The 42,366-nt window shown below is 71.2% G+C and carries 30 protein-coding genes; 13 read left to right on the forward strand and 17 right to left on the reverse strand.

The window, feature by feature from the left end:
* Positions 1 to 227: 227 nt before the first annotated feature.
* The 6 genes from tagF to phnD all read right to left on the reverse strand — a co-directional run bounded on the left by tagF (position 228) and on the right by phnD (position 9,321).
* Complete coding sequence (gene tagF, locus AC3A6R_RS26865) at positions 228 to 809, reverse strand: type VI secretion system-associated protein TagF (protein WP_487866145.1); 582 nt, start codon at positions 807 to 809, stop codon at positions 228 to 230.
* Positions 809 to 4,408 carry a type VI secretion system membrane subunit TssM gene (gene tssM / locus AC3A6R_RS26870; protein ID WP_487866146.1) on the reverse strand — a complete coding sequence of 1,200 codons (3,600 nt, stop codon included), beginning with the start codon at positions 4,406 to 4,408 and terminating at the stop codon, positions 809 to 811. The genes tagF and tssM overlap by 1 nt, the downstream gene beginning before the upstream one ends.
* Positions 4,405 to 5,730, reverse strand: coding sequence for a DotU family type VI secretion system protein (locus tag AC3A6R_RS26875; RefSeq protein ID WP_487866147.1), 1,326 nt, complete (start codon positions 5,728 to 5,730; stop codon positions 4,405 to 4,407). Before AC3A6R_RS26875 ends, tssM begins: the two co-directional genes overlap by 4 nt.
* Positions 5,727 to 7,058 (reverse strand): type VI secretion system baseplate subunit TssK, encoded by a 1,332-nt coding sequence (gene tssK / locus AC3A6R_RS26880; RefSeq protein ID WP_487866148.1) that lies wholly within the window; start codon positions 7,056 to 7,058, stop codon positions 5,727 to 5,729. The genes AC3A6R_RS26875 and tssK overlap by 4 nt, the downstream gene beginning before the upstream one ends.
* A gap of 140 nt (positions 7,059 to 7,198) precedes the next feature.
* The gene (locus tag AC3A6R_RS26885; protein WP_487866165.1) at positions 7,199 to 8,254 is read right to left on the reverse strand and encodes a phosphate/phosphite/phosphonate ABC transporter substrate-binding protein; all 1,056 of its coding nucleotides are present in this window, start codon (positions 8,252 to 8,254) and stop codon (positions 7,199 to 7,201) included.
* A gap of 2 nt (positions 8,255 to 8,256) precedes the next feature.
* Positions 8,257 to 9,321: a phosphate/phosphite/phosphonate ABC transporter substrate-binding protein gene (phnD, locus tag AC3A6R_RS26890; RefSeq protein ID WP_487861390.1), complete on the reverse strand. Its 1,065-nt coding sequence runs from the start codon at positions 9,319 to 9,321 to the stop codon at positions 8,257 to 8,259.
* A gap of 172 nt (positions 9,322 to 9,493) precedes the next feature.
* Between phnD and AC3A6R_RS26895 the strand changes: the two genes are divergently transcribed.
* From AC3A6R_RS26895 to AC3A6R_RS26910, 4 genes are all read left to right on the forward strand, one after another.
* Positions 9,494 to 11,395 (forward strand): ATP-binding response regulator, encoded by a 1,902-nt coding sequence (locus AC3A6R_RS26895; protein ID WP_487866149.1) that lies wholly within the window; start codon positions 9,494 to 9,496, stop codon positions 11,393 to 11,395.
* Positions 11,396 to 11,558: 163 nt separating this feature from the next.
* Positions 11,559 to 12,647: an ABC transporter substrate binding protein gene (locus AC3A6R_RS26900; RefSeq protein ID WP_487866150.1), complete on the forward strand. Its 1,089-nt coding sequence runs from the start codon at positions 11,559 to 11,561 to the stop codon at positions 12,645 to 12,647.
* Positions 12,644 to 14,644: a hybrid sensor histidine kinase/response regulator gene (locus AC3A6R_RS26905; RefSeq protein WP_487866151.1), complete on the forward strand. Its 2,001-nt coding sequence runs from the start codon at positions 12,644 to 12,646 to the stop codon at positions 14,642 to 14,644. Before AC3A6R_RS26900 ends, AC3A6R_RS26905 begins: the two co-directional genes overlap by 4 nt.
* Before the next feature lie 10 nt (positions 14,645 to 14,654).
* Complete coding sequence (locus tag AC3A6R_RS26910; protein ID WP_487861332.1) at positions 14,655 to 15,443, forward strand: hypothetical protein; 789 nt, start codon at positions 14,655 to 14,657, stop codon at positions 15,441 to 15,443.
* Here the strand turns inward: AC3A6R_RS26910 and AC3A6R_RS26915 are convergent.
* Positions 15,398 to 17,167, reverse strand: a complete 1,770-nt coding sequence (locus AC3A6R_RS26915) for a galactosyltransferase-related protein (protein WP_487866152.1) — start codon at positions 17,165 to 17,167, stop codon at positions 15,398 to 15,400. The two genes, AC3A6R_RS26910 and AC3A6R_RS26915, sit on opposite strands and share 46 nt — an antisense overlap.
* A gap of 41 nt (positions 17,168 to 17,208) precedes the next feature.
* On the opposite strand from AC3A6R_RS26915, the gene AC3A6R_RS26920 reads away from it, so the two are divergent.
* Positions 17,209 to 18,066 (forward strand): hypothetical protein, encoded by an 858-nt coding sequence (locus AC3A6R_RS26920; protein ID WP_487866153.1) that lies wholly within the window; start codon positions 17,209 to 17,211, stop codon positions 18,064 to 18,066.
* Positions 18,067 to 18,087: 21 nt separating this feature from the next.
* On the opposite strand, the gene AC3A6R_RS26925 is transcribed toward AC3A6R_RS26920, so the two are convergent.
* From AC3A6R_RS26925 to AC3A6R_RS26945, 5 genes are all read right to left on the reverse strand, one after another.
* Entirely contained in the window at positions 18,088 to 23,577 is a 5,490-nt protein-coding gene (locus AC3A6R_RS26925; RefSeq protein ID WP_487866154.1) for a two-partner secretion domain-containing protein, read from the reverse strand.
* A gap of 2 nt (positions 23,578 to 23,579) precedes the next feature.
* Complete coding sequence (locus AC3A6R_RS26930) at positions 23,580 to 25,289, reverse strand: ShlB/FhaC/HecB family hemolysin secretion/activation protein (RefSeq protein ID WP_487866155.1); 1,710 nt, start codon at positions 25,287 to 25,289, stop codon at positions 23,580 to 23,582.
* Positions 25,279 to 27,444 carry a CHAT domain-containing protein gene (locus tag AC3A6R_RS26935; RefSeq protein ID WP_487866156.1) on the reverse strand — a complete coding sequence of 722 codons (2,166 nt, stop codon included), beginning with the start codon at positions 27,442 to 27,444 and terminating at the stop codon, positions 25,279 to 25,281. Before AC3A6R_RS26935 ends, AC3A6R_RS26930 begins: the two co-directional genes overlap by 11 nt.
* A gap of 158 nt (positions 27,445 to 27,602) precedes the next feature.
* Positions 27,603 to 29,789 carry a catalase HPII gene (gene katE / locus AC3A6R_RS26940; protein ID WP_487866157.1) on the reverse strand — a complete coding sequence of 729 codons (2,187 nt, stop codon included), beginning with the start codon at positions 29,787 to 29,789 and terminating at the stop codon, positions 27,603 to 27,605.
* Positions 29,786 to 29,953, reverse strand: coding sequence for a hypothetical protein (locus AC3A6R_RS26945; RefSeq protein WP_487861325.1), 168 nt, complete (start codon positions 29,951 to 29,953; stop codon positions 29,786 to 29,788). The genes katE and AC3A6R_RS26945 overlap by 4 nt, the downstream gene beginning before the upstream one ends.
* A gap of 288 nt (positions 29,954 to 30,241) precedes the next feature.
* Here AC3A6R_RS26945 and AC3A6R_RS26950 point away from each other — a divergent pair, with 288 nt between their 5' ends.
* Positions 30,242 to 31,057 carry a transglutaminase-like domain-containing protein gene (locus AC3A6R_RS26950; protein WP_487866158.1) on the forward strand — a complete coding sequence of 272 codons (816 nt, stop codon included), beginning with the start codon at positions 30,242 to 30,244 and terminating at the stop codon, positions 31,055 to 31,057.
* A gap of 6 nt (positions 31,058 to 31,063) precedes the next feature.
* On the opposite strand, the gene ligD is transcribed toward AC3A6R_RS26950, so the two are convergent.
* Complete coding sequence (gene ligD, locus AC3A6R_RS26955) at positions 31,064 to 31,987, reverse strand: non-homologous end-joining DNA ligase (RefSeq protein ID WP_487866159.1); 924 nt, start codon at positions 31,985 to 31,987, stop codon at positions 31,064 to 31,066.
* A gap of 65 nt (positions 31,988 to 32,052) precedes the next feature.
* The gene (locus tag AC3A6R_RS26960) at positions 32,053 to 33,057 is read right to left on the reverse strand and encodes a M14 family metallopeptidase (protein ID WP_487861322.1); all 1,005 of its coding nucleotides are present in this window, start codon (positions 33,055 to 33,057) and stop codon (positions 32,053 to 32,055) included.
* A gap of 161 nt (positions 33,058 to 33,218) precedes the next feature.
* Between AC3A6R_RS26960 and AC3A6R_RS26965 the strand changes: the two genes are divergently transcribed.
* The gene (locus AC3A6R_RS26965) at positions 33,219 to 33,488 is read left to right on the forward strand and encodes a hypothetical protein (protein ID WP_487866160.1); all 270 of its coding nucleotides are present in this window, start codon (positions 33,219 to 33,221) and stop codon (positions 33,486 to 33,488) included.
* A gap of 12 nt (positions 33,489 to 33,500) precedes the next feature.
* Here AC3A6R_RS26965 and rpe read toward each other — a convergent pair whose 3' ends face one another.
* Positions 33,501 to 34,196, reverse strand: coding sequence for a ribulose-phosphate 3-epimerase (gene rpe / locus AC3A6R_RS26970; protein WP_487861320.1), 696 nt, complete (start codon positions 34,194 to 34,196; stop codon positions 33,501 to 33,503).
* A 63-nt stretch (positions 34,197 to 34,259) separates the two neighbouring features.
* On the opposite strand from rpe, the gene apaG reads away from it, so the two are divergent.
* From apaG to AC3A6R_RS26985, 3 genes are all read left to right on the forward strand, one after another.
* Entirely contained in the window at positions 34,260 to 34,655 is a 396-nt protein-coding gene (apaG, locus tag AC3A6R_RS26975; protein WP_487866161.1) for a Co2+/Mg2+ efflux protein ApaG, read from the forward strand.
* Between the two features lie 194 nt (positions 34,656 to 34,849).
* Positions 34,850 to 36,124 (forward strand): cation:proton antiporter, encoded by a 1,275-nt coding sequence (locus tag AC3A6R_RS26980; protein WP_487866162.1) that lies wholly within the window; start codon positions 34,850 to 34,852, stop codon positions 36,122 to 36,124.
* A 98-nt stretch (positions 36,125 to 36,222) separates the two neighbouring features.
* Positions 36,223 to 37,344, forward strand: a complete 1,122-nt coding sequence (locus AC3A6R_RS26985) for a YbdK family carboxylate-amine ligase (RefSeq protein ID WP_487861389.1) — start codon at positions 36,223 to 36,225, stop codon at positions 37,342 to 37,344.
* A 10-nt stretch (positions 37,345 to 37,354) separates the two neighbouring features.
* Here AC3A6R_RS26985 and AC3A6R_RS26990 read toward each other — a convergent pair whose 3' ends face one another.
* Positions 37,355 to 38,332: a GlxA family transcriptional regulator gene (locus tag AC3A6R_RS26990; RefSeq protein WP_487866163.1), complete on the reverse strand. Its 978-nt coding sequence runs from the start codon at positions 38,330 to 38,332 to the stop codon at positions 37,355 to 37,357.
* Positions 38,333 to 38,432: 100 nt separating this feature from the next.
* On the opposite strand from AC3A6R_RS26990, the gene AC3A6R_RS26995 reads away from it, so the two are divergent.
* Both AC3A6R_RS26995 and thiL read left to right on the forward strand, forming a co-directional pair.
* Positions 38,433 to 39,062: a cysteine hydrolase family protein gene (locus AC3A6R_RS26995; protein WP_487861316.1), complete on the forward strand. Its 630-nt coding sequence runs from the start codon at positions 38,433 to 38,435 to the stop codon at positions 39,060 to 39,062.
* 51 nt (positions 39,063 to 39,113) lie between these two features.
* Complete coding sequence (thiL, locus tag AC3A6R_RS27000) at positions 39,114 to 40,073, forward strand: thiamine-phosphate kinase (RefSeq protein WP_487861315.1); 960 nt, start codon at positions 39,114 to 39,116, stop codon at positions 40,071 to 40,073.
* Here the strand turns inward: thiL and AC3A6R_RS27005 are convergent, their stop codons facing one another.
* Positions 40,074 to 41,549 (reverse strand): MFS transporter, encoded by a 1,476-nt coding sequence (locus tag AC3A6R_RS27005; RefSeq protein WP_487866164.1) that lies wholly within the window; start codon positions 41,547 to 41,549, stop codon positions 40,074 to 40,076.
* A gap of 151 nt (positions 41,550 to 41,700) precedes the next feature.
* On the opposite strand from AC3A6R_RS27005, the gene AC3A6R_RS27010 reads away from it, so the two are divergent.
* On the forward strand, positions 41,701 to 42,228 hold the full coding sequence (locus AC3A6R_RS27010; protein ID WP_487861313.1) for a phosphatidylglycerophosphatase A family protein: 528 nt from the start codon (positions 41,701 to 41,703) through the stop codon (positions 42,226 to 42,228).
* Positions 42,229 to 42,366: the final 138 nt, after the last annotated feature.

The raw sequence follows: 42,366 nt of genomic DNA on the forward strand, positions 1-42,366 counted from the left end.
GCCGAGGAGCGCAGGTGGAGGCGGGATCAGGGCCGCAGCTGTTTGAGCGAAGCGAGTTCTGCGGACCCCCGCCGGAGCCGAGCACCGCAGGTTGCCCGTAGCGAAGCGAAGGGACACAGACAGCAGGGTCGCCTTTTCTTTGGCTACTTTCTTTTGGCGAAGCAAAAGAAAGTAGCTCGCCCGCCGGGGCGAGGCCCGGCCCCGGCAACGAAAACGAGCAACCCGCCTCATTCCCGCCCCCCGAGAAACAACGCCTCGAAGGCCTCCTCGCGCGGCAACCCCCGAACCAGCATCCGCATCGAATCGTCTACAGCAGGATCCGCCATCCAGAGCGACTCCCCCGCTGCAGGCATCGCCAGCGAACCAGCCGCCGCCCCCGAGACGAAACCCGAAGCAAACACCCGCCCCAGCACGGCATCGAACCGCAACGCATCGAGGTCGCCGTCGAGCCCTTCGAGCGCGGCCCGCGTCGCACAGGCCCACCATGGCAGCCCCACCGCGAGCGAGGCAGACGGCACCGCGACGGTGAACGGAAAGTACCGCCCCACCCCATCGACCGACGGCATCATCACGCCGATCCAGCCGTCCTCACCGGCCACCCCCGGCCCGAGCGCAAAACACCAGACCGGCGCCTCGAGGTAGTGCGATGTCCAGTCCGAATGCCGGTCGCGCAGCCGCGCCAGCCCCTGCTGCAGCCACGGGTCCCACGCATCGCGAAACGACGCGGGCAGCCGGCGGTGCGCAAAGTCGCCCATGCCCGGCAACTTGCCGAACCATCCGGGCAACGCTGCGGCCTCCATCGTCATCATCAGAGGCCCTCCGGACAGGAGAACTCGCGCAGTTCCTTCAAGCGGATCGGATGCTGCACGCTGTTGGTCGTCACCTCGAAGCGCGTCTTGCGCGGGCCGATCTGGAAGGTGATGAAGAACTTCTCGGGCGCATCGCCGGCCTCGAGCTGGCCGTCGTCGAGCGCGCGGAACAGCGCCCACGGCCCGTCGACCGCCGCGCCCGAACTTCCGGTGGCCGAAGGCGGGCTGACCTGGATGCGCACCTGGTTGCTGCCTTTCGGGCCGGGCCACTGCACGGCCATCGGCACCACGGGGCCGTGCGCGTACTTCACGAGCTGGCCGTCCACGTCGAGGATGAACTGCGTGATGCCGGCGTCCATCTCCACCGGCTTGAAGTCGAGCCGCATCGACGGCCCGCGGCCGCCGGCACGGAAGAAGATGTCCTTGATGCGCGCGGCGCGCTCGAACTGCGCCAGCGCCTGCGTGGTGATGGCGCCGCGCTCGGCCACGGGCTTGTAGCGCCACGGCCGGGTGCTGGTGTCGACCAGCGATGCGAGCCGCTTCTGGAAGAAGTCGTCCATCAGCCCGCCGGCGCCGAACATCTGTCCGAAGTCCTCGGGCAGCACGTCGCGCTTGCTGCTGCCCACGAACGGATAGCGCCCGGCGATCGCGCGGTTGCAGAACTCGGTCACGGGGCGCAGGTCCTGGCTCAGGTTGCCGCGCTCGGCGACCTGAGCCTGCGCGGCGCCGGTCTGGCTCAGGTTCTCGACCATGGTGCGCACCGGCTCGGGCAGGCGCCCCGCATCGGACTTGAGCTTGCCGGCCACGTCGCCGGGCGGCGGCGAGGTGCGGCCCTTCACGGCCGTGTCGACCGCGTTGAGGTACACGTAGACCTCGTTGAAGAGCTTCAACGCATCGTCGAGCGGCGCGGGCTGGCCCGGCGCCACGGGCGTGACGAGGCGGCGCAGCGGCTCGAAGCGGTCGTCGACGATGCTCTCGATGCGCTTGCCGCTGGCCACGGGCCGGGTCGGATCGCCGCCGAACAGGTCTTCGAGCCCCTTGCGCGTGCTCGCGACGGTGGCGCTCGCCTTGCTCACCACGTCCTTGGGCTGGTCGGCGGGGATCAGCGTGGTTTCCTTCACCACCGCGCGCAGGAAGTTCGCAAGCGGCGAGCCCACGCCGGAGAGGATGCGCGCGGCCTCGATGTTCTTCTCGAGCCCGGTGACGCGGATCAGCCGCACGTCGGCCAGCAGCGCCTCCCACTGCTTGACGTACTCGGCCAGATACAGCCGGCGCACGCGATCGGTCAGCGCGCCGATCGCCGCCGCGTCGCGCAGGCGGTCGGTGGCGCTGCGGTCCTGGCCGAGCACCCACGGGTCTTCCTGCGCGAGCAGGCCGGTGAGCACCACCACCTCGTTCTGGAAGCGCTTGTGGTAGCCGTCATAGGTGAACATGCCCGGCACGCCTTCGGTCAGCGGCTTGCCGCTGATGCGTTCGAACACCAGCGGCGCCGAGGGGCCTGCGGCGGCGGCGATGCTGAACGCCGGAATGTCCTTGGTGGCGCGCTGGCGCTTGAGGCGGCTGAACACGCGCTGCTCGAGCGGGTAGCTTGCAAGCATCGCGCGCACGCTGCGCACCAGGTTGTCGTCGATCTTGAGCGGCGAGCGCGGCGGGCCCTGGGCGATCAGCACGTCGAGCTGGTTCTCGAGCGCCAGGCGCTGGTCCTCGGGAATGCCGCGGTCGAGGCTGCGCGCCCAGTCGAGCGTGATCCAGGCCTTGAGCGCCTCGGCATCGAAGTGCTCGGGCTGGTAGAGCATCAGGTAGCTCTTGAGGGCCTCGTAGGTGTATTCGAGGTTGTCCCGCTGCGCGGTGCGCAGCTGGTCCTCCACACGCTTGGCGATCTGCGGCAGGAAGGCGTCGTTGAGCGCGCGCTGGTGCGTGAGCATGGCGGCGGCGTCGAGCTTGTCGCCCTGGTACAGGCCCAGCGTCATCGCGAGCGGTGCCTCGCCCTGGCGGTTGTCGGGCGTCTTCCAGATGTCGCGCAGGCCTTGCAGCACCGGCGCCACCTCGACCAGGTTCTGCACCCGCGACGGCAGCGCCGCGAGCGCCTGGCGCGCGGGCTCGACGCGTGCCTCGACCGAGCGCAGGTAGTCCATGTTCTTCATTGCGCTCCACCCCCAACCCGCGAGCAGCCCGAGCGTGACCAGCGTCATGGCCGCAACGCCGGCCATGCGCAGCGTGTGGCGGCGGCGCTCGAGCTTCACGTTGGCGCCGGCCAGGCGCTGCTCGGGAAACACCACGTCGCGCAGCAGCGCGGTCAGGAAGTAGCTGCGCCCGCTCGACTTCTGCGGCGCGAGCATCGCGCGCTCGATGCCGAAGCTGCGCGAAAGGCTGCCCATCACGCGGTCGATCGGGCTGCCCTCCTGCGTGCCGCTGGTGAAGTAGACGCCGCGCACCCACGGCGGCTGCGCAAAGCGCGAACCGGTGAACACCTGCTCGAGCAGGTCCGACAGCATTCCGCCGACCGAACCGAACTGCGCCGGAAAGCCGAAGATCGCGGCGCGGCGCGTGCCGTCGGTCTCGCGCTGCATGCGCGGGATCAGCCCGTCGTTGATGCGGTTGTGCAGCAGCCCGAACTCGCGGTGGAACGCGGCGGACAGGCCCTTCTCGTCGGCCTGCACGTTTTCGTCGGCCGCGAGCGTGAAGCCGAAAACCTGCGCGCGCTGTTCCTTTCCGAGGTCGTCGAAGTAGTCGGTGAAGCCGTAGAGCAGGTCGCTCTTGGTGACGAGCACATACACCGGCAGCCGCGTGACGAGCTTCTCGTCGAGTTCGAGCAGCCGCGCCCGGATCGACGCGGCGAGCTGGCTGCGCTGTTCGGGCCCCTGGCTCAGCAGGTCCGCGACGCTCACCGTGAGGAACACGCCGTTGAGCGGGCGGCGCGGCCGCACCTTGCGCAGCAGGCCCAGGAAGCCCTCCCACGCGCTCTTGTCCTCGGCCTGGTGGCTGTCCTGCGTGGTGTAGCGGCCCGCGGTGTCGATCAGCACGGCCTCGTCGGTGAACCACCAGTCGCAGTTGCGCGTGCCGCCCACGCCGCGGATCGCGCCGGGGCCGAACTTCTCGGCGAGCGGAAAGCTCAGGCCCGAGTTGACCAGCGCGGTGGTCTTGCCCGCGCCCGGTGCGCCGATGAACACGTACCACGGCAGGTCGTACAGGTAGCTGCCGCCCGAGATCGAGAGCCAGTCGCGCCAGCCGGGCTTCTTGCCCGCAGCATGCAGCCGCATCTGCTTGAGCGTGGCCACGGCCTCGGTGAAGCGGGTGTCCAGGATCTTCTGCTCGCCGTCGACGGGCGCGCCGGCCTTGGGCGCGGGCGGCTTCATGAGGCCATCGGTCAGGAACTGGCTCGCACGGCGCGCGCGCCAGCGACGCCACAGCACGCGCAGCACCACGGCGAGCACGACGAGGCCGATCAGCACGCCGCGCGAGAGCTCGGTCTCGAGCGGCGCCAGTTCGCCGATGCGCACGAGCGGGCCGATCCACCAGATCAGCAGCGCGACGACCACCAACGCCACCAGCGTCAGCAACAGCGGGCTGAACACCAGACCGAATAGCTTCTTGATCATTTCGTCACCCCCGCCGCAGCCACCTGCTCGGGCCCGGCCAGCAGCACGATCTCGACGCGCCGATTGCGCGCGCGGTTGGCCGGCGAATCGTTGGGCGCCACCGGTTCGGCATCGGCCTTGCCGTCGGAGCGCATGCGCGCCGGCTCGACCAGCGTGGTGAGCGCGCCGCGCACCGCATCGGCGCGGGCCGCCGACAGATGCCAGTTCGACGGATAGCGCAGCGAGCGGATCGGCTGGTTGTCGGAATGCCCGGTGATGAGCACGTCGCCCTTCACCTCGGCCAGCGCCTGGCCGATGCGGCGCAGCACCGGCAGCGAACTCGCCATCGGCTCGGCGCTGCCGGAGCCGAAGAACGAATCGCCGCGCAGGCGCACCGTGCTGCGGTCGGCCTCGTCGGTCACGGTGACCAGGCCCTGCTTGATCTCGGGCTCGAGAAAGCGCGCGAGCCGCGGTGCCTTGGCCGGCGCTGCCGGCGGCGCGATCTGGATGTTGGGAACGCGCAGGCTCGAGACGGCCGCATAGGTGGTGTCGGAGCGGTGGTTGAGCGCGAGCCGCAGGCCGAACCAGGCCAGCGCGAGCAGCAGCGCGAAGCCGGCCGCGAACACCCACAGCGGCAGCGATTCGCGCAGCCGCACCATGCCCGCACCCTGGCCACGCCAGTGCGGCGAGAGCTCGGCCTCGAGCGGCGGACGGTCCTTGGCGATCAGGTCGGCCAGGCGCTGGCGCACCGAATCGAGCTGCGCGCGGCCGTTGTCGACCACACGGTAGCGGCCTTCGAAGCCGAGCGCGAGCACGCTGTAGATCAGCTCGAGCAGATGGCGGTGCGTGGGCACGTCCTGCGCGAGCTTGGCGAGCAGCTGGAACACCTTCTCGCCGCCCCAGGTCTCGTTGTGGAACTGCACCAGCAGGCTCTGCTTGTTCCAGCCGGCCTGCACGCCCCAGGGCGTGTTGGCGACCGCCTCGTCGAGCGAGGTGCAGAGCACGTAGCGCGCCGCCAGCACCGTCTCGTTGGCGATGCCCGCGCGGCGTGCCGCGGTATCGAACCGATTCACCTCCTCGGCGGTGGAGGCCCTGAGCGCGGGCACGTTGGGCGGCTGCGCCAAGTTGCGCAGCTTGGCCGTAAGCACCAGCAGCTTGCCCGCGGCCGAGACCAGCGGATTGAGCAGCCCGATCTCGCCGACCTCGGCCGGTGCGGGATCACTCGCGGGCATGAATGGCGGCGGCGCGGCCGCGGCCGGCGCACTGCCCGCCGGCGTGCGCGGCTTGGGCTTGATGACCGTGCGCTCGGACTCGAACGCCGCGAAGGGGTCGGGAGTGGTCATGATCTGATGGCCCAGAAAGCCAGGTCGAGGCCCGGAAAGTCGCCCGCGATGTGCATCGCGATGCCGCCCGACTGTTCGAGCTGGCGCCACAGGTCGCTGTTGCGCGTCTCGAGCTCGAAGTAATTGGCGCCCGCATGGAACGGGATCTGGCGCGGCGCCACCGGCAGCGGCGTGAGCGTGACGCCCGGCAGCGCGAGGTTCACCAGGTCGCGGATGCGCTCGACCGGCCCGATCTTGACCTGCGTCGGAAAGCGCGCGCGCAGCGCCTCGCTCGGCATGTGCGCGTTCACGGCGAGCACGAAGGTGGCGTTGCGCTGCAGCTCCACGTCGGCCACCACCGCCACGCGCACGCCGTGCTTGCGGTCGTGCAGGTCGATGCGGATCGCCGACTGCTCGAGCACCATCGAAAGGCTGCGCCGCAGGTCGTCCATGAGCGGACGGAAGCTCATCACAAGGTCGTCGTGGACGTAAGGGCCGAAGCGCGTGACGCGGCGCGAATCGCGAAAGCTCGCGAGATCGCCGGCCAGCCCGAGCGCCTGCGCGAAGAACTCGCGCGGATGCAGCATCGCGCTCTTCGCCAGGTGCGCGAACACCGCCTCGTTGCGGTTCACGGTCTGCAGCAGCATGAAGTCGGCGATCTCGGCCACGCCGCCGGTTCCGCCCTGCGTCATGCGCCCGGCCAGCGCCTCGCCGCGCTGGCGCAGCAGGCCCAGCAGTTCGTCGAGCCAGGAACGGATCACCGCATGGGCCGCCACGTCGAGCAGCGGCGGCAGCATCGCGCGGTCGAGCTGCACCTGGTTGTCGACGCGGCGCTCGACCACGCGCGCCACGCCCAGCGTGGTCCAGGCATCGGTCGCCTCGCTCGCCCGCATCAGGCGCGTATGCAGCTGTCCGAGTTGCAGCATCGCGGTGCGCTCGCCGGCGGTGTTGGAGTCGGGCACCTCCGACTCGAGCACGCGGTGGCGCACCAGCTCCTCGTATTCCTCGGCATCGGCCTCGCGCGCACCGGCGCGGCGCAGCGGCAGCGCAAGCACCACGGCCTCGTCGCGCATGGTGGATGGAATGTCGATCGGCTCGGGCAGCGGATCGACCGCCGGCATGTCGAACACCGTGCCGTCGCCGAAGATGCCGACCGCGCGCACCAGCGCGAGCTTGCCGAGCGTGAGCGCCGCGGCATCGATCTCGACCTCCGCAAAGCCCCAGGCGTACGGCGTGGTCGAGCGCAGCAGCACATGCCGCGCATGATCGCCATGACGCTCGCTTTGCTGCAGGTGCTGGGGCTGCAGCAGCATCCCCTCGCTCCAGACCACTTTTGTTCGCCAACTCATCCGCACTCCGTCAAAGGCAAGGGCTGCCCGAAGAGCTGGGAGTTTCCGGCGCGGCGCGCGGCGGGCAAATCCGCCTAACGGCCTAGACGCCGGGTTTTGGAGCTACGGCGAAGGGAGTAGTGGCGGCGTTTTTTTGGGGCTCAGCGCGCTGCGGTGTCGGTGCTCGCCGCGCCGAGCCGCTCGCGCCGGCTGCGGTAGGTCTGCTCGATGCGCTGCAGGCGCCGCGAGCGCGAGGCCTCGTCGACCCACGCCGCGGCCATGGCGTGCTGCCTGCCGAGCTGGTGTTCGAGCTGCGCCTGCGGCAGCAGTGCGCTGTTGTCGGCCGCGGCGTAGCCGTAAGCCGCGCGCAGGTTCTTGAGCACCTCCTGCTCGGGGTCGGCGCGCGGCCCCTTGCCCTGGCCATAGTTCACCAGGAAGGCCTGCACCCTGGCCTGGAATGCGGCCGGGTAGCTGCGACGCAGCACCATCAGCGCGCCCGGCGGCGGGCCCGATTCCCACACGACGTGCAGCCGTGCGGCCTCGACCGGAAACTGCTCCCTGAAGCGTTCGAAATCCGTCGTGTTGTTGGTCGCCACGTCGGCATCGCCATTGGCGACGGCCAGCGCCGTGGCCTGGTGGGTGCCGATGATCTCGCCGCGAAAGCGGGTTTCCATCGCGATGTCGTGCGGGAGGAAGAGCTGGCTTTGCGGCACCTGAAAACCGGTGACCGACCGGCTGTCGCCGCGCGCGAGCCGCCAGCGCTCGGGCTCGGCGAGCACCGCCTCGAGGGTGCGGGGCTCGCCGCTGCGGCGCGTCAACAGCACCGCGCGGTGCGTCGGCATGCCGGGGCGGCGCGCGATCTGCGCCACCACCGTCATGCGCCGCTGCATCACCGCGTCGAGCGCGATCTTGGCCGACAGGAACGCCATGTCGATCTCGTCGCGCTGGATGGCCCGGTCGAGTTCCGCGTACGACGCGACCGAATGCACGCTCACGGGCACGCCCAGCGCGCGTGTCATGTCGTCGAGCAGCGGCATCCACAGCGCCCGCGACTCGACCGCGCCGCCGAGCGGCAGCACGCCGAAGCGCACCGGGCGGGCGGGCACTTCCGTGCGCTCGGCCTGCGCCGCCGGTGCCGCACAGGCCGCCACCAGCGCGAGCCCCACCGCCAACAGGCGCGGGGCGAGCAGAAAGCGTCGCAAGGCCGAGCCCGGCATGGTCATCGACCGGGGAGCGCGTCCTGAAGGGCGGCGGACTGCTCGGCGTAGCTGCGGTCCAGGCGCAGGAGGCGTGCCTGGCGCGCGGCCTCGTTGACCCATTGCGCGTTCATGGCGTTCTGCTTCGCGAGCTGGTGGGCCAGGTTGGCGGCGGGCTGCAGCGAACTGTTGTCCGCGGCCACGAAGCCCGCCAGGTCGTGCAGCGACTTGAGCACCGCGCGCTCGGCATCGCCCTGCGGCCCTTTCGCGCGGCCGTAGCCGACGAGGAACGCCTGCACCCGGCTGCGCAGCTCGGGCGGGTACGCGCGCCGCATCACGATCTGTGCATGGGGAATGAGGTCCGACTCCCACAGCACCTGCAGCCGCTTGGCCTCGGCCGGAAAGCGCTGCTTGAAGCGCTCGAAATCGGCCGTGTTGTTGGTGGCCACATCGGCCTCGTTGTTGGCCACCGCGAGCGCCGTGGCCTGGTGGGTGCCCACGATCTCGCTCAGGAAGCGCGTCTCCATGGCGATGTGGTTGGGCAGAAAGAACTGCAGCTGCGGCACGATGAAACCCGATACCGATTGCCGCTCGGCGCGCGCGAGGCGCCAGCGCTCCGGTTCGGCCAGCAGGCTCTTCAGGGTGTTGAAGGGCGGGGCGCGGCGCGCCAGCAGCAGCGCCCGGTAGCCGGGCAGGCCATCGTGGCGCACCACCTGCGCCACGACCTTCATGCGGCGCTGGGTCACGGCGTCGAGCGCCATCTTTCCAGACAGGAACGCCATGTCGACCTTGTCGTCGCGGATGGCCTGCTCGAGCGCCTCGTACGAATTGACCGAAAGCACGCTCACCGGCCGCGCGATGGCCCGGCTCAGCTCGGCGAGCAGGGGGTCCCAGTCGCTGCGCGACTCGAAGGCGCCGCCGAGCGGCAGGATGCCGAAGCGCACCGGCGACTCGGCTGGCTGCACGGGCTCGGCCGCGGCCAGCAGCGGCAGGCCGGCCGCGAAGGCGATCGCTGCGGCGCCCCGGCGCAGCCAGGCGGCGGCCTGCCCTAGGAGGCAGCGGCGACGGCAACGTGGGAAGGCCAGCATGATCGGACGGGAAGACAACGTGGCGCCAACGCGGGTCAGCGGTCTAACATGAGCGGAAGCGGACGCAATTAGATATCAAATACACAAATAGGCGGCATTTTCGCGATGTTTTTCCTCCTTTCTGCCCAACCAAGGTGCCCATGGGCTTGACTTCCAGGCGCTGGATGCACCCATGAAATGGAACTTCCGCGTCCTGCGCGGGCTGGCCCGCCTCACTTTCGCGCAGCAGCTGATCCTGCTGGCGATGGTGCCGGCCACGGCGGCCACGCTCGCGGCGATCACGGTGCTGACGCGGCAGCACCTGGACAACCTGACCGAGTTGATGCGTGCCAATGCGCAGACGGTGGCGCTTCAGGTCGCCACGGCCGCGCAGGCGCCGCTGGTGCGCATGGATCGCCGAGCGCTGCAGCGCACGGCCCAGTCGGGCACTTACCAGCCGCATGTGCAGCAGGTGCAGATCTGGTCCGAGGACGGCGAGATCGTCGCCAACTCCGAAACGGTCGACCGCGCGCGCGGCGATGGCCTGCAGGTGGTGGTGCCGATCGTGAGCGACGAAGGCCAGCCGGGCGGCAAGGTGATGGTCGAGATGAGCCTCGAAGCGGTGCAGCAGGCGCGGCGCTCGGTCTGGCTCAACGTGGTGCTGGTGCTGGCCACCAGCCTGGTGGGCGTGGGCCTGGCCGGCTGGTGGGCCGCGCGCCGCATCAGCGAGCCGATCCGCGCGCTCGGCAAGGCCGTCGACCGGCTCGGCGCGGGCGAGTCCGCGAGCGTGACGATCGAAGGCACCTCCGAGGTACGGCATCTGCAGCACGGCTTCAACCAGGCCGCGCGTGCGCTCGCCGAAAGCCACCGGCTGCTGCAAAGCCGCATCGCCGATGCCACCGCCGAACTCGCGCGCAAGAACCAGCAGCTCGAGGTGGCGAGCCAGGCCAAGACCCGCCTGCTGGCCGCAGCCAGCCACGACCTGCGCCAGCCGCTGCACGCGCTCACGCTGTTTTCCGACGGGCTCGCCAACGGCGAGACCGACCCGGTGCGGCTGCAGCGCATCGGCCACATCCGCGAATGCGTCGATTCGCTCGACCGGCTGTTCTCTGAACTGCTGAACCTTTCGCAGCTCGACGCGGGCGTGCTGCAGCCGCAATGGGCCGAGTTCGCGCTCGACCAGCTGTTCGACGAGATCAGCCGCAACTTCCGCCCGGTCGCGGAGCAGCAGGGCCTTCGCCTGGTGGTGCGCAAGACCGACCTCTGGGTGCGCTGCGACTACGTGATGCTCTCGCGCATCCTCAACAACCTGGTGTCCAACTCGCTGCGCCACACGATCGAAGGCGGTGTGCTGGTCGGTGCGCGACGGCGCGGCAAGGGCGTGCGCATCGAGGTGGTCGACACCGGCGTGGGCATCGCACCGCAGCACCAGGCGCGCGTGTTCGAGGAGTTCTACCAGGTCGAGCCCACCGGCCGCAATGCGCCGCGCGGCCAGCGCGGCATGGGCCTCGGGCTCGCCACGGTGCAGCGGCTGGCCGAGCTGCTCAACACGCGCGTCGAACTCACGTCGCGGCCGCAGAAGGGCACCTGCGTGCGGGTGCTGGTGCGCTCGGCACCGGCCGCGCTCGCGGCACCCGTTGTGCCCTCCGCGACGGGCGCGGCCGAGGACGACGACGCCGGCCTCGCACCCCTGCGCATTCTCGTGATCGACGACGAGCGCACCATCCTCGAAGGCCTCTCGGTGGTGCTGACGAACTGGGGCGCCGAAGTGATGGCGGCCCAGACCCGCGCCGAGGCGCTCGCGCTGGCCGACACATGGGCCGAGCCGCCCGACGTGGTGGTGAGCGACCTGCTGCTGCAGGGTGGCGACAACGGCCTCGGCGTGATCGCCGCGCTCGAGCGCCATCCGCGCGGCATCGGCGCCGCCACCGCACGCCTGCTCGTGACCGGCGAGACCAAGCCCGACCGGCTGCGCGAAGTGGCGGAGGCCGGCATCGCGGTGCTCTACAAGCCGGTCTCGCCGCGCGTGCTGCGGCATGCGATCCTGGCGCAGCGGGCGGCGGTGATGCAGCAGGCAGGCCGAGGCAGCGGCTGACCGTCGGGCATAGGCCAGGCGGCCGATGCGGCGCGACCTTCCGTCACGCTCCCGCCGCACGCCGGGCGTCGACATAAGCCCTCCGCCTTATCGCGCGAACCAGGGGCCTTCCGTACATTGGGGTTCTGCCCTTGCCGCAGAAGTCATCCCCATGCCTGTTGCCGTGAACCCTTTCATCTCGTTCCTCCGGAAACGGCTGCGGCATTGGCGCGTCCGCCTCGCGCTGGCCCTGTGCATGGCGCCGTTCGCCGCCGTGGCCGCGGGTGCCGCCGGGCTCACGGTGCTGATGGGCGACGAGGTGCCTGCGCATACCGAATTCGTGCAGCACATGCGCGCCGCGCAGGCGCCCGGCGGGCGCTTCGAGCTGGTGCGGCTTTCGCCCGGCGCTACCGACGTGGCGCAGTCCGGCGTCGAGACCGCCGAAGCCGCAGCGGGCGCCGAGCCCGAGCGCGCGGTGAACGCCGGCGTGCGCACGCGCAGCCTGCGCACGGCCACGCCGGCCACGCCGGCCCCGGCCGACACGAGCCTCACGATGGCCGTCGGCGCGCCCGCTGCGCGCGCCGCGCTTGATCGCCCGGGCCAGCAGCCGCTGCTGCTCGCGATGCTGAGCCGGCTCGAGTACGAGAACCTGCGCGCCAGCGCCCCGGCGCTGCGGCGCGGCGACCGGCGCGTGGGCGTGCTGCTGCGCGACCCGGCCATGGCCGACCAGTTGGCGCTGGTGGCGGCAGTGCTGCCGAACAAGCCGCGCCTCGGCGTGGTCGCCACGCCCGAATCCGAACCGCTGGTGCGCGATCTGCAGCGTGCCGCGGCCCAGGGCGGCCAGCCCGCGTGGGACCTGCAGGTCGAATACGCGCCCGACGCGCGCTCGCTGGCCGCGGCGCTGCGCGCGGTGGTGCCGCGCAGCGACGCTCTGATGGTGCTGCCCGACCTGATCGGCGACAACCAGGCGGCCACGCTGGCGGTGCTTCGCGCGGGCGCGAGCGCGGGGCTGCCGGTGTTCGGCGCGAGCGAAGGGTTGGTGCGATCGGGCGGTCTGGCCGCGGCCGTCTCGACGCCCGCGCAGCTGGCGCAGCAGGCGCAGTTGCTCGGGCAGAAGCTCGCGGGCCACGGCAGCAGCGCGAGCAACCACGTCCCGCTGGTGGAATCGGCCGCGCCGCCGTCGGTGCGCGTCAACGCCACGGTGGCACGCGGACTCGGGCTTCGCTTGCCGCAGGAGCGCGACCTGACCGAGCGGATCACCGCCACGCGATGAGCGACGTGGTGCCGTCCGAAGGCGCGCAGTCCGCGCACCCGCCGCCGCCTGCTTCACCATCGTCCGCGCCCACGCTACTGGTGCGCGGCAACCTGCAGCGCGACCTGTTCCGGCTCGGCGTGGTGCCGTGCGCCGCAGTGGCGCTGGCGCTCACCGGCTGGTTCACCCACCACCGGCTGCAGACGCTCGAGGCGGCCTTCGACGCCGAGGGCCAGGCCGTGGCACGCCAGGTGGCCGCGATGTCGGACCTGAGCCTCTATGCGGGCGACGTGCCGGCGCTGCAGAACGTGGCGAATGCTGCGTTGCGCGGCGGACAGGTGATGCGCGTGGAGATCAGCAACAGCGCCGGCGTGTACGTGACGGCCGGGCCCAGGACCTCGCCGCTCGCTCAGCTGCGCATGTTCACGTCGCCGGTCACGCTGCGCGAAGCCTCGCGCGCCAGTGCCTTCGCGCCCGCAGGCTCGACGGCCGCCGGCGACACCCCGATCGGGCTGGTGCAGACCTTCCGCGACACCACGGCCTATGCGCGCGAGCGCAGCCGTTCGCTCATCGCCGGCATCGGCATCGCGCTGGTCGCGCTGCTCGCGGCCTGGGCCTCGGTGCGCCACATGGCGCGCACCGTGGCGCGGCCGCTGCGCCGCGTGTCGCGCACCGTGGCCGCGCTGGAGGCAGGGCATTTCGAGGCGCGCTGCGGCGTAGGCGACGGCGGCGGCATCGCGTCCGCACAGGCGCCCTCCGCCGGTGCGCACGAGCTCGCGGTGCTCGCGCGCGACATCGACCGCCTGGCCGAGCGCCTGCAGCACAACCGGCAGGTGAGCGAGGAACGCGTGCGCGAAGCCACCGCGGTGGCGCTGCAGCGCATGGCCGAGGCCGAGCAGGCGGCGCTCTCCCGCGCGCGCTTTCTCGCCGCTGCGAGCCACGACCTGCGCCAGCCGCTGCATGCCATGGGCCTGTTCATCGACGGCCTGCTGCCGGGCGCCAGCGCGGCGCAGCGGCCGGCCATGATGCGCCTGCAGGAGAGCACAGAGTTCATGGGCGTGCTGCTCGACGACCTGCTCGAGATCTCGCGCCTCGATGCGCAGGTGCTGACGCCCGCGATCACCCGCGTGTCGCTGGCCGCATTGTTCGACCAGCTCGATGCGCAGCATGCCGCCACGGCCGCAGAGAGCCGCGTGCGGCTGCGCTGGAGCGACCGCGGTCTGGCCGTGCGCAGCGACGCGGCGCTGCTGCAGCGGATCGTCGGCAACCTGGTGTCCAACGCATTGCGCCATGCGCCGCCGGGCGGCACGGTGCTGGTGGCTGCGCGCCGCGGCCGTGCCGACGATGGCGGCGACGGCGTGCGCATCGAGGTGCGCGACAACGGCGTGGGCATCGCGCCCATCCACCAGGGGCGCATCTTCGAGGAGTTCTATCAGGTGGCCAACACCGAGCGCGACCGCCGGCGCGGCTTCGGGCTGGGGCTGGCGATCTGTGCGCGCATCGCCACGCTGCTCGGCACCCGCATCACCGTGCGCTCGGCACTGCAGGCCGGCAGCACCTTCGCGCTGACGCTCCCGGCGGTGCAGGCCGCCGAGGCGAGCACGCCCGAGGAAGAGCCCGCACCGGTGCCCGCGGCGCCCCTTGCGGGGCTGAACTGCATGGTGGTGGACGACGATCCGGCGATCCTCGACGGCAGTCGCGCGCTGCTCGAGCAGTGGGGCTGCCGCGTCGAGTGCATCGCCACCGGCGCCGAGGCGATCGCGCGGCTCGGCACGGGCGACCTGCGCTTCGATGCGGTACTGTGCGACCTGCAGCTCGCGGGCGACGGCGACGGCATGGACGTGATCGCGGCGGCGAAGCGGCTGCAGCCCGATGCGCTCGCGGTGCTGGTCTCGGGCGCCACCGGCCCCGAGGTGCTGCAGCGCCTGCGCCGCGGCGGCGTGATGCTGTTGACCAAGCCGGTCGCGCCGGCCAAGCTGCGGGCGCTGCTTTCCACGCGGCGCCACGCACCGGCCTGAAAGGATCGCCATGCTCGACACCGACGCGCTGAAGACCATCCGCCCCTTCATCGCCACGCCGAGCCACAGCGGCTCGATGACGAGCGACTACGTGCGCAGCCTGCTCGGCCTGGTCAATGCCGCGTGGCAGCACGGCTTCGCGTTGCAGGCACGCTTTCTCGATGGCGACAGCCTGATTCCGCGCGCGCGCAACCGGCTGGTGGCGGAATTCATGGCCGACGCACGCTGGACGCACCTGTTCTGGATCGATGCCGACATCGGCTTCGCGCCCGAAGACGCGCTGCGCCTGCTGTGCGCGGGCCGACCGGTGGTGGCGGGCGTCTATCCGCACAAGGACGACGGCTGGCCGCGCGCCGGGCTGGCGGCGCCGCTGCCGGCGGGCAGCACGCGCGACGACTTCGAGGCGCGGCATGCGGTGTTCCCGGTCAACCTTGCCGCGCCGGGCACGGCCGCACGGGTCGAGCCCGACGGCTTCCTCGAGGTGCTCGACGCACCCACGGGCTTCATGCTGATCGAGCGTGCCGTGTTCGAGCGGCTGGCCGAAGCCATGCCCGAGCTGCGCTACACGCCCGACCGCATGGACGACCCGGTGGCCGCGGCGTGGCCGCACTACCGCTTCTTCGATGTCTGGGCCGAGCCCGGCCATGGCCGCTACCTCAGCGAAGACTTTGCGTTCTGCCGCCGCTGGCAGTCGATCGGCGGCAAGGTGCATGTGGACACGCGCTCGCGCCTCACGCACACCGGCACGCACACCTACCGCGGCGACTTCGCGCGCACGCTGTCGGCTGGGGTGCCTTGAGCAGCCTCGCCTGCCTGCAGCGCCGGCGGCAGCGTCGCCATGTCGTAGCCGCGGCCGGGCGCTACCGGCGCGAGGCAGAGCGCCGGTCCTTCGTCGGCGAGATGGTCGTAGCCCATGGGCTGCAGCCGTGCGCCGGGGTCGAGCGCACGGTGGCGCTCGCGCCGTGCGATGCGGTCCTCGCGCCGCACCATGCGCAGGTGGTAGACGCGGTAGTAGCTGCGGTACATCGCACCATGCCGTGCCACCGCATCGGGGAACCGCTGGCCGTGCAGCGCGGGCGCGGCGTCGAACGCGATCTGCTGCGGCAGCCGGAACAGCATCGCGCGCGTCTGGCGTCCCCAGTCGCCGTCATCGCGAAAACGGTCGGGCGCATCCCACAGCTCGCGCAGCGACAGCGACAGGCAGGCCAGCCGGTCCTCGGGCAGCGAATCGACGATCGCATGCAGGTGGCGCAGGAACAGCGTCTCGAAGCGCTCGTCCGCGTCGCAGGCAAGCACCCAGCCTGCACCGTGGCGGCGCGCGCATTCGAGCAGGCGGCGGCGGTTGCCGGGCTCGTCCCAGTGGTGCGGCTCGGCTGGCGGGTTGGCGAGGAGTTCGAGCAGCTTCGGCTCGTTGCGAAGGATGGCGGCGGTGCCGTCGGTGGAACCATCGTCGAGCGCGATGAAGCCGTCGACGTGCGGGCGCAGGTGGTCGAGGCAACCCTCGATCCAGCCCGCCTCGTTGCGCAGCTGCATCACGCAGACGATGCGCGGGCGCGCAATGAGCCGCTCGGGTGCGCCGCGGCTGCAGTACGGGCAGAAATACGGCGGCGCCGGCTCGTGGTGCAGCATGCGTGCGCAGACCTCGCACTGGCGGCGCGACCCCATCGCGAAGCTCGCCGGCGCTGCGCCCAGCCACGCGGGCGCAGCCTCTCGCCGTGCGGCGTCCGGGTGCGGCGCGTGCGCGGTGTCGTCGCGCGCGACGCGGCCGAAGTCGCGGCCCCAGGCGTCCTCGCGCCCGTCGGCCGCGAGGTTCGCGCGCGGCGCGCCCGGCGTGCAGCGGCGCCAGTCGTTGTCGGGGTCGAAGCGCTCGGCGCCGTTGCGCGGCTCGAACGACAGGTGCAGCAGCTTGAGCGATGCGCAGGCCTGCAGCTGCCAACCCGCCATTTCGAGCCGCACGCGGAAGTCGTCGTCGTCGCCACCCCAGATGTCGAAGCGCTCGTCGTAGCCACCCACCGCGTCGAAGGCCACGCGCGCGCAGCACAACGACCCGTAGAAGGTGCGCAGGTAGAGCGCCTCGGGCACCTGCTGCGCGAAGGCCGCGTCCAGGTTGCCGTCAGCCGCGTCGAGCGCATCGAAGCGCGCAAAGCCCACGCGCCCGATCGCCACATGGCGTTCGCCCGCCATTGCCGCATGCAGCGCGACCGCGGGCGCATCGCCGACGTAGGCCGATTCGGGCGAATGCACGAAGACGAAACGGCCGGTGCTGAGGCGCACGCCCACGTTGATCGCGCGGCACGGCGGGCGCCATTCGTGCGGGCGGTCGTTGACGAGCAGCGTCCAGCGCACCTGCGCGAACCGGTCGAGCAGCCGCCGCAGGCTCTCTTCTTCCGAAGGCTCGTCGAGCGCGATCACCACCTCGATGCCAGGTCGGGCCCAGAACGGCGCGTTGCGCGCGGCCACGCGCTCGAACTCCGCGAGCTTGCGGTAGAACGGCATCACCACGCTGAGCCAGGTTTCGGTCATGGGCCGTACCGCCACCACAACCCCGTCGCGAGGTCACGCGCATGAACGGCTGCTTCATCAACCTGCAGAAAAGCACCGCCCGGCGCGACACCATGGCGGCGCAGCTGCGCGCGCTCGGCCTGCACGGCGCCATCGCGCGCTTCGAGGCCACCGGCATCGAGGGCCTGCCGCCTGCCGGCGCGGTGAGCCGGCGCGAGCATGCGTGCTTCCGCTCGCATGTGGCGGCGATCGAATCGGCCCCCGCCGACGGCTTCTTCCTCGTGCTCGAAGACGATGTGCAGTTGAGCCGCGCGCTGCCTGCGCTGCTGCGCGACGAGAACGCGCTCGCACGCCTCGCGGGCTGCGACCTGGTGTTCCTGGAATGCCTGCCGTATGCCTCGGCGCCGGCCCTTCTCGGGCTCTGGCAGAGCCTGCAGAAGCACCTTCCGAGTGACCCGCAGGCGCCGCGCGATGCCATCGGCGGCATCGAGATCCTCGAGGCGGCGGACCTCTACAACTGGGGCGCGACCGCCTACCTCGTGACGCCGCGCGGCCGGCGCACGCTGCCCGCGCTGCTCGGCGAAGCGCTGGCCGAAGGCCCGGCGCTCGCCTTCGACATGGCGCTCAACCGGCTGATCGCCGCGGGGCGGCTGCAGGCCGCGGTGCTCGCGCCCTTTCTCGCCACGCCCAGGATCGGCAGCGAAGCCACGAGCACCATCGACGACCGCGCGCGCGTGCCCGCCTACGACGCGCTCGGCGGAGCGCTGCGGCGCATGTTCTTCGCCGGGCCGCTCGAGGACATCGAGGCCCGTGCAGCACCCTATCGCCATGCGCCGCTGGCCGAAGGCGATGCGCAGCTGCAGCTGCTCGCCGACCTGATGTCGCAGCTCTTCATCGTGAGCGCGCGCGGGCCGCGCTGAGCGCTGCGCGCGCGCTCAGCGTCAGAAGTCCGCGCAGCCATTGCGCCGCTCGGTGTTCACGCAGCTCAGCAGGTTGGGCCGCGAGCGCACGCGGGTCCATTCGCGCGCGAGCACGTCGCCGTCCTGCGACGCGCGGTCGCCGTCGAGCGGGCCGGTCGCAAGGCAGATCGGTGCCGGGCCGATGTTGCGGTCGTACAGGTAGGTCGATGGCAATTCGCGCACCACGTCCACCGAGGGCAGGTCGGGTCGCTCGAAGACCACGGGCGGTGGCGGCGGCGGTGGTGGCGGCGGCGGTGGCGGCGGCCCCGGATCGACGCGCAGTTCGCCCGGCACCACGTTCACCGCATAGCCGGCGGCCGAGGCGAAGGCCCCGTCGATCGGGTAGGTGCCCGGCGGGCTCGCGCCATTCGCCGCTGTGCCGGGCGTGCCGCTGAAGCTCGATGCGTCGTCGCCGAGGATCAGGCCGGTCACGCTGTAGGTGAAGCTCGGGTTCGGCGCGCCCGCGGGCCGCGAGGCATTGCCGATCGTCACGGTCGCGACCGGTTGCCGGGCGTAGATGAAATGGCTGTCGCCGGCCGGCACGGTCACGGTGCACAGGCCCAGGTAGGCGCAGTGGTACAGGTTGGGCAGCGGGCCGGAGCCCGCGAGGCCGCCGCGCGTCTCGCCGATCCAGGTGTCGGCCCAGACGCGCCAGTTGCCGCCGCCGATCGCGAAGGCGCCGGGGTTCTGGAAGCGCGCGGCCGCGACGAGGTCGGTGCTGGCCGCGTTCACGTTGGCGCCGAGCGTGAGGTCGCCCGAGAGCGTGCGCACGAAGACCGTGCTGGCGGCCATGGAGCCGGCGCTGGCGACGGTCGGCAGGTTGGCGCCGGGGTCGAACCCCGCGGCGGCCACCGGACCGATGGTGACGGCATTCGCATCGACGTAGCGGAAGCCGCCCTCCGCGCCGCCGCCGACGGTGCCGACGTCGTTCGCCGCGGAGTCCAGGGCCACCGAACCGCCGTCCGAGCGCGCCAGCAGCGTGCCCGCGGTGATCGCCCCGGCCGCAGACTGCGCGATGTTGCCGCCCGCGAGCAGACCAACGGTGGCGGCCGTGACCGCGCCGTTCAGCGCAATGCTGCCGCCGCCCTCGTTCTGCAGCGTGAGCGCGCCCGGCGTGGCGATGGCGCCGGCCACGGTGATGTCGCCCGCGTGCGTGCTGCTGCCGGCCACGATCGTGGGGGCCGAGAGCTGCGCGAACTCGCCGCTCGACACCGAGAAGCCGCCGCCGCCCGCGCCGCCGAGCACGATCGGTGCGCCGGTCGCATCGAAGGCCGCGAAGTTCGCATCCATGCCGCCCGGGCGCAGGTTGATTGCATTGGCGGCGCTCACGGGCGCGCCGATCACGATCGCATCGGCGCTGCCGTCGTTGATGGCGCGCAGCACCACGTTGCCGCTGCCTTGCACGCTGGGCGGCGCGCCGGGGCCGCTGACGCCGCCGCCGGCTTCGATCGAGACGCCCGCCCCTCCGTTCTGCGAAGCGCCGCTGATCTCGATGTCGCCGCCGCCGGTGGTGGCCAGGAGCGCGCCGTTCTCGAGCCGCACGCCGGTGTCGCCGGCGGTCGGCGCATTGTTGAAGTTGTAGCCGCGCAGCACGATGTCGCCGCTGCCGCTCGTGATGCTGCTGCCGCCGTTGACGAGCACGCCGTGCGCGCCCGCGAAGGTGGACGAGGCCTGGCGCCGCGCCACGCCCTGCACCGTGATGCTGCCGGTGGTGGTCGAGATGGTCGACGGCGCGCGGCCATCGGTGATGACCACGCCGCTCTGCCAGTCGGCCGAGCTGCCGCGGATGTCGATATCGCCGGTCGAGGTGGCGAGGTTCACGCCGGCCAGGGTCACGTTGCCGCCCGCGATCTGCAGGTCGCCGCCGGCGCCGGCATCGCTCTGCCCCACGCGCGTGTCGATGACGGTGTCGGCCAGCGTGATGTAGCCGGTAGGCGCGCCGGGCTGGCCGGCGAACAGCGTGACGGCGCCGCCGTCGGTCTGCACCTGCGCATCGCCCATGAAGATGGCACCGCTCGTGGACGTGCCATTGCCGCGCGCCGTCATCGTGACGTCGCCGCCGCGGGTGTCGATGCTGCCGTTGTAGACGATGAAGCCGCTGTTGCCCGACGGCGTTCCGTCCGGGTTGACGCCCGCGTCGAACACCACGTCGAGCGCACCCGCGCCGGACGAGCGGATCACCGTGCCGGTGCCGTTGGCCTGGATGCTGCCAGCCGACGCCAGCTCGAAGGTCCGCGGCCCCGACGCGCCGTCGTAGTCGACGAGCACGTCGTTGGCCAGCGAGATGCTGCCGCTGCCGGCACCGCCGGTGCCCGTGGTGATCTTCACGTTGGCGCCGCCGTTGAGCGCGGCATTGATGTCGCCGTCCTGGATGACCGACGCGGCCACCGGATCGAAGGGGTTGGTCGGCAGCGAGCCGGCGGCGGTGCCGCTGACGATGGAGATCGCGTACGGATCGATCAGCCACTGGCCCGCGAGGCCCGCAGGTGCCGCCGCGTCGACGCGGATGCCGCGCAGGTCGAGCGCCGCACCCGAGGTCTCGATGAAGCCGCCGTTGCCGCCGCCCGCGCCGGCCCGCGCCGAAAGGCTGCCGTGCGCGCGCAGGCTGTTGCCCGCGAGCAGCACGATGCTGCCGCCGTCGCCCGCGGCCGAGGTGTTGTCGGCGCGGATCGCGAGGCTGGAATCGACCGAGAGCATGCCGCCGCTGTTGTCGGCGCTGCGCACCGTGGCTTCGAGGCGCACGCTGCCGCCGCCGGCCGCGCCGCTCGCGTCGGCCAGTGTGCCCTCGCCATCGGAGAAGCTGCCGGCGTAGATGTTGCGGCCGGTCACGCTGACCGAGCCGCCCGCACCGGTGGCGCTCGCAGCGCTCAGCAGGGCGTTGGATTGGTTGTCGCGCTCGAGCAGCACGTCGCCATCGCGGCCGTCGACGACCACCTGGCCGCCGTCGGCGCGCAGCCCTTGGCCCTCGCCATCGGCGCGGATCCAGACAGCCGCCGCGGTCAGGTCCTCGTCGAGCCCGGCCGGCGGCGGCACCGGCACCCCGAGGAAGTCGAGCTGCAGGCCCGCGCTGCCCATCGTGCCGCTCACCGAGAGGCTGCGGCCATTGCCGGCCACGACCGAACTGCCGTCGATCACCACGCCGTGCGAGGCATTGATGGTGGCGGAGGCCGCCAGCTTCCGGAACTCCTCGTTCGCCAGCAGCGCATCGAGGTTGGCGCCGCGCCCGTCGATGGCCACGTTGCCGCCGGTGGCGATGTCGGCATCCTGCAGCGCGACGCCGCCGCCGGTCGCGCCGAAGCCGAAGGTGCCGATCGGGTCGGTGGCTTCGTTCCATCCGCGCGTGCTGCCGCGCAGCACGATGTCGCCGCTGCCCGAGACGATGCGGCTGCGCGAGCCGGGCGCGGGGGCGAGTGCGCTGAAGTCGTCGCTCGGCCGCACTTCCACGCCGCGCGCCATCAGACCGCCCACGCCGTCGACCTCGATGCGGCCAGTGCCGGTGAGGAGTTCGGCGCTCGCCAGCACCACGCCGGCGCTGGCCGAGAAGAAGCCGCTCGCGACCTGGGTCTGGCCCTGGCCACGCAGGCTGATGCTGCCGCCGCTGCCGCTGCAGCCGGTCGCGTCGGCTGCGCAGGTGGAGATGCGGCTGTCGGTGAGCTGGATGCCGGCCGTGGGTTCGTCGAAGCGCGGCGCATGGCCGATGGCGCGGCCGTTGACGGCGTCGCTCTGGCCATAGAGGCGCACGTTGCCGCCGTTGGTTTCGATGACCGCGCCGTCGAGCCGGATCGGCGCGCCGATGCCCGAGGCCAGCGGCGCATCGCCGGGGCCGGGCACGGTGCCGTAGGCGTCGGCGTTGAAGTCGACGTGCAGCGCGCCCGATTTCGACTGGATCGCCGAGCCCGTGAACATGCCGATGCCCGTGGCCGAGTCGACGCGCAGCGCGGCGTCGCGCCCCTCGCCCTTCACCACCTGGCTGCCGGTGTCGAAGTACACGCCGTACATCTGGCGCCCGACCTCGGGATCGTCGGCACTGCTTTGCAGCAGCACGTCGGTGCCGCGGCCCAGCGCCGCGCCGATCGCGCCGCCATGGACCTGGCTCGCACCGCTGGCAGTGCCGTCGAAGAAGCCGCCGGGGTCGTAGGCCGGGGCATCTTTCGACACGACCATCTGCCGCTCGGAGCGCAGTTCCCAGCGGCCGTTGGCGCCGCCGCCGGCGCCGCCCGAGGCCGAGACCGCGAGGTCGCTGCCGACCGCGACGGCGGTCGCGCCGGCGCTCACGAGACCGCCCGCGCCGCTGCCCGACCCGTTGGCCGAGAGGGTGCCCGACAGGTGCATGCCGTCGAGCGAAGTTTCCGAGTTGGTCGCGCCGAGGCGGATCTCGCCGCCGGCCGCGTTGCCGGTGCGGCCATCGGCGCGCACGATGGCGTCGGGTGCCACGGCGAGCCCGGCGTTCGCCGCGACTCGCACCGTGCCGCCGCCCGCGTCGCCGCTCGCATCGAGCGTGGCGCCTTCCAGGCGCACCCTCCCCCCGGTCACGTCGATGCGGCCGCCCCGCGCCGCGGTGCCGGTGGCATCGAGCGTGCCGCCGACGCGCACGTCGTTGCCGGCGCCCGCACCGAGCACGATCTCGCCGTTTTGCAGGCCCACGCTGCGCGCACGCACCGTGCCGGCCTGGTTCACCACGAGTTCGTTGAGCGTGGTCGACTGGCCCACCATCACGACGCGGCCGCCATCGGCGCGCAGCGTGCCGGTGTTGGCGACCGAGGCGTTGGTGGCCATCGCGCTGGTGTCGATCGCGATGTTCGTGAGGCCGTCGCCCACGAGGTCGAGCGTGATCCTGCGGCCCGAGGCGAGCGCGATGGACTGGCCGTCGGCCGTGATGCTGGCGCCGGCGCCTTCGTTGGCCACGCCCGCGCCCATCAGCACCACCGGGCCGCCATTGGCCTGGATGCTGCCGAGGTTGCGCACGGTGGCGCCATTGGCATCGGCGCGTTCGAACACCAGGTTCGTGGCGCCGTCCATGAAGCTCTTGTCGCTGGTGGCGAGCGCGAGCGTGGAGGCGACGAGGCCGCCGACATTGACCTGCGCGCTGCTGTTGAAAAGCACGCCGTTGGGGTTGACCAGAAACACGCGGCCGTTGGCATTGAGCTGGCCGGCGATGGACGAGGTCTCGTTGCCGGTGACGCGGTTGAGCAGCACGCTCGCGGCGTTCGGCTGCTGGATGTTGACGATGCCGCCGGCACCGATCGAGAAGGTGGTCCAGTTGACGATGCCGCGCTGAGTCGATTGCGCGATGTTCATCAGGCCGCCCGCCTGGGTCATCGCGACATTGCCGCCGACCACGGTGAAACCGGTGGGCAGCACCTGCGCCATCGCGGGCGCAGCGCCCGCGCAGATCAGCGACAGCGCCACGGGCCGCAGCCGCAGGCGGCGCGCGGCCGTGCGAAGAAGGTGCTGGGAGGTGCGGGGCTTCATGGTCAGAATGCCTTTTGAACCTGGATGTAGAAGCGCGGGTTGCGCCCGCCGCCATCGGTCTGCGCGCGCGGCGTGCCGTCGCGCCAGGCCAGCGTGGCATTGACCGAGAAGTTGCCGGGCCGCGCCCAGCTCACGCCCAGGCCGAAGCCGCGCAGGCTGTGGGTGTTGTCGCCGTCGAAGAGCGTGGGATGGCGCGCGATCTTTCCGCGCGCGGCGTCGTAGAACGCGAAGGGCGTGAACGCCTCGTTGACCGACCAGCGCCATTCGAGCGTGCCGATCACGCCCTGGTCGACCAGCAGCTCGCCCGAGGGATAGGCGCGCACCGCGCGCGCGCCGCCGAGCGCGAGCTTCTCGGACGCGTCGAGGTTCTTGCTGGCCCACTGCCCGCCCACCGAGAGGTAGAGGGAGTGTTGCGGCACGATCGACTGCAGGCGCGAGAGCTGGAAGCTCATCTTGGTGAAGCCGCCCTCGGTGCGGCGGCCGCCGAAGCCCTGGTCGGCCTCGCGGCTGCCGGGGTCGTGGATCGACAGGTCGCCGTGGTAGACCGTGCCCGAACTCGCCCAGTAGCCGCCGCCGAGCAGTTCGTCGCGCCGCTCCCAGGTCCAGCCGACGCCGAAGCCCCGCACCCGCTTCTTGGCGCTGAAGCCCACGCCGCGCAGTTCGTCGGTCAGGTCCTTCACATCGGCGGTCAGCCGCAGAAACAGGTTCTGCTGGCGCTGGCGAATCAACGGATAGCTGAGCGACACGTCGAAGACGTCGGCCTGGCCCTGTGCCTCGAGGTCGGCGAACTGCCCGCCCAGTTCGTAGTTCACGCGCGCCAGGCCCATGCCGGCGCGCAGGCCGTTGGTGCCGATCGGCGCCTCGTACGACACGCGGCCGAACTGCAGCGCGTTGCTGTCGGACACCATGAGCCGCATGTCGAGGTTGTCGCCGATGCCGAACGGGCTGAGCCAGCGCGCGGTGCCGCCGAAGCGAAAGCGCCCCGACTCCTTGGTGCCGTGGTTGTCGGCTTCGGCCGAAAAGGTCCAACGCGAAGCCGCGGCCACTTCGACCGACAGGTCGGTTGTGCCGGGCTGCGTGCCTTCCTGCAACGCGGACGAGACCTTGAGGCCGGGCTGGTCCGACAGCAGCAGCATCGCGCGCTCGTACGCCGGCGCGTTGACGGCCTCGCCGGGCGCGAGCGGCGCGAGGAAGCCGCGCACGCGCGATTCGGCGACCGGCGCATCGGGCGCCACCACCACGTCGACGCGGCCGAGCCGGCCCTCGATCACGCTGATCTCGACGATGCCGTCACGCACGGTCTGCACCGGCACCACGGCCTGCGCAAGGAAGTAGCCACGCGCCTTGTAGTGCGCGGTGATGGCCTGCGCGAGGCCTTCGAGGTCGCCGAGCGTGACGTTGCGGCCGATGTAGGGTGCCGTGATCGCCTGCAGCTCCTCGTTGCTCAGCGCCTTCACGCCGTTGAGGCGCAGGTCCTCGAGCTTGAAGGAGGCCTGGTTCGGTGGCGGGCTCGCCGGCAGGCTCTGCGGCGCGGTGCTGCCGCCGGCCTGGGCCAGCGGGCGGTCGCAGGCGGCGCAGGGGTTCTGCGTCGGCAGCAGCGTGGTGCTTTCGGGCTCGCTGGCCTGGGCGCGCTGGGCGGCGACGAACAGGGTCGCGCCGAACAGCGCCGACACCGCGAGCGCGACGGGGGTGGAGCGGGGACTAGAGCGCATGTGCAGCATCCACGGTGAGGCGCCAGTTGCCGATCAGGTTGAACGGGGCCCAGAAGAACGGATGGGCCATCTTCGGGTCCTTGAGCACCGCGAGCTGGCCGGCCTGCACGGCCTTCTGCAGGTCGCGGCCCTTGGCGAGCTCGCCGTAGAGCGTGCCCATGAGCACCGCGGTCGCGTCGTCCGACACGGGCCACAGCGATGCGATCAGGCTCGAGCTGCCGGCCGAGAGGAACGAGCGCGTGAAGCCCAGCACCTCGTCGCCCTGCGCGATGCGCCCGAGCCCCGACTCGCAGGCCGAGAGCGTGACCAGCGCGGTGCCCTCCATCGGCAGGCCGAGGATCTCGTGCGCTTCCAGAAAATTCTGCCGGCCGCCCTCGTTCGCAAGCAGGATGCGCGAATACAGCGGATCGACCGCATCGGCCTCGGCATGGGCCGCCACGTGCATCAGCGGCGAACGCGCGGCCACGTCGCGGAACTGCGTCTTGGTGGCCGCGGAGCCCATGTAGACCGTGTTGCGCGGGAACAGCTGTGCGAGCTGCTTGACCTCGACCTCTGCGCCCGGCAGGTCGTACTTGTCCTCTATGCGCGGATTGCCGAAGGCGGTGAGCGCGGCACTCACGCGCGGCGTGCGCTGCGCCAGCTGCACCGCGATGCTGATCGAGGGCGCCACCGCCACCGGATGGCGCTCGATGAGGTAGCGCCCGTCGGTGCGCAGCGCCTGGAACGGCAGGTAGTGCAGCGCACCGTGCGGCACGACGACCAGCCGCTGCCCCGGCACCAGGCCCAGCGGCGCAATCAGCGCCGCGCCGAGCTTGTCGGCATTGGCAACCGCCGCGCGGCGGCCGCGCACGATCGAGTTGCGGAACACCTCCACCAGTTCGGTGAGCTCCTCGCGCGGCAGCGCCACGGTGCTCGCCTTGATGCCGGCCGGGCCGACCACCCAGACGAGCAACCGGTCGGGCAGCGAGTGGAACTGCAGCACGCGCTCGTCGGGCGCGAGCGCCGCCTGCAGCGTGGCGAGGTCGATGGTGGTCGCGGCGCGCTCGTGGATCTTCGCGCGGCCGCGCACCGCATCGAGCAGCGCGCGCGAGCGGCTGCGCTCGCTGACCTCGAAGGCGCGGCCGGCATCGCCCGCATCGCTGTAGATCGCCACGGCGCGCTCGAACACGGTCTGCAGGTCGGAGAACAGCCCCATCTTGAATTCTTCGCTGCGGAACCTGGCGCGCACGCGGTCCACGCTGCCGAGCGCCTGCGCGGCGGCCTCGGCCGCTGCCTGCTTGTCGCCCAGCGCGAGCTCGCTGCGCGCGAGGCCGTCCCAGGCCCAGAGGCGGTAGTAGTCGGCGTCGGTGCCGGCCTGCCGCACCGTGAGCGTGCGGTACAGGTCGCGGGCCTCGGCGGGTCGGTTCTCGGCCAGCAGCAGGCGGGCGCGCGTGCGGTCGAGCTGTGCCGCGAGCGGTGCGTCCTTCGGCGGCGCGATGGTGGCGAGCACCTCGCGGGCGCGCGCCGCGTCGCCCGATTCGATCAGCGCATTGACGAGCGAGGCCTGCACCAGCGGCGCGTAGCGGGCCGAGCTGCCGGCCAGCGCCTCGTCGTAGCTGAGCACCGCGCCGGCATGGTCGCCGCGCCGCGTGCGCACGTCGCCGATCACCTTGTGCACCGGGCCGACGACGAGCTTCGGATCGCGGGCCGGATGCCGCAGCGCCTCGCGCGCGAACTGCTCGGCCTTGTCGAGCTGCCCCGAATAGCTGTAGACGATCGCCAGGTCGCGGTGCGCCATGGCGAGCAGGTTCGGATCGCGCGTGGCATCGGCCAGGTGCAGCGCCTTGCTCGCGGCGCGCACGCTCTGGCGGAATTCGCCGGCCTCGGCCAACGCCACCGCCTGGCTGCAGTACTGGTAGCCCGAGAGCTTGACGCTGTCCTGCCCGTAGAGCACCGCGCCCTCGCTGGTCAGCGCAAGCAGGGTGTCGGTGTCGGCGAGCCGCGCCTGCTCCATCCGGCCGGCTGCGGCCTCGGCGTTCGGTGCCGCCTGGGCCCTTGCCGAAGGTGAGTGCCCCGCCAGCAGCAGCACCGCGAGGCCCACCGCGCCGAACGCGGCCGCGAGCCTTTCACCACGACGGGCCGAGCGCCCCCATCCCGTTCTCGAAAACCACGTCATTGGACCCCCGCGTGCGGCCCATGCACCCGCGGTTGCGGGAAGCGGCGCGGCAGGAATGCGCGCCTTCGGGCCTCGTGCGGAAAGTCTAGGAGGCGGCCCGCGCGGCGCCTATTTGCAGGACGGCCTAGCGCGAATGGACTAGGGTCGCCCTGCGGTGCTCAGGCGGGGATCGAATCGATGTCGGTTCGGTCCCAGTGCCGGTGCTTCGCGATCGCGGCAATGAAGGCCTGCGCGATCTGCGTCGCCGCGGTCGTGTCGCCGAGGTTGGTGACCGGCGTCGCCGCGATCACCACGCCCGGCGGCGCATCGGCCTGCTGCGCATCGGCGGCGATGCCGAGCCTGGACAGCAGCTGGACGCCCTCGCCCACCGTGCAGATGGCCTTGCAGTGCTTGTAGGCCTCCAGCACGAAATGCACCGCGTCGCCCGATGCCGCGAGCGCCGAGATCCCGAGGCTGCCGCCCGGCACGAGTACCGCGTCGAACACCACCGAAGGCGCATTGGCAAAGGTCATGTCGACGTCGATCTGCCGCTTCGATGCGCTCGCGATGGTGCCCAGGCGCGCGCCGACCACCTTGCACTGCGCACCCGACTGCTCGAGCGCATCGCGGATCGGCTTGAGCGATGCGGAGTCGATGCCGTCTGCCGCGAGGATCGCGATGCGGCGCGTGCGCACCGTGCCGTCGCCGGTGTCGGCCATGCTGAGCGCACGCGACTCCTCGATCGGCAGCGTCATGCGGTGCTCGCGAAATCCGGCCCGGCCGGCGGCCGCCTTGGCGTCGGGTGCGCCGATGCCCAGCGGCTCGGCCACGCGCCGCGCGAGCTTCTCGTCGACGTGCGCGAGGTTGTCGACCATGCGCTGGCGGATGGCGGGCACGTCGACCTTCGAGAGCTCGAAGCGGAACGCCGCGACGATGTGCTCCTTCTCGGCCGCGCTCTGGCTGTTGAAGAACAGCCGCGCCTGCGTGAAATGGTCGTCGAAGGTGGGGCTGCGCCGGCGCAGCTTGGGCGACTCGATCTCTTCGGGGTGCGACTGGAAGCCCACGCTGCCGCCATCGACGCGGAACTCCTTGCCGTCGCCGAGCGAGTTGGGCTCGTACGACACCTGGCCGCGCGCGATGGTCTGGCGGTGCATGCCGTCGCGCTGGAAGTTGTGGAACGGGCAGACGCTCTTGTTGATCGGCAGCTCGTGGAAGTTCGCGCCGCCCAGGCGCGAGATCTGCGTGTCGGTGTACGAGAACAGCCGGCCCTGCAGCAGCGGGTCGTTGCTGAAGTCGATGCCGGGCACCACATGGCCCGGGTGGAAGGCCACCTGCTCGGTCTCGGCAAAGAAGTTGTCGGGGTTGCGGTTGAGCACCAGCCGGCCGATGCGCTGCACCGGCACCATTTCCTCCGGAATCAGCTTGGTGGGGTCGAGCAGGTCGAAGCCGAGCGACTGCGCGCGGTCGGCCGGCACCAGCTGCACGCCGAGCTCCCACTCGGGAAAGTCGCCATGCTCGATCGCCTCCCAGAGGTCGCGGCGGTGGAAGTCAGGGTCCTTGCCCGCGATCTTCTGCGCCTCGTCCCAGGCCAGGCCATGAATGCCGAGCTTCGGCTTCCAGTGGAACTTCACGAAGTGGCTCTCGCCACGGTGGTTGATGAAGCGGAAGGTGTGGACGCCGAAGCCCTCCATCATGCGGTAGCTGCGCGGAATGGCACGGTCGCTCATGGCCCACATCAGCATGTGGGTGCTCTCTGGCATCAGCGAGACGAAGTCCCAGAAGGTGTCGTGCGCGCTCGCGGCCTGCGGCATCTCGTGGTGCGGCTCGGGCTTGAGCGCATGCACCAGGTCGGGGAACTTCATCGCGTCCTGGATGAAGAACACGGGGATGTTGTTGCCGACGAGGTCGTAGTTGCCCTCGCGCGTGTAGAACTTGACGGCGAAGCCGCGCACGTCGCGCACGGTGTCGGCCGAACCGCGCGAGCCGGCCACGGTGGAGAACCGCACGAACACGGGCGTCTTCGCGTCCGGGCCCTGCAGGAAGTCGGCCGCGGTGAACTGCGACATCGACTTGTAGACCTGGAAATAGCCGTGCGCCGCCGCGCCGCGCGCATGCACCGCGCGCTCAGGAATGCGCTCGTGGTCGAAGTGCGTGATCTTCTCGCGCAGGATGAAGTCTTCGAGCAGCGTCGGCCCGCGCAACCCCGCCTTGAGCGAGTTGTGGTTGTCGGGAATCTGAAGACCCTGGTTGGTCGTCAGTTGGGGCGCCTGGTCGGTCGTGAAGCCGTCGAGTTGCTGCTGCTTGGCGTTGCCGGCGTCCGAGGCCTTCGAGCGGCGCCCGGCGGCGGCCTTGTTCTGAGGCGTCATCGAGGGTCTTTCACGGGAGGGTCAACTTCATTGTCGAGGAACATGTCGAGCACATTCACCACCGCGATCAGGCAGATGAAGCCGGCCACGGCGGCGACCACCCAGAACAGGATTTCATCCCCCCACGCGCCGGTGAGTGAATCGAACAGCGACGCAAAATCCATGATTGCTCCAGCAGATCAGTGTGAAAACTCGGTGCTTGCGCCGCAGCCTCCTGAGGTCCGCGCAGAGATGGCGGCGGGGGCGAATGCGAGCGTGACAAAGATTAAGTTTTTCTCACACTGTTACCCGTAGTGGCGGCTCGCCCGCGCATGTCGGAAAGCGTGCGCCCCCGGAGTAGGAGCGCGCCGACAGCGTGCCGCCTACGTCGCTTCGCGTCTCTGCCCCCGCCGGTCGGGCGCGGCCGGCCCTTAGGATCGGTGGTCATACACATCCAACGGGGGATCGTCAAAATGCAGATCAGGATCGGCTTCGACATCGAGCTGGCGGTCACTGCACCGACAGCGCTGATCTACATGCTGCAGGTGCATCCCACGCGCGCGGGCGATCTGCAGGGCGGCGAGAACATCAGCATCAGCCCGCCGCTCGTCACCGACCACTACCTGGACAGCTACGACAACCACTGCGCCCGGGTGCAGGTTCCACCGGGCGTGGCAAGCGTGCGGCTGCACAACCATGCCGTGATCTTCGATACCGGCACGCCCGATCCGGTGGACCTCGGCGCGATCGAGCACACGGCGGCCGACCTGCCGACGTCCACGCTGCGCTTCCTGCTGCCGAGCCGCTATTGCGAGGTCGACAGCGAACTGCTCGCCTTCGCCTGGAACAACTTCGCCAACCTGGCGCCGGGCTGGCCGCGCGTGAAGGCGATCTGCGATTTCGTGCACAGGCACCTGCGCTTCGACTACGGCCGGGCGCGCCCCACGCGCACCGCGCTCGACGCGTTCCGCGAGGGCACCGGCGTGTGCCGCGACTTCGCGCACCTCGCGATCGCGCTGTGCCGCTGCATGAACATCCCGGCGCGCTACGCAACCGGCTACCTGGGCGACATCGGCGTGCCGCCGGTGCCGTACCCGATGGATTTCAGCGCCTGGTTCGAGGTCTACCTGGGCGACCGCTGGCACACCTTCGATGCACGCCACAACACGCCGCGCATCGGGCGCGTGCTGCTGGCACATGGGCGCGATGCGGCCGACGTGCCGATCACGATGGTGTTCGGCGCCAACACGCTGCAGCGCTTCGAGGTGACGACGCAGGAAGTGGCCTAAAGTGGCCTAAGGCATGTAGCCGAGCATCTCCATCGCGCGGCGCAGCCCGGTGCGGCACTTCTCCATCGCGTCCCACGGCGCATTGCCGACGGTCAGGCGCTCGGCGGCGTTGGCCACGGTCCAGTGCGCCGGACCGGCAAGGTCGGGCAGTTCCTCCCACTCGAGCGGCACCGAAATGCCCATGCCGGGGCGGGCGCGCGCCGACCAGGCAGCGGCCGTGGTGGCGCCGAAGCCGTTGCGCAGGTAGTCGGCGAAGATCCGGCCCACACGGTTGCGCGGTCCGCTCTTGGCGACGAAGCGTTCGGGCACGATGCGCGCGAGGTGCTCGACGATGGCGCGCGAAAAGCCCCGCACCTCGTCCCAGCCGAAATCGCGCCGCAGCGGCACCACCACGTGCAGGCCCTTGCCGCCGCTGGTCTTGAGGAACGACGGCAGGCCGAGCTCGTCGAGCAGCACGCGCACCAGCAGCGCGGCCTCCTGGATCAACGGCCAGTCGACGCCCTCGCCGGGGTCGAGGTCGAAGGTCATGCGGTCGGGCTTGGCCAGCGCGCGCGAGGTGGCGTTCCAGGTGTGCAGCTCGACCGTGTTGAACTGGGCCGCGCCGAGCAGCGCGCGCGCCGTGTCGATCTGCAGCAGCGGCTCGTGGCCCGGGTCGAGCGCCGGATCGAGCAGTTTGATGCCGGCGATCTCGCTGTGCTGCGCGTGCTTCTGGAAGAACAGCTCGCCGTCCATGCCGTCGGGCGCGCGCACCAGTGCGACCGGCCGGCCCTTGAGGTGCGGCAGGATCAGCGGCGCCACGCTGGCGTAGTAGGCCACCAGATCGCCTTTGGTGATGCCGGTGGCGGCGTCGATCACGCGCTCGGCGTGGGTGATGCGCGGCAGCTGGATGCCGGCTGCTGGCGACGAAGGGCCGTTGATGGAAGCTGCCATGCGCCCGAACTCTGCGCGCGCGTCGTATGCAGGGTGTAGGAGCGCGGCGGCGCCGGCCGTAGGGTTCAGGCGGCGGCGGCGGGGCCTGCCGGGCCGAGCACACGCTCGCTCGGGCGTGCGAAGTAGAACCATTCGGCACCCGGCTGCGCGAGCGCGTTGGGAAAGACGATGAAGCCGTCGTCGGGCGCGTTCACCGCTGTGCCGTCGTGGCGCATGCCGATCGGCTCGCCGCGCTGCACCGCATCGAAGGTGGCCCAGTCGCGCACCAAGCGGTCGTGCTCATGCAGCCGATAGTCCACGCTCGCGAGCCGCAGCAGCAGGCGCGGCGGTGCGGGCGGGGGGCCGGGCGGCGGCTCGGCCATGCCGAGCAGCGCGAGCGCACGGCGGATCGCGCGCCACGCCACCTCGGGCGCCTGCGGGTCCTGGTGCTGGCCGCATTCGAGCGTGACGCCGTAGCCGCCGCAGTTTCGGATGTACTCGTTGGTACCGCGGCCGAAGTCGATCTCGTGCTCGGTCACCGCCCCGCCCGCGGCGCGCTGCGCGAGTCCGGCGGCATAGATGTCGAGCCAGCCCTCCACCACGATCGGCGTGCCGAGGTGCAGCGCGAGCAGGCCTTCCTCGGTGGCGCGCGCGAACGGCTCGAGCGGACCGGTGTTGTCGCGCGGGCCGATCATCGCGAAGGCCTCGCCCGCGCTCTGGAACGAATGCAGGTCGAGCAGCACGTCGTGGCGCTCGATCAGCGGGCACAGCAGGTTGGTCACGCGCGCCTCGTAGTCGGACGGCGAGGCACTCGGCTTGAACAGGCGGTTGAGGTTGCGCTGGCCCTCGCGCTGCAGCCGCCGCCGCGCGAGCGGGTTGGCCACGGGCACCAAGGTGAGCTGGCCGCGCTGCAGCCGCAGCGCGCCGCCGTCGAGTTCGGCCAGCACGCGCTCGATACCCGCCGTGCCGCAGGTTTCGTCGCCATGCACGCCGCCCACGACGAGCAGCCGGGGGCCGGGGTTCAGCGAGGCGAAGGCATGGATGCGCAGGCTGTCGGTCGCCGCGGCGGCGTCAAGGGGATCGGAAGACATCCGGGGAATTATTGCGGAGCGCCTGGCCGCGCGCAAAGACGCTCTCGATTCGATAGCGCCGCGCGGCACCTACAGCGCGTGCCTCGCGTGTCCTACCGCGCAGGGCACGGCGCCGATGCAGCCTTGGGCGAACACCAGCTACCGTGCGAAGGAACCATGCCATGAGCAACAACAACAACAGCAGAAGCCCGGCCCGCCCCGACGATCCGCTGCGCGATGCCGGCGGGGGCGACACCAAGGTCCAGCAGGGCGGCGACTCGGCACCGCGCCTGCCGCACGAGCGCGACCAGTCGTCCGACAGTCAGGAGCCGCAGGACGGCCAGCAGGCGGAAGTGGGCCGCAAGGGCCATGACGACGTGGAGCGCGGCGTGGTCGACACCAGCCGCGGCGCCGAAACCGACCGCGTCTACAACGACAAGGTCAAGCCCTGACCGGCGCGGCGCTCAGCGCGGCGCCACGCCCGCGAGCTGCTCGCGCATCTGCGCGATCACCGCAGCGTAGTCCTTGGCATTGAAGATCGCGCTGCCGGCCACGAAGGTGTCGGCACCGGCCGAGGCCACGCGCGCGATGTTGTCGGCCTTGATGCCGCCATCGACCTCGAGCCGGATGTCGCGCCCGCTCTGCTCGATGCGCCGGCGCGCAAGCTCGATCTTGCGCAGCGCCGAGTCGATGAAGCTCTGCCCGCCGAAACCCGGGTTCACGCTCATGATCAGGATCAGGTCGATGTCGTCGATCGCCCAGTCGAGCGCCTCGAGCCCCAGCCCCGGGTTGAACACGAGCCCGGCCTTGCAGCCCGCGGCCTTGATGGCCTGGATGCTGCGATGGGTGTGCGGCGACGCATCGGGGTGGAAACTGATGTAGTCGGCCCCGGCTTCGGCAAACGCTGCGGCCAACGCGTCGACCGGCTGGATCATCAGGTGCACGTCGATCGGCACCGGCTCGCCGTCCGCTGTCTTGGCGTGGGGCCGCAGCGCCTTGCACACCATCGGGCCGAAGGTCAGGTTCGGCACGTAATGGTTGTCCATCACGTCGAAGTGGATCCAGTCGGCACCGGCGGCGATGACCCGGGCCAGTTCGTCGCCGAGGCGCGCGAAATCGGCGGAAAGAATGGAGGGGGCGATGCGGAACGGCGTGCTCATGGCGGCAATTGTCGCAGCCCGACGCCGGATCGGGAAAGCCGCCGGCCAGTTACCATCGCGCGCATGTCGAACAGCCCCTTCAGCGTCCAGGTCGAGCCGCGCTACCTCGCAGACCAGTCCTCCCCCAAGGACAAGGTCTACACCTTTGCCTACACGGTCACCGTGACCAACGTGGGTCGCACGGGCGCCCAGCTCATCGCGCGCCACTGGCTCATCAACGATGCCTCCGGCCATGCCCAGGAGGTCAAGGGCCTCGGCGTGATCGGGCAGCAGCCGCTGCTCGCGCCGGGCGAGAGCTTCCGCTACACCAGCGGCTGCCGGCTGCAGGCGCCGAGCGGCACGATGCACGGCAGCTACTTCGTGGTGACCGAGGACGGCGAGCGCTTCGACGTGCCGATCCCGATGTTCGTGCTCGAGGCCGATGTCGGCGGCGCGCCGGTTTCCCGCGTGCTGCACTGAGATACCACACCCCCGGGGCTGGACAGAAACCGCCTTTGTCCTGCACTCTGCGGTCACCGCCATGCGGTACAAACCCGGAGCGGGCGATTTCCAGGCGCCGCACGCGACCGCCGCGGGTCCACCTAGCGCGCAGGCCCTCGGGGGCTTCGCTTCCCACCGACCGCCGGGCCCGCCATCCGTTTCTTCCTGACTGCATGAACCTGACGACGAATCTAATCAACGACCTGCTGGGTTTCTGGTCCGAGTGGCTGCGCCCCTCGGCCGGGCTGCCCACGGTGCTCTGGTCGCTGCTGCTGGCCGCGGCCGCAGCCTCGGGCCACCTCGTGCAGCGCTACCTGGGCTTTCCCAAGGTGGTGGGCTATTCGGCCGTGGGCGCGTTGTTCGGCTTCGCAGGCTTCGAAGGCGCGATCTGGCCGCTGCGCGGCATCAGCCTTTTCCTGCTCGAACTCGGCGCCGCCGTGGTGCTGTTCGAGGCCGGCGGCCGGCTGCCGCTGCGCTGGTTCCGCCACAACCCGATGGTGCTGGTGCAGAGCCTGCTCGAAGCCACGCTGACCTACTTCGGCGTGCTCTGGGTGCTGCAGCTGCTGGGCCTGCCCGATCCGGTGGCCAACCCGATCGCGCTGATGGCGATCGTGGCGTCGCCGGCGGTGCTGAGCCGCGTGATCATGGACACCCGCGCCTCGGGGCCGGTGACCGAGCGCGCGATGACGCTCGCCACGCTCAACACCTTCTATGCGCTCGCGCTCGGCTATGCGCAGGCGGGCCTGATCGAACGCGCGCCGCAGACCCTGCTGCAGAAGCTCTACCCGGTGGCGGTGGTGCTCGGCCTCTCGTTCGTGATCGGCGGCATCCTCGCGCTCGCGCTGCGCATGGCGCTGCGCTTCATGAGCCCGACGAGCGAGAACACCTCGATCCTGCTGATCGCGCTGATCGCGGCGGGCACCGCGCTCACGGCCCACTTCGGCGGCTCGGCGCCGCTGGCGGCACTGATCGGCGGGGTGCTGCTCAAGTCGCTCAATCCCAAGCCCTGGGCCTGGCAGCGGCAGCTCGGCACGGCCGCGTCGCTGCTCACCATGCTGATGTTCGTGCTGGTGTCGATGGTGGCGGCGCAGGCCGACTGGACGCTGCCGGTCGCGAGCGTGGTGCTGGCCGTGATCGGCATTCGCCTGGTCGCGAAGATCGCGGGCGTTGCGATCGCCAACCCGGGCAGCGGCGCCAGCTGGAAGCAGGCATTCTGGGTCGGCTGCGCGATGTCGCCGCTCTCGTCGATCGCGCTTTTGATCGCATCGAACTTCACCAGCGCCTCGCCGCTGCTCGGCACCATGATCACGCAGGTGGCGCTGCCCTCGATCCTGCTGATGGAAGTGCTGGGCGCGGTGCTCGCCACCGTGGCCATCCATGCGGTCGGCGAGAGCTCGGTGCCCTGGACACCGCAGGCCTTCAGCACCACGGAGGACACGCAGCGATGAATGCCGCCATGCCCCCCGATCAGCTCAACCTGCACAACATGATCGACAGCGACGACGTGCGTTCGGCACCGCTGGCGGCCGACCCCGACAGCCGCGTGGTGCGGCTCGAGCCCTTCAACCGCTCCGAAGCGCTGTCGCTCGGCGTGGAGCTCGAGCTGCAGCTCGTCAACACGCACGACTACGACCTCGCGCCGTACGCCGAAGACATGCTGCGGCTCATGGCCCAGACGCCGCTGCCCGGCAGCGTGGTGCCCGAGATGACCTCGAGCATGATCGAGATCTCGACCGACATCTGCCATTCGGCCCAGGACGTGATCACGCAGCTCTCGCCGATCCGCGAGGCGCTGATCCGCAATGCCGACAAGCTCAACATCGCGGTGGTCGGCGGCGGCACGCACCCATTCCAGCAGTGGCACGAGCGGCGCATCTACGACAAGCCGCGCTTTCGCGAACTGTCGGAGCTGTACGGCTACCTGAGCAAGCAGTTCACCATCTTCGGCCAGCACGTGCACATCGGCTGCCCCGACGCCGACGCGGCCCTGCTGATGCTGCACCGCATGTCGCGCTACATCCCGCACTTCATTGCGCTGTCGGCCTCGTCGCCGTTCGTGCAGGGGCAGGACACGCAGTTCGACTCGGCGCGGCTCAACTCGGTGTTCGCTTTTCCGCTCTCGGGCCGCGCGCCGTTCACGCTGAGCTGGAAGGAGTTCGAGGCCTATTTCGAGCGCATGACCCGCACCGGCGTCGTGCGCAGCATGAAGGACTTCTACTGGGACATCCGTCCCAAGCCCGAGTTCGGCACGATCGAGATCCGCGTGTTCGACACGCCGCTCACGGTGGAGCGCGCCGCCGCGCTCGCGGGCTACGTGCAGTCGCTGGCCGCATGGTTCCTGCAGGAGCAGCCCTTCGAGCCCAGCGAGGAAGACTACCTCGTCTACACCTACAACCGCTTCCAGGCCTGCCGCTTCGGGCTCGACGCGGTGTATGTCGACCCCGCGAGCGGTCAGCACATGCCGCTGCGCGACCACATCCTCATGACCATGACGCAGCTCGAATGGCACAGCGAGGCGCTCAACGCCACCAAGGCGCTCGGCGAGTTGCGCACCAGCGTGGAGGCCAACCGCAACGATGCGCGCTGGCTGCGCGAGAAGCAGGGCAAGGAACGGCTGCTGGCCGAGGTGGTGCGGCAGTCGGCGCTGCGCTTCCGCGGCGCGGACTGACCGCCCGGATTCAGCCCGCTGCGGCCTGCAGCGAAAACTGCCGCCGGTAGGCCGCCGGCGACACCTTGAAGGCCGCCGTGAAGTGCTTGCGCAGCGACACCGCCGAGCCGAAGCCGGCATCGGTCGCCACGCGCTCCACCGGCCGGTCGGTGGTTTCGAGCAGCCGCTGCGCGAGCGCGAGGCGCTGGTTCTGCAGCCACTGGCCGACCGTCGTCCCGGTGGCTTCGCGAAAGCGCCGCGTGAAGGTGCGCCGGCTCATCAGCGCACGCTTGGCGAGCGCGTCGAGCTCGTGCGCGGCCTGCAGGTGGCGCCCCAGCCATTCGAGCAGCGGCGCGAGCCCGTTGCCGCCCGCGACCGGCGGCACCGGCTGCTCGATGTACTGCGCCTGCCCGCCCTGCCGGTGCGGCGCCACCACCATGCGGCGCGCCGCACGGTTCGCGGCTTCGGCACCGTGGCGCACGCGCAGCAGGTGCAGGCAGCAGTCGATGCCCGCCGCAGTGCCGGCCGAGGTGAGCACGTCGCCGTCGTCGACGTACAGCACCTCGGGGTGCAGCTGCACCTTCGGGTACTTGCGCGCGAAGGTGTCGGCCAGCTTCCAGTGCGTGCTGGCCGGGCGGCCGTCGAGCAGGCCTGCCTCGGCCAGCACGAAGGCGCCGAGGCACAGCCCCACGACGATCGCGCCGCGGCGGTGCGCGGCCTGCAGCGCACGCAGCAGCGCCGGCGGCGCGGGGCTGCCGTCGTCGCGCCACGAGGGCACGATCACGATCTGCGCCTGCCGGATGGCCTCGAGGCCGTGCGGCACGTTGAGCGTGAAACCCGCGTTGGTGCGCAATGGCCCCGGCTCGAAACCGCACACCTGCAGCCGGAAGCGCGGCGCCCCCGCTTCGGTGCGGTCTTCGCCGAAGACCATGCACGGCACCGAGAGGTGAAAGGGGCTGATGCCGTCGAAGGCCACGACGGCGATGGTTTCTGCAGGGGTTCGCGCCATGGCCCGATTTTATCGATGAATGGCGTTCGGGCCACTTTTCCGCACGCGCCGCGCGGGCAAGAATCGGTGCAACCCAACCTACAACCTACGGAGCAAGCCCATGAACGCAAAGACCGCACCGCGCCGCGCCCTCGTCGTGATCGACGTGCAGAACGAGTACTTCGAAGGCGGTGGCCTGCCGATCGAGCATCCGCCGGTCGAGCAGTCGCTGCCGAACATCACTCGCGCGATGGACGCCGCGCGCGCCGCCGGCACGCCCGTGGTGGTGGTGCGCCACCATGCGCCGGCCGGCGCGCCGGTGTTCCAGGCCGACGCCCACAACGGCCAGCTGCATCCCGAGATCGCGAAGCGGCCGCACGACCACCTCGTGACCAAGGCCTTCCCGAGCGTCTTCACGGGCACCGACTTCGCCGACTGGATCGCGCGCACGGGCATCGACACGCTCAGCATCGCCGGCTACATGACGCACAACTGCGATGCGTCGACCGTGTTCGAGGCCATGCACCGCGGCCTGAACGTGGAATTCCTCTCCGACGCGACCGGCGCCCTGCCCTACGCCAACGCGGCGGGCCGCGCGAGCGCGGAAGAGATCCACCGCGTCTTCAGCGTGGTGTTCCACAGCAACTTCGCGGCGGTGGCGACCACCGAGGCTTGGATCGCCGCGCTGCAGGCCGGCGAGGCGATCGAGAAGGACAACGTGGTCATGTCGAACCGGCGCGCGCGGGGCTGAGCGCGCGCCAAGGTTGCATTTCGCGCGCACCGGAGCCCTTATGCTCGCCGCATGGGTGAATTCGACCTGATCGCACGCTACTTCCACCGCCCCGCCAAGCGCTCGCCGCTCGGCGTGGGCGACGACTGCGCGCTGCTCGCGCCCGCGCCGGGCATGCAGCTGGCGGTGTCTTCCGACATGCTGGTCGAAGGCCGGCATTTCCTCTCGACGGTCGATCCGGTGCGGCTCGGGCACAAGGCGCTGGCGGTGAACCTCAGCGACCTGGCCGCCTGCGGCGCGAAGCCGCTGGCCTTCACGCTCGCGCTGGCGCTGCCGAGCATCGATGCGCCGTGGCTCGAGGCGTTCTCGCGCGGGCTGCTGGCGCTGGCCGACGTGCACGGCTGCGAGCTCGTGGGCGGCGACACCACGCGCGGACCGCTCAACATCTGCATCACCGTGTTCGGCGAGGTGCCGGCCGGTGCGGCGCTGCTGCGCTCGGGCGCGCGTGCCGGCGACGACATCTGGGCCAGCGGCACGCTCGGCGATGCGCGGCTCGCGCTCGAGGTGTTCCGCGGCACCCTCGCGCTCCCGGCCGAGGTGTTCAAGGCGGCGCGCGCACGCATGGAGCAGCCCACGCCGCGCGTGGCGCTCGGCCAGGCGCTACGCGGCACCGCATCGGCCGCGGTGGACGTGAGCGACGGCCTCGTCGGCGACCTGGGCCACATCCTTGCGGCGAGCGGCGTCGGGGCCACGCTCGACGCCGATGCGGCCGCGAGCCTCGTGGCCGCGGCCGACACGCCGGGCATCGGCACCGAGACGCTGCGCGGCTGCGCGCTTTCGGGCGGCGACGACTACGAGCTGGTGTTCACCGCCCCGCCCACGGCGCGCGCCGCGGTGGCGCAGGCCGGCCGCGAAAGCGCCACGCGCGTCACGCGCATCGGCCGCATCGAGGCCGAAGCCGGACTGCGCATCGTCGATGCGGGCGGTGCACCGGTGGCGCAGCGCTTCGGGTCGTTCGACCACTTCGCCTGATCAACCCCTGCGCGCGGCAACGAAGCGGGCCACCAGCCACACCGCCAGCGCCGGCGCGAGTGCGAAGCTCGCGAACAGCCAGGCAGCCGCCGAGCGCGCGCCGGCCGCGCCACCGGGTTCGGTGAGGCCGGCCGCATTGGCCACCAGCCCCGCCACCGCTGCGCCTACGGCCATGCCGTAGAGCTGCACGGTGGTGATCGAGGCCGAGGCCAGGCCTTCCTGGCCGGCGGGCGCGAGCGACATCACGCGCGTGACCAGGTGCGGCCATCCGATGCCCACGCCAACACCCACGACGGCCAGCGCGACGCCTGCCAGAAACATCTCGAGCCCCGGCGCGAAACGCCCGGGCGCCGGCAGCAGCAGCGCGAGCGCGACGAGCCCCAGCGTGCAGGCCACCGGCCCGGCGCGCAGCATGCGGTCGGCGGCGCGGCCGCTGCGGCCCGACGACAGCAGCGACCCCGCGCTCCAGCCACCGGCCATCGCGGCCGTCAGGTAGCCGGCCGACAACGGCGAATGGCCGTGTAGCAGCTGCAGGAAATAGGGCACGAAGATCTCGGTGGTGGTGCCGACGAGCAGCAGCACCACGCTCGCATAGATGGCCCCCATCGGCGCGCGCACCGCGTAGGCGCCGGTCGGCAGCAGCCGCACCGCGGCACGCCGGTCGACCCGCGTGGCGAGCAGGCCGAGTCCGAGCCCGAGCGCCACGCCGGCGGCCTGCCAGGCCAGCGCCGGCCAGAACCCGCTCGCCGCGATCACCAGCACCGAGGCGGCGAGCAAGCCGATCTGCGGCGCCGGAATGCGCGGCATCTGCGCCGGCCGCTGGTGCCGCACGCCCGCCGCGGGCCGCAGTTGCACCGCCACCAGAAGCGCCTGCGCCGCGGCCAGCGGCAGCAGCGACCAGAAGGCCCAGCGCCAGTGCCCCGCCTGCGCGAACAGGCCGCCCACCGCCGGCCCGCAGAGCGTGGCCATGCCCCACATGCCCGACACCAGCGCCACCGCACGCGGCCACAGCCGCGGCGCGAACACCAGCTGGATCAGCGCATAGCTCAGGGCGGCAAGCAGGCCGCCACCCAACCCCTGCACCGTGCGACCCGCGAGCAGCCAGGCCATGGCCGGTGCAAGCGCGCACGCCATCGAGCCCATGGTGAAGATCGCCAGGGCGGCCAGGCAGGCGCCGCGCGGCCCCAGCCTCGCCAGCAGCCGCACCGACAGCGTCGCGCCCAGGATCGATCCCACGACGAACAGCGTGGTGCTCCACGCGTACCAGTCGAGGCCGCCGATCTCGTTCACCACCGACGGCAGCACGGTGGTCACGATGTGCACGTTGACCGCGTGCAGCGCCACACCGCCCGTGAGCGCCACCGCACGCCAGCCGTTGCGGCCGCTGAACAGCTCGCGCCAGTTGGGGGCGGGCGGTGGGGACGGCAGCGGGGAAACGCCGGTGGCGGAGGGAATGGTCGAAGAGGCAGCGGGCATGGCGCAAGGGCGGAGCGAGAAGAAGGCCTCGATCGTAGGCCGGGTCCATCAATTAAACAAGTAGTTGCTTTGATAAATGCAAGATCTTGGCCGCCCTCGAATGCGCGACACTCCTGGCTCGACCCCAGCCGTTTTCTCTTCCGCAGGCCCGATGTCCCCCGCCACCCCGCTCCGCCCCACCATCGCTTTTCTTCGCGCGCATCCGGCGCATTTCATCGCGCTCGGCTTCGGCTCCGGGCTCGGACGCATGGCGCCGGGCACCGTCGGCACGCTCTGGGCCTGGGTGGCGTTCGCGGTGATGCAGCTGTGGTTCACGCCCGCAACGATCGGCTGGATCATCCTGGCCGCGCTGCCGATCGGCTGGTGGGCCTGCAGCCGCACCGCGCGCGACCTCGGCGTGGCCGACCCGGGTTGCATCGTCTGGGACGAAGTGGTGGCGTTCTGGATCGTGCTCTGGCTGGTCACGCCCGCGGGCCTGCTGGCGCAGGCGGTGGCCTTCGGGCTGTTCCGGTTCTTCGATGCCGCCAAGCCCGGCCCGGTGGGCTGGGCCGATGCGCTGTTCAAGCCGCGTGCCGGTGTCGAGACGCGCTGGTGGCGCGCAGGCTTCGGCATTCTTTTCGACGACCTGGTGGCGGCCTTCTGCACGCTGCTGGTCATTGCGCTGTGGCGCGCCTGGTGAGTAGGGCCTGTTCACACTATTTACGGGGTCGCGAAGGCATGCCAAAGCGGACAAATCAAGACGCACGACGCAGTGTGTGCGTCGGCACACACAAGGCGTGCAACGCGGAGTTGGCCGCTTTGGCATGCCTTCCCTCCG

The organism is Variovorax sp. Soil_C_19, from assembly GCF_057657255.1.

Bases quoted from the DNA above. Each gene is read 5' to 3' on its own strand.
- tagF (WP_487866145.1), bottom strand. From the start codon at position 809: ATGATGACGATGGAGGCCGCAGCGTTGCCCGGATGGTTCGGCAAGTTG.
- tssM (WP_487866146.1), bottom strand. From the start codon at position 4,408: ATGATCAAGAAGCTATTCGGTCTGGTGTTCAGCCCGCTGTTGCTGACG.
- AC3A6R_RS26875 (WP_487866147.1), bottom strand. From the start codon at position 5,730: ATGACCACTCCCGACCCCTTCGCGGCGTTCGAGTCCGAGCGCACGGTC.
- tssK (WP_487866148.1), bottom strand. From the start codon at position 7,058: ATGAGTTGGCGAACAAAAGTGGTCTGGAGCGAGGGGATGCTGCTGCAG.
- AC3A6R_RS26885 (WP_487866165.1), bottom strand. From the start codon at position 8,254: ATGCCGGGCTCGGCCTTGCGACGCTTTCTGCTCGCCCCGCGCCTGTTG.
- phnD (WP_487861390.1), bottom strand. From the start codon at position 9,321: ATGCTGGCCTTCCCACGTTGCCGTCGCCGCTGCCTCCTAGGGCAGGCC.
- AC3A6R_RS26895 (WP_487866149.1), top strand. From the start codon at position 9,494: ATGAAATGGAACTTCCGCGTCCTGCGCGGGCTGGCCCGCCTCACTTTC.
- AC3A6R_RS26905 (WP_487866151.1), top strand. From the start codon at position 12,644: ATGAGCGACGTGGTGCCGTCCGAAGGCGCGCAGTCCGCGCACCCGCCG.
- AC3A6R_RS26910 (WP_487861332.1), top strand. From the start codon at position 14,655: ATGCTCGACACCGACGCGCTGAAGACCATCCGCCCCTTCATCGCCACG.
- AC3A6R_RS26915 (WP_487866152.1), bottom strand. From the start codon at position 17,167: ATGACCGAAACCTGGCTCAGCGTGGTGATGCCGTTCTACCGCAAGCTC.
- AC3A6R_RS26920 (WP_487866153.1), top strand. From the start codon at position 17,209: ATGAACGGCTGCTTCATCAACCTGCAGAAAAGCACCGCCCGGCGCGAC.
- AC3A6R_RS26925 (WP_487866154.1), bottom strand. From the start codon at position 23,577: ATGAAGCCCCGCACCTCCCAGCACCTTCTTCGCACGGCCGCGCGCCGC.
- AC3A6R_RS26930 (WP_487866155.1), bottom strand. From the start codon at position 25,289: ATGCGCTCTAGTCCCCGCTCCACCCCCGTCGCGCTCGCGGTGTCGGCG.
- AC3A6R_RS26935 (WP_487866156.1), bottom strand. From the start codon at position 27,444: ATGACGTGGTTTTCGAGAACGGGATGGGGGCGCTCGGCCCGTCGTGGT.
- katE (WP_487866157.1), bottom strand. From the start codon at position 29,789: ATGACGCCTCAGAACAAGGCCGCCGCCGGGCGCCGCTCGAAGGCCTCG.
- AC3A6R_RS26945 (WP_487861325.1), bottom strand. From the start codon at position 29,953: ATGGATTTTGCGTCGCTGTTCGATTCACTCACCGGCGCGTGGGGGGAT.
- AC3A6R_RS26950 (WP_487866158.1), top strand. From the start codon at position 30,242: ATGCAGATCAGGATCGGCTTCGACATCGAGCTGGCGGTCACTGCACCG.
- ligD (WP_487866159.1), bottom strand. From the start codon at position 31,987: ATGGCAGCTTCCATCAACGGCCCTTCGTCGCCAGCAGCCGGCATCCAG.
- AC3A6R_RS26960 (WP_487861322.1), bottom strand. From the start codon at position 33,057: ATGTCTTCCGATCCCCTTGACGCCGCCGCGGCGACCGACAGCCTGCGC.
- AC3A6R_RS26965 (WP_487866160.1), top strand. From the start codon at position 33,219: ATGAGCAACAACAACAACAGCAGAAGCCCGGCCCGCCCCGACGATCCG.
- rpe (WP_487861320.1), bottom strand. From the start codon at position 34,196: ATGAGCACGCCGTTCCGCATCGCCCCCTCCATTCTTTCCGCCGATTTC.
- apaG (WP_487866161.1), top strand. From the start codon at position 34,260: ATGTCGAACAGCCCCTTCAGCGTCCAGGTCGAGCCGCGCTACCTCGCA.
- AC3A6R_RS26980 (WP_487866162.1), top strand. From the start codon at position 34,850: ATGAACCTGACGACGAATCTAATCAACGACCTGCTGGGTTTCTGGTCC.
- AC3A6R_RS26990 (WP_487866163.1), bottom strand. From the start codon at position 38,332: ATGGCGCGAACCCCTGCAGAAACCATCGCCGTCGTGGCCTTCGACGGC.
- AC3A6R_RS26995 (WP_487861316.1), top strand. From the start codon at position 38,433: ATGAACGCAAAGACCGCACCGCGCCGCGCCCTCGTCGTGATCGACGTG.
- thiL (WP_487861315.1), top strand. From the start codon at position 39,114: ATGGGTGAATTCGACCTGATCGCACGCTACTTCCACCGCCCCGCCAAG.
- AC3A6R_RS27005 (WP_487866164.1), bottom strand. From the start codon at position 41,549: ATGCCCGCTGCCTCTTCGACCATTCCCTCCGCCACCGGCGTTTCCCCG.
- AC3A6R_RS27010 (WP_487861313.1), top strand. From the start codon at position 41,701: ATGTCCCCCGCCACCCCGCTCCGCCCCACCATCGCTTTTCTTCGCGCG.